The 57,492-nt window shown below is 68.1% G+C and carries 47 protein-coding genes and 2 riboswitches (1 of these 49 only partly in view); of the genes, 32 read left to right on the top strand and 15 right to left on the bottom strand.

From position 1 onward, the window contains the following. The 3 genes in view from OJA40_RS09525 to OJA40_RS09535 are tightly spaced (at most 53 nt apart) and all read right to left on the bottom strand, a layout consistent with a single transcriptional unit that may run on beyond the window. A protein-coding gene (locus OJA40_RS09525) for a glycosyltransferase family 4 protein (protein WP_263810463.1) crosses the window boundary here: on the bottom strand, positions 1–428 show its 5' end (the start). The gene continues 718 nt to the left of window position 1, outside the view; only the first 428 of its 1,146 coding nucleotides appear in the window; the start codon lies at positions 426–428; its stop codon lies beyond the left edge, outside the window. A 53-nt stretch (positions 429–481) separates the two neighbouring features. Further along, complete coding sequence (locus OJA40_RS09530; RefSeq protein WP_263810464.1) at positions 482–1,378, bottom strand: hypothetical protein; 897 nt, start codon at positions 1,376–1,378, stop codon at positions 482–484. 51 nt (positions 1,379–1,429) lie between these two features. Beyond that, on the bottom strand, positions 1,430–1,936 hold the full coding sequence (locus tag OJA40_RS09535; RefSeq protein ID WP_263792616.1) for a hypothetical protein: 507 nt from the start codon (positions 1,934–1,936) through the stop codon (positions 1,430–1,432). A gap of 617 nt (positions 1,937–2,553) precedes the next feature. Between OJA40_RS09535 and OJA40_RS09540 the strand changes: the two genes are divergently transcribed. The 6 genes from OJA40_RS09540 (at position 2,554) to OJA40_RS09565 (ending at position 6,560) form a co-directional block, all read left to right on the top strand. Next, positions 2,554–3,177: a DUF3047 domain-containing protein gene (locus OJA40_RS09540; protein ID WP_263810465.1), complete on the top strand. Its 624-nt coding sequence runs from the start codon at positions 2,554–2,556 to the stop codon at positions 3,175–3,177. Between the two features lie 95 nt (positions 3,178–3,272). Next, on the top strand, positions 3,273–4,277 hold the full coding sequence (locus OJA40_RS09545; RefSeq protein ID WP_263792618.1) for a glycosyltransferase family protein: 1,005 nt from the start codon (positions 3,273–3,275) through the stop codon (positions 4,275–4,277). Positions 4,278–4,319: 42 nt separating this feature from the next. Further along, positions 4,320–4,784, top strand: a complete 465-nt coding sequence (locus OJA40_RS09550) for a DUF4385 family protein (RefSeq protein WP_208426687.1) — start codon at positions 4,320–4,322, stop codon at positions 4,782–4,784. 54 nt (positions 4,785–4,838) lie between these two features. Further along, entirely contained in the window at positions 4,839–5,729 is an 891-nt protein-coding gene (locus OJA40_RS09555; RefSeq protein WP_263810466.1) for an alpha/beta fold hydrolase, read from the top strand. A gap of 90 nt (positions 5,730–5,819) precedes the next feature. Further along, positions 5,820–6,137 (top strand): DUF2752 domain-containing protein, encoded by a 318-nt coding sequence (locus tag OJA40_RS09560; protein ID WP_208426689.1) that lies wholly within the window; start codon positions 5,820–5,822, stop codon positions 6,135–6,137. Between the two features lie 36 nt (positions 6,138–6,173). Continuing rightward, the gene (locus OJA40_RS09565; RefSeq protein ID WP_263810467.1) at positions 6,174–6,560 is read left to right on the top strand and encodes a TM2 domain-containing protein; all 387 of its coding nucleotides are present in this window, start codon (positions 6,174–6,176) and stop codon (positions 6,558–6,560) included. Positions 6,561–6,684: 124 nt separating this feature from the next. On the opposite strand, the gene OJA40_RS09570 is transcribed toward OJA40_RS09565, so the two are convergent. Both OJA40_RS09570 and OJA40_RS09575 read right to left on the bottom strand, forming a co-directional pair. Further along, positions 6,685–8,451, bottom strand: a complete 1,767-nt coding sequence (locus tag OJA40_RS09570) for a lytic transglycosylase domain-containing protein (protein ID WP_263810468.1) — start codon at positions 8,449–8,451, stop codon at positions 6,685–6,687. A gap of 111 nt (positions 8,452–8,562) precedes the next feature. Next, positions 8,563–9,552 (bottom strand): cation diffusion facilitator family transporter, encoded by a 990-nt coding sequence (locus OJA40_RS09575; RefSeq protein ID WP_263810470.1) that lies wholly within the window; start codon positions 9,550–9,552, stop codon positions 8,563–8,565. A 494-nt stretch (positions 9,553–10,046) separates the two neighbouring features. Between OJA40_RS09575 and recQ the strand changes: the two genes are divergently transcribed. The 4 genes from recQ (at position 10,047) to OJA40_RS09595 (ending at position 19,965) form a co-directional block, all read left to right on the top strand. After that, entirely contained in the window at positions 10,047–11,870 is a 1,824-nt protein-coding gene (gene recQ, locus OJA40_RS09580; protein ID WP_263810472.1) for a DNA helicase RecQ, read from the top strand. Between the two features lie 165 nt (positions 11,871–12,035). Continuing rightward, positions 12,036–13,421, top strand: coding sequence for a hypothetical protein (locus tag OJA40_RS09585; protein ID WP_263810474.1), 1,386 nt, complete (start codon positions 12,036–12,038; stop codon positions 13,419–13,421). A 741-nt stretch (positions 13,422–14,162) separates the two neighbouring features. Next, a riboswitch (adenosylcobalamin-variant (AdoCbl-variant) riboswitch) is annotated at positions 14,163–14,239 on the top strand. Between the two features lie 233 nt (positions 14,240–14,472). Next, the gene (locus OJA40_RS09590; protein WP_263810475.1) at positions 14,473–17,196 is read left to right on the top strand and encodes an adenosylcobalamin-dependent ribonucleoside-diphosphate reductase; all 2,724 of its coding nucleotides are present in this window, start codon (positions 14,473–14,475) and stop codon (positions 17,194–17,196) included. Positions 17,197–17,355: 159 nt separating this feature from the next. Continuing rightward, positions 17,356–19,965, top strand: a complete 2,610-nt coding sequence (locus OJA40_RS09595; RefSeq protein WP_263810477.1) for a bifunctional aspartate kinase/diaminopimelate decarboxylase — start codon at positions 17,356–17,358, stop codon at positions 19,963–19,965. A gap of 299 nt (positions 19,966–20,264) precedes the next feature. Here OJA40_RS09595 and OJA40_RS09600 read toward each other — a convergent pair whose 3' ends face one another. Then, positions 20,265–20,771: a Uma2 family endonuclease gene (locus OJA40_RS09600; protein WP_208426079.1), complete on the bottom strand. Its 507-nt coding sequence runs from the start codon at positions 20,769–20,771 to the stop codon at positions 20,265–20,267. 211 nt (positions 20,772–20,982) lie between these two features. Between OJA40_RS09600 and OJA40_RS09605 the strand changes: the two genes are divergently transcribed. From OJA40_RS09605 to OJA40_RS09620, 4 genes are all read left to right on the top strand, one after another. Then, on the top strand, positions 20,983–21,750 hold the full coding sequence (locus OJA40_RS09605; protein ID WP_208426078.1) for a TIGR00266 family protein: 768 nt from the start codon (positions 20,983–20,985) through the stop codon (positions 21,748–21,750). A gap of 204 nt (positions 21,751–21,954) precedes the next feature. Beyond that, on the top strand, positions 21,955–22,437 hold the full coding sequence (locus OJA40_RS09610) for a LexA family protein (protein WP_263810480.1): 483 nt from the start codon (positions 21,955–21,957) through the stop codon (positions 22,435–22,437). 54 nt (positions 22,438–22,491) lie between these two features. Continuing rightward, the gene (locus OJA40_RS09615) at positions 22,492–23,772 is read left to right on the top strand and encodes a Y-family DNA polymerase (RefSeq protein ID WP_263810481.1); all 1,281 of its coding nucleotides are present in this window, start codon (positions 22,492–22,494) and stop codon (positions 23,770–23,772) included. Positions 23,773–23,932: 160 nt separating this feature from the next. Next, complete coding sequence (locus OJA40_RS09620) at positions 23,933–25,579, top strand: Rqc2 family fibronectin-binding protein (RefSeq protein ID WP_263810483.1); 1,647 nt, start codon at positions 23,933–23,935, stop codon at positions 25,577–25,579. Between the two features lie 75 nt (positions 25,580–25,654). Here the strand turns inward: OJA40_RS09620 and OJA40_RS09625 are convergent, their stop codons facing one another. Together OJA40_RS09625 and OJA40_RS09630 are read right to left on the bottom strand one after the other, a co-directional pair. Next, positions 25,655–28,846 (bottom strand): basic secretory protein-like protein, encoded by a 3,192-nt coding sequence (locus OJA40_RS09625; RefSeq protein ID WP_263810484.1) that lies wholly within the window; start codon positions 28,844–28,846, stop codon positions 25,655–25,657. Between the two features lie 169 nt (positions 28,847–29,015). Beyond that, positions 29,016–29,468: a hypothetical protein gene (locus OJA40_RS09630; protein ID WP_263810485.1), complete on the bottom strand. Its 453-nt coding sequence runs from the start codon at positions 29,466–29,468 to the stop codon at positions 29,016–29,018. A gap of 87 nt (positions 29,469–29,555) precedes the next feature. Between OJA40_RS09630 and OJA40_RS09635 the strand changes: the two genes are divergently transcribed. The 5 genes from OJA40_RS09635 to OJA40_RS09655 all read left to right on the top strand — a co-directional run bounded on the left by OJA40_RS09635 (position 29,556) and on the right by OJA40_RS09655 (position 33,958). Beyond that, positions 29,556–29,759: a hypothetical protein gene (locus tag OJA40_RS09635; protein WP_208426073.1), complete on the top strand. Its 204-nt coding sequence runs from the start codon at positions 29,556–29,558 to the stop codon at positions 29,757–29,759. 13 nt (positions 29,760–29,772) lie between these two features. Beyond that, positions 29,773–30,294: a cytochrome c oxidase subunit II gene (locus OJA40_RS09640; protein ID WP_208426072.1), complete on the top strand. Its 522-nt coding sequence runs from the start codon at positions 29,773–29,775 to the stop codon at positions 30,292–30,294. Beyond that, positions 30,291–31,964 (top strand): b(o/a)3-type cytochrome-c oxidase subunit 1, encoded by a 1,674-nt coding sequence (locus OJA40_RS09645; RefSeq protein ID WP_208426071.1) that lies wholly within the window; start codon positions 30,291–30,293, stop codon positions 31,962–31,964. Before OJA40_RS09640 ends, OJA40_RS09645 begins: the two co-directional genes overlap by 4 nt. A gap of 353 nt (positions 31,965–32,317) precedes the next feature. Beyond that, complete coding sequence (locus tag OJA40_RS09650; protein WP_263810486.1) at positions 32,318–32,926, top strand: hypothetical protein; 609 nt, start codon at positions 32,318–32,320, stop codon at positions 32,924–32,926. Between the two features lie 222 nt (positions 32,927–33,148). Continuing rightward, positions 33,149–33,958, top strand: coding sequence for a GntR family transcriptional regulator (locus OJA40_RS09655; RefSeq protein ID WP_208426070.1), 810 nt, complete (start codon positions 33,149–33,151; stop codon positions 33,956–33,958). Positions 33,959–34,043: 85 nt separating this feature from the next. On the opposite strand, the gene OJA40_RS09660 is transcribed toward OJA40_RS09655, so the two are convergent. The 4 genes from OJA40_RS09660 to OJA40_RS09675 all read right to left on the bottom strand — a co-directional run bounded on the left by OJA40_RS09660 (position 34,044) and on the right by OJA40_RS09675 (position 36,936). Then, the gene (locus tag OJA40_RS09660) at positions 34,044–35,243 is read right to left on the bottom strand and encodes an NAD(P)/FAD-dependent oxidoreductase (protein WP_263792639.1); all 1,200 of its coding nucleotides are present in this window, start codon (positions 35,241–35,243) and stop codon (positions 34,044–34,046) included. A gap of 89 nt (positions 35,244–35,332) precedes the next feature. After that, positions 35,333–36,253 (bottom strand): helical membrane plugin domain-containing protein, encoded by a 921-nt coding sequence (locus OJA40_RS09665; RefSeq protein ID WP_263810488.1) that lies wholly within the window; start codon positions 36,251–36,253, stop codon positions 35,333–35,335. 136 nt (positions 36,254–36,389) lie between these two features. Then, a complete protein-coding gene (locus tag OJA40_RS09670; RefSeq protein WP_263810490.1) occupies positions 36,390–36,770 on the bottom strand; it encodes a DUF3365 domain-containing protein in 381 nt (126 codons plus the stop codon). 1 nt (position 36,771) lies between these two features. Next, on the bottom strand, positions 36,772–36,936 hold the full coding sequence (locus OJA40_RS09675; RefSeq protein WP_263808760.1) for a hypothetical protein: 165 nt from the start codon (positions 36,934–36,936) through the stop codon (positions 36,772–36,774). A gap of 129 nt (positions 36,937–37,065) precedes the next feature. Between OJA40_RS09675 and OJA40_RS09680 the strand changes: the two genes are divergently transcribed. The 13 genes from OJA40_RS09680 to OJA40_RS09740 all read left to right on the top strand — a co-directional run bounded on the left by OJA40_RS09680 (position 37,066) and on the right by OJA40_RS09740 (position 52,215). Further along, positions 37,066–37,287 carry a hypothetical protein gene (locus OJA40_RS09680; protein ID WP_263810492.1) on the top strand — a complete coding sequence of 74 codons (222 nt, stop codon included), beginning with the start codon at positions 37,066–37,068 and terminating at the stop codon, positions 37,285–37,287. After that, entirely contained in the window at positions 37,284–37,502 is a 219-nt protein-coding gene (locus OJA40_RS09685) for a cbb3-type cytochrome oxidase assembly protein CcoS (RefSeq protein WP_208426067.1), read from the top strand. The genes OJA40_RS09680 and OJA40_RS09685 overlap by 4 nt, the downstream gene beginning before the upstream one ends. 30 nt (positions 37,503–37,532) lie before the next feature. Then, entirely contained in the window at positions 37,533–39,044 is a 1,512-nt protein-coding gene (locus OJA40_RS09690) for a cbb3-type cytochrome c oxidase subunit I (protein ID WP_263810494.1), read from the top strand. A 44-nt stretch (positions 39,045–39,088) separates the two neighbouring features. Beyond that, complete coding sequence (locus OJA40_RS09695) at positions 39,089–39,685, top strand: cbb3-type cytochrome c oxidase subunit II (RefSeq protein WP_208426065.1); 597 nt, start codon at positions 39,089–39,091, stop codon at positions 39,683–39,685. A gap of 56 nt (positions 39,686–39,741) precedes the next feature. Then, the gene (locus OJA40_RS09700) at positions 39,742–40,521 is read left to right on the top strand and encodes a c-type cytochrome (protein WP_208426064.1); all 780 of its coding nucleotides are present in this window, start codon (positions 39,742–39,744) and stop codon (positions 40,519–40,521) included. Between the two features lie 45 nt (positions 40,522–40,566). Next, a complete protein-coding gene (locus tag OJA40_RS09705; protein ID WP_263810496.1) occupies positions 40,567–42,699 on the top strand; it encodes a heavy metal translocating P-type ATPase in 2,133 nt (710 codons plus the stop codon). 352 nt (positions 42,700–43,051) lie between these two features. Next, positions 43,052–44,515: an MBL fold metallo-hydrolase gene (locus tag OJA40_RS09710; RefSeq protein WP_263810497.1), complete on the top strand. Its 1,464-nt coding sequence runs from the start codon at positions 43,052–43,054 to the stop codon at positions 44,513–44,515. Positions 44,516–44,681: 166 nt separating this feature from the next. Further along, positions 44,682–46,418, top strand: coding sequence for a SulP family inorganic anion transporter (locus OJA40_RS09715; protein WP_263810499.1), 1,737 nt, complete (start codon positions 44,682–44,684; stop codon positions 46,416–46,418). Positions 46,419–46,491: 73 nt separating this feature from the next. Continuing rightward, on the top strand, positions 46,492–46,671 hold the full coding sequence (locus OJA40_RS09720; RefSeq protein WP_263808756.1) for an ArsR/SmtB family transcription factor: 180 nt from the start codon (positions 46,492–46,494) through the stop codon (positions 46,669–46,671). Between the two features lie 166 nt (positions 46,672–46,837). Next, entirely contained in the window at positions 46,838–47,587 is a 750-nt protein-coding gene (locus OJA40_RS09725; RefSeq protein ID WP_263792648.1) for a ZIP family metal transporter, read from the top strand. A 198-nt stretch (positions 47,588–47,785) separates the two neighbouring features. Continuing rightward, positions 47,786–48,295 carry a Dps family protein gene (locus OJA40_RS09730; RefSeq protein WP_263810501.1) on the top strand — a complete coding sequence of 170 codons (510 nt, stop codon included), beginning with the start codon at positions 47,786–47,788 and terminating at the stop codon, positions 48,293–48,295. 154 nt (positions 48,296–48,449) lie between these two features. Beyond that, complete coding sequence (locus OJA40_RS09735) at positions 48,450–51,593, top strand: efflux RND transporter permease subunit (protein ID WP_263810502.1); 3,144 nt, start codon at positions 48,450–48,452, stop codon at positions 51,591–51,593. Positions 51,594–51,744: 151 nt separating this feature from the next. Then, positions 51,745–52,215 carry a DsrE family protein gene (locus OJA40_RS09740; protein WP_263808753.1) on the top strand — a complete coding sequence of 157 codons (471 nt, stop codon included), beginning with the start codon at positions 51,745–51,747 and terminating at the stop codon, positions 52,213–52,215. A gap of 37 nt (positions 52,216–52,252) precedes the next feature. On the opposite strand, the gene tenA is transcribed toward OJA40_RS09740, so the two are convergent. The 3 genes from tenA to OJA40_RS09755 form a co-directional block, all read right to left on the bottom strand. After that, positions 52,253–52,966 (bottom strand): thiaminase II, encoded by a 714-nt coding sequence (gene tenA / locus OJA40_RS09745; protein ID WP_263810504.1) that lies wholly within the window; start codon positions 52,964–52,966, stop codon positions 52,253–52,255. Between the two features lie 69 nt (positions 52,967–53,035). Continuing rightward, a riboswitch (TPP riboswitch) is annotated at positions 53,036–53,139 on the bottom strand. Positions 53,140–53,245: 106 nt separating this feature from the next. Next, entirely contained in the window at positions 53,246–56,581 is a 3,336-nt protein-coding gene (locus OJA40_RS09750; protein ID WP_263810506.1) for a PAS domain S-box protein, read from the bottom strand. 179 nt (positions 56,582–56,760) lie between these two features. Continuing rightward, complete coding sequence (locus tag OJA40_RS09755; protein ID WP_263810508.1) at positions 56,761–57,384, bottom strand: metallophosphoesterase family protein; 624 nt, start codon at positions 57,382–57,384, stop codon at positions 56,761–56,763. Between the last annotated feature and the right edge of the window lie 108 nt (positions 57,385–57,492).

Here is a 57,492-nt window from a genome sequence, read left to right on the forward strand (position 1 = left end):
GCCAGCGACCACCGCCGAAACCGGTCGTAGGCGGCCCCAAGCCCGGGGCGGCCCGACAGCGGGTTGAAGAGCAATTCGCGCCCGTGGGCGGCACAGACGATGCGGCGTGGGTAGCCGGTGAGCCATCGGGCGAGTGCGGACGCCCCCACGGTTTGCCATTGGGCATGAACGGCCACGTCGGCCCGCAAACGAACGGCCCGCCGGGCGACAGTGGGAAGGGCGGTAACCGGCAGCCAGTCGGGGCGCCCGCGAACGCGGTTGACGGCGGGAGGCGCGGCCCGGTCGACCCTCGCGGCAGAGGGGCGACGGGGGGCGATCACCTCAAGGGCCTCCACCCGCTCGGCCAGCCGGGTCGCGACCTCCCAGGAGTACGTCTGAATGCCGCCTACGTCCGGCGGGAAGTCCTGGGTGACAAACAGGAGGCGCATACGAAGGGCACGAACGCAAGGAGGCAGGGCGCGTCTCGCTCAGGGGGGGCGACCTACGAGGACGCGACGGTGGCCGGCGCGCGGTCGAGGCCGTAGTCGATGAGCCGGTGCCACGGCAGGCCCAGCAGAATGAGAAGAATGGTCGAGGCCTGAAAAAAGATGTTCATGCTGAACAAGATGCCGAAGTGCATGCCCACCACGAGCATAACCACGAGGTATCGGTACTTGCCCCACCACATGAGGAAGCTAACGGCCTCGGTGAGCAGGCCCACGAGCAGAATGAGCGTGCCGAAGTGGTAGTCGTAGAAAACCAGATCCTGGAGCATGGAGGCGTCAAAGCTCCCGAACCTGGAGAGGGTGTCGACCTTCCGTTCGCCGATCCACATCAGGAGGTGACGCCCGTCGGGCCACGTGATGCCGGTGCCGATGAGCTTGCACACGGCGGCGGAGGTGTAGCCGAGGCCGATGAAGAAGTAGAGGAAGCCGAACGTGAAGCGACGGCGCTGGCGTTCGCCCTGGAAGACAACGAGGGCCAGCCCCAGCCCGAGAACACCCATGCCGATGAGGTTGGACCCGTGTGAGATCTCGCCCAGGGAGTACCGGGCCACGTACTGCAGGTGAAAGGCCAGGAGGGCCCACAGGTAGGCCGGGCGCCAGAGCCGGAAAAACCCGACCAGCCCGAGCACGCCGACCAAAACGGCATTGATGAGGGCCACGTTGTGGTCGAACATGAACGACACGTCGATGTAGTTCGCCAGTCCCAAGGGGAGCAGGACCGAGCTGATATTTTGCTGGATGTAGACGCCCCAGGTCCAGCAGAAGTAAACGGCGTACCCCATGATGAACAGCTCCAGCCCCCGAAAGAAGAGGCGACGCCCCTTCGTGTCCGGCGGTGTGTTCTCGAAGAGTTCGTAGCGGAGGGTGTGCGCGAAGCGGGCCAGTGTAGACATGGGGGCGGCAACGGACAAGGCGGAAGCACAGCGGACCGACCGACGAAGGCGTCAGGAGGGCGGGGAGGTAGACGCCACCGTGCGGGCCGTTGGGGAGGGGTTGAGCCGGGTCGTGTCGGGCTCGAAGAGGAGTACCGGTGTGGCGGTGACCCCCACAGAATCCGAGTCCAGTTTGCCGCGGACCCGAAAGATGAACAGCGGTGCCGAAAGGGACCGGCCCTTGGTGAAGAGACTCCGCAGCCCCTGCACACGTTCGTCGGACCACCGGTCGGTCTTCGACACGTAGTTGGCCACGTCGTTCTGGTTGATGCCCTTCGGCGCCAGTGGGTAGGACGCGCCGGGAAGGCTCTGAAGCGATACCGCGTCCCACGAGAGGGTATCGGGGTCGGTCTGGGATGGCATCTCGCGGACCATGGCCCGGGTCCAGGGATTGCCCGCCTGCGAGAACATCGGGTAGATGCTAAACGGCCAAAATTCACCGAGGTGAGTAGCTACGAGCAGGGCGTAGACCACCAACACCCCACCCACAATTTGGAGGGCGCGCTTGGGAAAACCCATGGGACAAAAGGTCGACTACTGAGAGAATACCTGTCGAAAGAGGAAAACTGCCGGCTTGGGGGACGGCTCCCGGTGCTCTTCGGAGCGGACCCATCGAGGAACGGTACGCCCGCAGAAAAGGGCCAGTGGAACGCAGCGTAAATTTCGGCACAACGGGACGTAGAAGTCAAGCCGTCCGGTCTGTAGGCGGGCACGGAAAGGAGGACGTGTAGGACGAGCGCGAGTGCGCAATTGGTCTCGGAATTTGGTGTAAACGTTTCGGTGAGGGAGCACGCCGCAACCGTGTGTGTTTCTGTGGGGCCTCTTTGGAACTGCGCGGCTGGACCGAGGCGGCACCCGGCACAGTTACTTCTGAAAGGCCGGACGCGGCGTCATGGACGGAGCGTGGCCGTGAACGGAACGGATCAGAACGCGCGAAGAATGGGGGAGAAGGTGCTCACTCCTTTTCAACCAAATGCTCTCCTATGCCCCACTCTATTCTTCCAACATACTCAGCGCTTTTTGGCGAGACGGTCCGTCGACTGGGACTGTGTGTCGGGGGGCTGGCTCTGGGGGTTGCCCTCTCTGCCCCTGAGGCCGGGCACGCACAGGAGGCGACTTCGAATGAGAGGGACCCGGTGATTGTCGACAACTTCGAAGACGACACGCCCGGGACGTTTCCCGACGGATGGGTGTTCGTGAAGTCGGATGAGGACATCCAGTCGTATGAGGAGAGTCGCAATCCGGGCGAGACCGTGGAGGTGCGGGAGGAGAACGAGAACCGCTACGTCCGGCTCATCACAGACGGAGAGGCGCTGCGGTACACAAAGCGCAACGGCGTCGACTTTGAGTGGAACCTGAAGGACCACCCCCGCCTCACGTGGCGCTGGCGGGCGCAGCAGCTGCCGGAGGGCGCCAGCGAAAAAGGCCAGAACGACACCGGGGGTGCGGTGTACGTGACGTTCGGGTCAGACTGGCTGGGGCGGCCGAAGAGCATCAAGTACACCTACAGCTCCTCCCTGCCCGTGGGCACGACCGTCTCCTTCGGCCCGCTGAAAGTCATCGTCGTCGACTCGGCCCGTGAGCCGCGCACGGGGGAGTGGGAGACGGTGCAGCGGCGCATCCGGGACGACTACCGGCAGGTGTTTGGCGAGGATCCCCCCGATCGCCCGGTGTCGATCACGCTGTGGAGCGACTCGGACACCACCGGCGACGAGGCAAAGGTCGACGTCGACGACATCGAATTGCTTCCGCCCCGGTGAGGCTCCGCGTGGCCGGTCGCGAGACATGAACCAATCGACGGGGCCCGCGTCTTGAAGGGCGTGTCCCGTCGAGTCAGCTTGCCCTTTCTGTTTTCATGCCCACCCCCCGCGAAGGCTACGTCCTTCACAGCTACGGCCCCGATCGGTACGTGAAGCACGTCGTGGCGTCGGTCCACACGCTTCGTCGACACGACCCCGACCGGCCCGTGGCCCTCTTCTGTCCGGAGCATCATCGGGCATTGCTGGAGCGTCGGGGGCTGGATGCGCACTTCGACGTGCTCGAGGACCTGCCCCGAGAGCACCGGTCGATCGTCGGGTTCAAGCACCACCTCCACCGCTTCAAGGCCTTCGAGCGGTCGCTCTTCGTGGACGCGGACATCGTGTGGTGCCGCAACCCGGATCCCCTCTGGCGGCAGTTTTCGGCCTTCCCGTTTACCGCTACCGGCCTGCAGAACGCCGATCACTTTTTTGGGGGGCCGAAGGGGCTCGGGGTCGTCGTCGACGTGCTGCTGGGGCGCCGCCGCCGCACGCTGCGTCGGCTTGGCCTCACCCGGTTGCCGCGCGTGCAGGCGGGCATGATCTACGCCCAGGACGACGCCTGCACCCGAGAGGTCGACGCGGCGGCCGCGTCCTTTCTCGATCGGGTGGGCAAGACGCACTTCCGGAGCCGGCTCGACGAGGGGCGCAGTGAGGAAACCTGCGAGTGGAGCATCGCCCTGGCCATGAGCAAGCTCGACCTGCACGTATTCCCGTGGCTGCAGGGGCGCAACAGCCCGCAGCTCGACTACATCGACAGCCTGACCGACCACGACCCGGACTTCAAGGAGGTGTCGTATCGCCTCTACACCAACCGGTTCGTATACAGCCTCCGCGGCATTTCGAACGCGTCGCTGCGCAACGCCCTACTGAGGGCGGCGGAGTCGTTGCCGAGGGCCGGCGAATACATGGAGCTGACGCCCTACGCCCTCCACTTCGGATGGCTTCACCAGAAAGAGACGTTTCGAGACTTCACCGAGCGCACCTGGGCCCGACTCGCCGAGGAGCGCACCCGGCCCCGACAGGTAACGCCACCAACCCCGGACTCGGCGTCCGCGGAGTGAGACGGGGCCCAGGACTTGCACGCAACGAGGAGGTCTGGATCTATGGCAGGCGCGTACGAGACTGACTTCCGGGCCCACCCGGAGGCCTACCGGTACGAGTCCAGCGAGCAGGGCGTGTTCAAGGTCCAGCCGTACAAGGACGAGCTGCTTCCCGACTGGGGCTTTAAGGACGAGGCCGCCGCGGAGGCCGCGGTGGAGGCCGTCCGGGAGGCGTACGAACGGTACCGGGCCGCGGACGACTTCGTGGGCATGGACATGGCGCGCAAGTACCTGCAGATGGGCTTCACCCGGGCCATGCGGTACGCAAAGTATCCGGGCGGACAGAAGTACGACGACGACGGCACCCAGCGAGAGCCCGAAGAGTGGGCCGACCCGGAGAAGCGGGCGGCGGCCGTCGTCTTCCGTGACGCGTGGCAGGCCCTCACGGACGACCCCGCGTACCAGCGCCGGAAAGAACACCACCAGAACGAGGTGTACGACCCGGACGCGAGCCCGATGGTGGGCTGAGGGGGAGGGTTGGGGGTCGGAGGGGTGAGCGGACACGATGAAAGTGAGACAGTGATGGAGGACGATCCCGCGAATCATTTCTCGGTGTCTCTTGAGTGGCACTGGGTCGACCGTGAAGGGGTGCGACTGCATGTGCGGGCGGCGGGCCCCGAGGACGGCCCGCTCGTGGTGCTGCTCCACGGCTTTCCGGAGTTCTGGTACGGGTGGCGCCGTCAGATCCCGGCCCTCGCCGCGGCGGGCTACCGGGTCGTCGTGCCGGACCAGCGCGGCTACAACCGGAGCGACGCGCCGCGGGCCGTCGCCGCCTACGACCTGGACCGTCTCGTGGACGACGTGTGCGCGGTCATCGACGCCGCGGGCCGGGCTCGCGCCTCGGTCGTGGGGCACGACTGGGGCGCGATGGTGGGCTGGCACCTTGCCCACGCCCACCCGGAGCGCCTGCGGCGCCTCGCGGTCCTCAACGTGCCGCACCCCCGCGTTTTTCGGGACACGCTCCGCACGAGCCCCACGCAGCTGCTCCGGAGCACGTACGCGCTGTTCTTTCAGGTGCCCGGCCTGCCGGAGTGGCTGCTCGGGCGCAACGACGGCCAGGGCCTCGCCACGATGCTCCGGTGGAGCGGGCGCCCCGACACGTTTGCCGACGCGGACCTTGCGGCCTACCGCCGGGCGTGGCGCCGGCCGGGCCGGCTTCGGGGCATGCTCAACTGGTACCGGGCTGCGGGCCGGCGCGCCCTGCGGCGCATTCCGCCCTCGGATCCGATCGACGTGCCGACGCTCGTGGTGTGGGGCGCCCAGGACGTGGCCCTCGGCCGGCAGATGGCGGCCCCCAGCGCCGCGATGTGTGCCGACGGGCGCCTCCGGATAATCGACGACGCCACCCACTGGGTGCAGCACGACGCCCCGGCGACCGTCAACCGGCTGCTGCTCGGCCACCTAGAGGCGTAGGAGCGGAGGGCTGTGCGGACGTAACAGTGCCGGGGACCGGTACGTGGTCAGAACAGAGCCCAAAATTCTCACTCGGTCCGTCCTTTCCTCATGCCAACCGTCCAAGGAGCAGTAGGGCCGGTCGTCCGGCGGCTTCGGGCCGTGCCGTTCGAGGCAGTCTTCTGGACGGCGGCCCTGCTCGGTGCGGCCAGCATCGACCCGCAGGCCCCCGGCGGCATCAACCTGTGCCTGATCGAGCACCTGGGCCTCCCGTGTCCGGGCGACGGCCTGGGGACCGCCATCGCGCACCTCGCCCGTGGGCACTGGACGGCGTCGTGGAACGCGCACCCGCTGGCGGGCCCCGTCGTCGGCGTGCTCGCGGTGCACGTCGTGTCGCTGTGCCGGGCGGCGCCCGCCCCGGCCCGCTGAGCCTCCCATTCTCTTGCACCGACCGCTTCCCGTGCCATGTCCAACGTGCTCCGCTACCTCCCTGAACTCGAGGGCGACGAACAGGTCGAGGTCGCCCGCCTGCTCAACGACATGAGCGACGCGCAGGCCGAGCACTTCGCGCGCATCTACCGGTCGCGCCGCCGCGACCCGGCCCACATCCTGATTCTCGCGGCGGTGGGGTTTGTCGGCGCCGCGGGGCTACAGCGGCTCTACACGGAGAAGGTTGCCCTGGGGCTCGTCTACCTCTTCACGGGCGGGCTGTGCCTGATCGGGACGATCTACGACGTCATCAAGTACCAGGACCTCGCCGTCCGCTACAACCGGGACGTGGCGCTGGAGGTGGCCCAGACCGTGCGGCAGGTGTACGACACCACCGATGATTCGGGCGGGGCCCAGAAGTGAAGGCCCCGGAGCCGGCCTTCTTATGGGGGGCTGTGCGTTGAGGGGGGGGCACGCCCAGCTGCACGGAAGAGAAACCGTCTCGCCCCGAGTCTCCCCGACGTGCACTCCCCCCACCGACAACGCGCTAGTCCCGAATCTGCAGGCGCTGGCCGGGACGGATGCGCGTGCCGCTGAGGTCGTTCCAGGCCTGGAGCTCCCGGATGGACACCCCGAACCGTTGCGCAATCTCCCCGAGCGTGTCGCCCCGAGTCACGCGGTAGGACGTGGGGGCGGAGGCGGCCGTTTGGGGGCTGGAGGCGGGGGATGCGTCGGGCGGCCCGGACGTCGTGTCCGACGGGGCACGGGCCGTCTCGATCGCGTCGAGCGGGCGCGTGGGGGGCGACGTGTCGTACTGCACGCGTAGGGGGCGCCGCTGGTCGGTCGCACTGAGGGCGCTCGCGTACTCCTGGACGGGCACCACCAGCCGGTCGCCCGGGCGGATGATGGCGCCGTCGATGCCGTTGAGCCGCTTCAGGGTGGCGGTGGAGGTGCCGAAGCGCACGGCAATCTCGGAGAGCGTATCGCCCCGGCGCACCGCGTAGGTGGTGGCCGGCTGCTTCTTCTCGTCCGGCAGCGCGGCGTAGTTCCAGGCGAACCGCGGGTAGCTGCCCAGCGGAATGCGCACGTAGTACCGCTCCTTGGAGGGCGGCACGCGGCCCCGCCGCAGCTCAGGATTGAGCGACGCGATGGCACTGCGCGTGGTGTCGGCGAGGCGGGCCACGGTGCGGAGCGAGAGGCGGCTTCCGTGTACCGGGACGTAGTCGTAGGCGAGCGGCGAGGCCGGTTCGGGCGGGGCGAGGTCGAACGCCTCGGGGTTCTCCATCACGCGGGCCGCGGCGATGAACATGGGCACGTAGCCCTGCGTCTCGCGCGGCAGGTACTCGTGGGCGTCCCAGTACGACGGGGCCTCGGCGTCGGCCCGGCGGAGCGCGGAGCGCACACAGCCGGCCCCACAGTTGAAGCCGGCCAGGGCGAGGTGCCAGTCGCCAAACTCGTCGTACAGGTCGCCCAGGTGCCGGGCGGCCGCCCGGGTGGCCTTTTCCGGGTCGCGCCGCTCGTCGACCCACGCGTTCACGGTGAGGCCGTACCGCCGGCCGGTGCCGGGCATGAACTGCCACATGCCCACGGCGCCGGCCCAGCTCCGGGCGTCGGGGTTGAGGCCGCTCTCGATCATGGCGAGGTACTTCAGCTCCTGCGGCACGCCCTCCTCCGCCAGAATGTGCTCGATCATGGGCCCGTATACCTGCACACGCCGCCGCCAGTGGTTGACGTGCTCGCTGGGCTCCTCCTCGAGGGCGGTCGTGCTCTGCTTCACCAACCGGTTCGAGGTCATCGGAATCTCGGTCCCCTCCACCTCGGCCTCCGGACGGACGGGGGCGCCCTCCAGGAGCGGATTTTCGACGTCCTCCAGCTCCGCGAACAAGCGGGCCCGGACGGAGAAAATCTGCCCCCGGGCCAGGAGCGTCGAGTCCGGGTCGCTGGGGTAGCCGTGGAAGCGCCGGTACTCGGCCGTGAGCCCCCCGTAGACCGACCGGACGGTGTTTTGCTCGAGGGCCTCCGGTCGGGTGCGGAGCAGGGTGGCCAGTTCCGCCATGGCCTGGTTCAGGAGGTGGGCCCGGCGCGTGCTGTCGTCCGCGGCCAGGAGCTCCGACTCCAGGGCGTACAGGCGCGCCACCTCCGGGGCGAGGGCGGTGGTGTCCGTGTCCGCCACCAGGATCGTATCCGCGGGCACCCGCTTCGGCTCGGGCGTCGGGGCGAGCGAGGAGAGCGAGCCGCCGCAGCCGGCGAGCACGAGCAGGGCGAGGCCGGCGCAGCCGCCGCGGAAGAGGGCACGAGAGAGAACGGTCGGCATGGGGGGCAGAGGGAACGAGGGAACAGCGGGAGGGGCCGAGGGCAGGATGATGGATACGGAATCCGCGGCCCATCGTCAATGCGATGCGTCGGTGCCGACGGTGAATATTCTCTACGAGGGCGGTCCGCCGGCCGCAGAGGCCCCCGCGTCCGATGCTCGCGTACGGGCAATCGAGCCCGCCTCCACAAAAATGTACCGGATGCTGGGGTGGGCCTCCCGAATGGCGCGCTCCAGCCGATCGACGGCGGCCTCCACGGTGTTGGCATCGAGGTCGTCCCGGAAGCGCAGGTCCATGTTCAGGAGGAGGGCGCGAGGGCCCATGTGCATCGTGAGCAGGCGCTCGACCGACGCGATGTCCGCGTCGTCGTGGGCCAGCCGGCGGATGTCGTCCCGAATCTCGGGGGCCGCCGCCTCGCCGATCAGGAGCTTTTTGCTCTCCCAGATGAGAAAGGCGGCCACGCCACACAGGATGAGCCCGATGATGATGGAGGCAATCCCGTCGATCACGGGCATGTGGAGCAGGCTCGCAAGGTGAATGCCAACGAGCGCGACGACGAGGCCGGCCAGGGCGGCGGTGTCCTCGAACACGACCGTGAAGGTCGTTGGGTCCTTGCTCGTCACGATGGCTTTGAAGAAGGGCGTGTCGCCGCGCTGCTTCTTGAACTCCTGAAGGGCGGTGCGCAGGGCGAGGGCCTCGAACACGATGGCGGCGCCGAGGACGACCGTGTTGAGCGTGAGGCCGCCGACCGTGATGCCGAGGACGGAGGTGGTGCTGGCGCCGCCGTGGCCGGGATCGAGCGTGTGGAGGATGCCTTCGTAGAGAGAAATGCCGCCGCCGAGCCCGAAGATGAGCACCGCGACGACGAGGGTGTAAAAGTAAAGCGACTTGCCGTAGCCGTAGGGGTGGTCCTCGTCTGGGGGCCGCTTGCTGCGACGAATGCCGAGCAGGAGCAGGCCGCCATTGCCGGTGTCCACGAGCGAGTGGATGCCCTCCGCCAGCATCGCGGAGCTGCCGCTGACGGCCGCCCCGAGAAACTTGGTGACGGCGATGGCGAAGTTGCCGAGAATCGCGGCGTAAATTGCCTTCTTCGACGAGGCCATGTTGGTTTGGGCGCGGGGGGGAAGAGCGTGGAGTGGAAGGCGTGGGGGAGAGGGCGCGGCAGCGTGGGGGGACAGAGGCCCGCGTGCTCCCGCGCTCCCAGGCCCCCACGCCCTCAATCCAGTGCGTAGGGAGCAGTTCGTCCCGTGAAGGCTGAAAGAATTGGCATCGGTGGTACGAAGGGGGAGAAGAGGCGTTCGCCGGATGTCCGAGACCAGGTGTCGCCGGGAGGTCGCCCGGGCGCCCCTGCCGGACACGACCACGAGCGGGCGGCCGCGTCGGCTCGGAGATGGCCCATCTCCACGCGCTGGTCGTGGAGGGGGGGGCGACGCCAAGAGCAGGCGATTTTCAAGTGCAGGCGGGCACGCCATGATGCAGGACGTGTTAGGGGGCTACGAGCACCACGAACATTTCCGAAACGTCGTGTCGTAGGAGTGCGGGACGCCGTAGAAGATTGAGCCCCTGCCTCCGTGTTCTTCATAGCCGCCCCCGCTCGATGGACGTCACCCACGCCGATCCCACGCACGTCCTCCAGTCCGTCTTCGGGTACGAGACGTTCCGCCCGTACCAGGAGCCGGTGGTGCAGCGGCTCGTGGACGGCGGAGACGCGCTCGTGCTCATGCCGACGGGCGGCGGGAAGTCGCTCTGCTACCAGATTCCGGCGATGGTGCGGGACGGCCCCGGCGTGGTCGTCTCGCCGCTCATCTCGCTGATGCAGGATCAGGTCGACGCCCTGCAACAGGTCGGGGTGAAGGCGGCGGTGCTCAACTCCAGCTTGGGCCGCAAGGAGCGAGAGGCGGTGGAGCACCGGCTCACGGCGGGCGAGCTCGACCTCTGCTACGTGGCCCCCGAGCGGGCCACCCGCGACCGCTTCAAAACCCTGCTGTCGCGGGCCCGGCCGTCCCTGCTCGCCATCGACGAGGCCCACTGCATCTCGCAGTGGGGGCACGACTTCCGCCCCGAGTACCTGGCGCTGGCCGACCTCCGGGGCGAATTCGCGCAGATTCCCTGCATCGCCGTCACCGCCACTGCCGACCCGCCCACGCAGCGGGTCGTCCTCGACCGCCTCGGCATGACGGACGAGGACCGGTTCGTGGCCGGCTTCGACCGCCCCAACATCCGCTACGTGGTGGAGCCGAAGGGAAACCGGCCCCGTCAACAACTACACGAGTTTATCGAGCGGGAGCACCCCGGCCAGAACGGCATCGTGTACTGCCTCAGCCGCAACGGCGTGGAGACGACCGCCGACTGGCTGACCGACCACGGCCACACCGCCGTGCCCTACCACGCCGGCCTCTCCGACCACAAGCGCAGCGAGCACCAGGACCGCTTTCTCCGCGAGGACGGCCTCATCGTGGTGGCCACCGTCGCGTTCGGGATGGGCATCGACAAGCCCGACGTGCGCTTCGTGGCCCACCTCGACGTCCCCAAGACGCTGGAGGCGTACTACCAGGAGACCGGCCGCGCCGGGCGCGACGGCCGCCCCGCCACCGCCTGGATGGCGTACCGCCGCGGGGACGTGGTCCGCATGCGGCAGCTCATCGACGACTCCGCCGAGAACGACGAGCACCGCTGGACCCAGCGCCACAAGCTGAACGCCCTGCTCGGCTACTGCGAGGCGCCGGACTGCCGCCGCAAGGTGCTCCTGAACTACTTCGGCGAGGACATGGGGGGCGACACGTGCGACAACTGCGACAACTGCCTGCGCCCGCCCGACACCTGGGAGGGCACCACGGCCGCCCAGAAGGCGCTCTCCTGCATCGCCCGCACCGGCCAGCGCTTCGGCAGCGGCCACGTGACCGACGTGCTGCTGGGTAAGGACACCGAGAAAATCCAGCGCCACGACCACGACACCGTCTCCACCTACGGCATCGGGGCCGACCGGTCGAAGGCCGAGTGGCGCTCCATCCTCCGGCAGCTGGTGGCGAAGGGCATGGCGGAGGTGGACGTGATGGGGTACGGCGCGCTCACGCTCACCGAAGACTGCCGCCCGGTGCTGAAGGGCCGCGAGACGGTCGCCTTCCGCGACGGGGCCGCGGCGTCGGCCTCGCCCAACACCACGAAAACCGGGGCCGACGATCCCCTCCCGGCCGACGGCCCGGAACGGGCGCTGTTTGAGGCCCTCCGGGAGCGCCGCACGCAGATCGCCACGGACCAAGAAGTGCCGCCCTACGTCATCTTTAACGACAAAACGCTCCGTGCCATGGTGGAGCACCGGCCGCAGACCAAAAGCGACTTCCGCGCCCTCCACGGCGTGGGGGACGTGAAGCTGGAACGGTACGGCCGTCAGTTCCTCGACACGATCCGCGAGCACACGTGAACGCACGAAGCACGTACGCACGAAGCACGTGGACGCACAGAGGTAGCTCAGTGTCGTCTCCCCCCCAAAAAGGAGCCTGAGGGAGAGGGCGGTGTGACGAACGCGGGGCTCTGTGCGGCCATACGGATTCCAGAGCCGTTTCTCCCATTTGGACATCAAAGGCCCATGCACCGAACCGTGTCTGCCGGGCTCCGGCTTGTGCTGCTCGTTGGCGTGCTGTTGATCACCGGAGTGAGTTCGGGACAGGCGCAGGCCCCCCGCGGGGCGGGCGACGGGACGGCGGCCCTCGAAGGCTGGCCCCGCTCGCTGCTCACCCTCCTCGACGAGATGGGACAGGACGCGCCGTACCTGCTGCCCCGCATCGACTCGATGGCGCTCGACTACCGATACGCCGCGACCGACACCACGTCGCGGTGGTCGTTCGTCGTGAGTTGGCGCCCCGCCGAGCGGGTGCTCTACGAAGGCGAGGTCCTGCCCTGGCGCGAGCGGCCGGCGGGCATCCGCATGACGAACGTCGAGCTCCGGGCCAACGTGCGGGTGGGCGGCGAGAAGCGCGCCGAGATGATCATCGGCGTCGACAGCATGGCGCTCCGTCCCGTCCCCGACCGCTTTGCGTTCAACGTGACGGTGCGCCACGACCGCGTCTTCCTCGACACGTCGCCCACCGAGGCGCGCCGCATTCTGTCAGAGGGGGCGACGCTGGAGGGGCTCGTCGTCGAACGCATGGGCTTCGCGTCGGACGCCGAGCAGCGCCGGTCCAGCACAGGAGACCGAGAGGCCCGCGAACGGCCGCCGGAGCCGTCCCGATCGCCGAGCCTCTACAGGCCTCGGTCGCGCATCTCCCTCGGCTGGCGGGTGGCGCCGCGCCCGTACTACGTCGGGGGGCAGGACGAGGACGACGCCCGCACCCGACGCCCCCGAGGGGAAACGGTGGGCCGCTCGGCGGCGGACACGGAGCGGTCGGAGAGGACGGGCCGAGACGAACAACCAGAGGGGGAACGGGGCGCCAGGGATGATTCCGGGGAGGAGGGCGAGGACGACGAGGCAGACACGGAGGGCCGCTCCCGCGTTGAGGAGATGCTCTCGGACGAGGACGACGAGGAAGACGACGACGAGGAGGAGACCGACCTTGGCATTCCCGCGCTCGGGGCGGCGGCCGCCGTAGGCATTGTCGCGTTTGCGGGGGGCACGGCCGGCCTGTACGGGCGGGGCGACACCCCCATCGGATTGGCCTCCGGCTACACGCATCCACGGGGCGGCGTCCAGCTTCAGGCAGCCGTCAACAGTGCCGTCCTGGAGGACGGCCCCGATCAGGAACTCAGCGTCCGCGCCCTTGGCTTCTACGACGTGTTCGACTCGCGCGTCCAGCCGGCCTTCGGGCTCGGGGTGCACATCGACCCGCAAGCGGGGCGCGACTGGGATCCGGTCGTCTCGGCCGGGGTCGTGGGCAACCTCGGACGGGTCGTGCTCTACGGCGGGCTCGATGTGGTGCAGGGGGCGCCCGAGATTGGCATTGCGTACAACTTCCGGTACGGCGGCGGGGACGAATGAGCGCCCGTGGCGGGACAGAGGGGATGCCCCTGTCTATGACGCCCCTGTCTACTAGGAGGGAGCCGGGTCAAAGACCGGGGGGCGACCCCCGTGCGTCCTGTCCACGCGGAGCGGCGCCGAACAGGAATCCCCCAGCGTGATCAATAACAGTAATAGAAAGCGGTCCCCTGGTACGAGGGCGCCGACGTCGGTCCGTGGCCGAAGACCGTCTCGGCCTGCCCCGGGCAGGTCAGCGTCCGCATTTCATCGAGCTGGGGGATGTCTCTAGTGGCGAGGGCTCGGTCGAACGCCTGATTGAAGCCACCTGGTTGGGAAGCAGCGACCGAAAGCCCCCAGATCCGGACAACCACGGCAGGGGGCCGCTTTCGTCCGTCCCTTGGTGCGAGGGTGTGGTCGAGGGAGCACCGCCCCCATTTCTACGACCGTCAGATCACCACCCGCTCCGGACGAGAATTTCTCGTATGTGGAGCCGGTTCGAAGAGGAGACCCAGGCTCCGTGAGATTCTGTGGCGGCGTGAGGCCAGACGCACACGGATCGAGGAATTCACAAAGCCACGTTCCCGCACGACCTTCCCGCATCGGCGCTGAAGAAGGGTTTTCGCAGTGAAACAATAACAGTAATAAGCAGCGGTCATTTGATACTTTGGCGCCAGAAACCTACCGTACAAGACACGCTTAGTGAGCACGTGCTCTCCGGGGTCGTGCTGTCGTGGCACGGCGGTAGGAACGCGCCGATGGGCGCTCCTGCGTCACGGGGAAAGTCCGGTGGAAGGCCGGCGCTGCCGCGCAACGGTTCCAGCCCGAATGCCCGCTCGGAGAGCGATCACGTCCCTTGCCGGCCGCCCGGTCGGAGAGGGAAGCCCTGCGCGTCTCAAGGGCATGTGGTCCGCGGCGTACGAGTTGATTGACGGCATTGGCCGGACCGTTCCGGGCAGTTCGCTCCTGCTGCCGGGGGCAGTCCTGTATTGCATCGCCTCTCTCAGCGCGCCCTGACCTCCGCGACGCGCGCCAACCGTCCGAGGTCCTTTTTCTACTAATCGAGCGCTCAGCTATGTCCCAAAATCCTTCTTCTCCAGACTCCGCAGCGGCCGATGTGACCGCCCCGGCCGAATCGACCAACGGGCACGCCTCCAACGGCCACCGCGTCAACACCCGGTCGGGACGAAACGGGTCGCGCCAGTACCAGCTGTCCAACAGCGACCTTATCACGGACGACCGGACGAACGACGACATCTTCGAGACCGAGATCTCCGAAGAGGTCTACGGACAAAACTACCAGTACGGCACTGACGACCGGGTGCCGGACACCTGGTACCGCAACGCGCGGGCCATGGCCCAGGTCGAAGACGACACCGACGTGTGGACCCAGCGCTTCTATCAGCTTCTGAGCGGGAAAGGCCTGGGCACCGGCCCCTTCCCCTTCACCCCCGGCGGCCGCATCTTCGCCAACGCGGGCACCGGCCTCGGCAAGGCCACGCTCATCAACTGTTTCGTATCGGGGTTCCAGGGCCACGACCAGGACTCGATGGACGAGATCCAGGCGGAGCTGACCCGCCAGGCCAAGATTCTGGCCTCGGAGGGGGGCTACGGGTTCTGCGCCCACATCATGCGGCCCCGCGGGGCGCGCATCGGGGGCGTCGGATCGATGACGCCCGGCGCGGTGCAGATGCTCGACGTCTGGAATAAGCAGGCCGCCACCATCGTCGCCGGCTCCGGCATGAAGTCCGACCGCGACGACGTGAAGGACAAGATCCGGAAGGGCGCCCAGATGGTGACCATGGGCATCTGGCACCCCGACATCATCGAGTTCATCGAGGCGAAGCAGGAGCCCGGGCGCCTCCACAAGTTCAACATGTCGGTCCTCATCACCGACGCGTTCATGGAGGCGGTCAAGAACGACGACACGTGGGCGCTCCGCTTCCCGGACTACGAGAACGAGAAGGAGTTCTACAAGCAGCACTGGGACGGCAACCTGAAGGCCTACCAGGAGAAGGGCGGCACGGTGAAGACGTGGAAGGACCCGGCCACCGGAGAGCCCGCCGTCTACGAGGCGCGGGAGATCTGGAATCGGATCATGGATTCCACCTACAACCGCAACGAGCCCGGTGTCATCTTCGTCGACACCATCAACAAGGAGAACAACCTGGGCTACGTCGAGCACATCAACGCCACCAACCCGTGTGGCGAGCAGGTCCTCCCCGTCGGCGGCGTGTGCTTGCTGGGCAACCTCAACGTGACGCAGCTCGTGGACCGGGAGGCGGGCACGATCGACTACGACCTGGTCGACGACCTCGTCCCGCGTGCGGTGCGCTTCCTCGACAACGTCAACGACCTCAGCTACGTCCCGCTGGAGGAGCAGCAGCGCAACCTGCAGGAGAAGCGCCGCATCGGCCTCGGCCACTACGGCGACGGCTCGGCCCTCATGATGATGAAGACCCGCTACGGCTCCGAGGAGGGCGCCCGCGTGATGCGCGAGTTCCAGGAGCACCTCGCCAACCGGGCCTACCAGGCCAGCGCGCGCCTCGCCGAGGAGAAGGGCGCGTTCCCGCTCTTCGACAAGGACGAGTACCTGTCGAGTCCCTTCGTCCAGCGCCTCTCGGACAAGACGAAGGAGATGATTGGCGACCTGGGGCTCCGCAACAGCCACCTGCTTAGCATCCAGCCGACGGGCAACACCTCCACGTTGGGCAACGCGCCGTCGAGCGGCATCGAGCCGGTGTTCATGCACAGCTACATCCGGACGTCCGAGCAGCCGGCGCTGCCCGACGGCATCACCCGCCCGCCGATGTCCCCGAACGCCTACGAGGTGGGGCAGGACATCGACGCCGACGGCACGGCCTGGACCGCCGAGGAGCAGGGCGACGAGACGGTGCTCCGCTGCCAGGAAGAGGGCCACACCCACTGGCAGATTCACCCGACCCGCGACATCTGCAAGGACCAGGAGGTGAAGGACTACGCGGTGCGCCACATGGAGACGGACGGCACCTGGGACCCGGACGCCGACTGGGCCGTCACGACCCGCGACCTGGACGTGGACGACCACCTCACCCAGATGAAGGCCCTGGCGCCGTTCGTGGACTCCTCGATGTCCAAGACGGTGAACGTTCCCAACGACTACCCCTTCGAGGACTTCAAGGAGCTCTACAAGAAGGCCCACGACACGGGCGTCATCAAGGGCGTGACCACGTACCGGGCCGGCACCATGAGTGCCGTGCTTTCCGGCGACGACGGGGACGACGACCGGACCGTGCCCCGCACCGAGGCGCCCGACCGCCCGGAGACCCTGCCGTGCGCCATCCACCGCGTGCGGTACCAGGGCGACCACTGGACCATCCTGGTCGGCTTTCTGGAGGACCACCCCTACGAGGTCTTCGCGTTCAAGTCGGAAGGGGAGGCCCCGCTCTTCGGCGACGACAGCGAGCGTGTCGACGAGGGCTACATCCGGAAGAACGAGAGCCGCCACTACTCGCTTCTGGGCCCGGACGGCACGGTCGTGATCGGCGACATCACCAGTCACATGCCGTCCGACGACGTGCGCGTAGAGACGCGGCTCGTGTCCACGGCGCTGCGCCACGGCTCCAAGATTGACTTCCTCGTGGAGCAGCTTGAGAAGGCGGAGGGCTCGATTGCGTCCTTCGGCCAGTCGATGGCGAAGGCCCTGCGCGCCCACGCCACCGACCACGAGGTCACCTGCGACAAGTGCGGGTCCGCAAACGTGCGCCACGTCGAGGGCTGCATGGAGTGCGCGGACTGCGGGCACTCGCGGTGCAGCTAGGCCGCGCGCCGGTGCGGCAGTGGGGGCGCGGGTCGGAACGAGGCCGGTCCGAAGTGCGCTCCTCACACGTGATCGGGACGTACGAGAATGATTTTCGCGGCGCCCTCCCGATGTGGAGGGCGTCGCGTCGTTTTTTGTGCAGAAGGGAGTTGAAGAGTGATGCCAGCGTCAGGTCGTCCGTGGGTCGTCTGCAAATTTGGGGGCACGAGCGTGTCGAGCCGGGCCCGGTGGGACACGATCGTCGAGGTGGTACATGCGCACCGCGCGGAGGGGCGCGTCCCCTTTCTCGTCTGTTCGGCCCTGCAGGGCCTCTCGGATCAGCTGGAGGCGCTGTGCGCGCAGCTCGCGTCCGCTGAGCCCGGCGCCCCGGAATCGACGCTCGACACCATCCGGGAGCGGCACCGGGCACTGGGGCAGGACCTCGGCGTGGAGGCCGAGGCGGTGCTGTCGGGCGAGCTTGCGCGCCTGGAGCGGTGGGTCGACGAGATTCAGGAGACCGACGGGCCGTCGCCGCGGCAGCGGGCCGCCGTCCTGGCCACGGGCGAGCTGCTGTCGACCCGCCTCGGCGCGGCCTACCTGTCGGCCCAGGGGCTGCCGGCGGAGTGGCTTGACGCGCGCGAGTTCCTGCGGGCCACCGACGACCCGCACCTGCCGCCGCGGCGCCAGTACCTGGCCGCAAACTGCACGTCGCACGCCGACCCGGGGCTGCAGGCCCGTCTTGCCGACGCCCCGGAGGCCGTCTACCTCACGCAGGGCTTCATCGCGAGCAATGCCCTCGACGAGACCGTCCTGCTCGGGCGGGGCGGCTCGGACACGTCGGCGGCCCACTTCGCGGCCAAGCTGGAGGCCGAGCGGACCGAGGTATGGACCGACGTGCCGGGCCTGTTCACGGCGAATCCGGGCGAGGTGCCGTCGGGGCGGCTGCTGCGCCGCCTGGACTACGACGAGGCCCAGGAGCTGGCCACGATGGGCGCGCGGGTGCTTCACCCCCGTTGCCTCGACCCGGCGCGGCGCCACCAGATCCCCCTCCACGTCCGCAGCACCGAGGCCCCCTCCCTCGACGGCACGATCGTGAGCGGCGAGGGGCCCGATGTGGGGCCCCAGGTGAAGGCCATCTCGGCCAAAACCAACATCACGGCCGTCAGCATGGACACGCTGGGCATGTGGCAGGAGGTGGGCTTTCTGGCCGACGTCTTTCAGGTGTTCAAGCACCACGGCCTGTCGGTCGACCTGATGGCCACCTCGGAGTCGAACGTGACGGTGACGCTCGACCCGGTGGCCAATGCCCTCGACCCGGACATCCTCGACCGGCTGCTGCACGACCTGAACCGGTACTGCGACGCCGAGCTGATCGACCCGTGTGCCATCGTCAGCCTCGTGGGGCGCCACATCCGCTCTCTGCTGAGCGAGCTGGGCCCGGCGTTCGAGGTGTTCGACGAGCAGAAGGTCCACCTCGTCACCCAGGCCGCGAGCGACCTCAACATGAGCTTCGTGGTGGACGAGGACCAGGCCTCACGCCTCGTCCGCGAGCTGCACGCGCAGTTCTTCGGCCACCGAGCCCCGGACGCCGTCTTTGGGCCGCGGTGGCAGGAGCTGGTCGAGGACGGCACGCCCGAAGAGACGCCGGACGTGTGGTGGCGGGAGCGCCGCGAGGCCCTGCTGCGCCTGGCGGACGACGAGTCGCCGCGCTACGTCTACGACCCGGAGGTGGTGACGGCCCGCAGCGACGAGGTGCAGGGGCTCGGGCCGATCGACCAATCGTTTTACGCGGTGAAGGCCAACCCGCACCCCGAGGTGCTCCGCCTGCTGGAGCGGCGGGGCCTCGGCTTCGAGTGCGTGTCCCCCGGCGAGCTGGATCGCGTCTTCGAGGCGTGCCCGGGCCTCGACCCGGCGCGCGTCCTGTTCCAGCCCAACTTTGCAGCCCCCGCCGAGTACGCCGACGCCTTCGAGCGCGGCGTGCACGTGACGGTCGACAACGTGCAGCCCCTGGCCCAGCACCCGGACGTGTTTGCGGGCGAGGAGCTGTTTGTGCGGGTGGACCCGGGACAGGGCGAGGGCCATCACCGCAAGGTGCGCACGGCAGGGGCCCAGTCGAAGTTCGGGGTCGTCCCCGACGACTTGGGGCGACTGCGCGCGGCCGTCGACCAGGCGGGGGCGACCGTCGTTGGGCTGCACGCGCACGTCGGGAGCGGCATTACGGACGAGAACACGTGGGCCGGCCTCGTGGACCTGCTGGCCAGCCTCGCCGCCGAGTTCCCGGCCGTCCGTGCGCTGAACGTGGGGGGCGGGCTGGGCGTGCCGAATGCTTCGGGCGGCCGCCCGCTCGACCTCGACGCGCTCGACGCTGCCTTGGGGGAGGCCGCCGCCCGGCACCCGCAGTACGACCTCTGGATGGAGCCGGGGCGCTACCTGGTGGCGGAAGCCGGCGTGCTGCTGGCCCGCGTCACGCAGACGAAAACGAAGGACGCGGCGGCGTACGTGGGGCTCGACACGGGCATGAATAGCCTCCTGCGCCCGGCCCTCTACGGCGCCCACCACGAGATCGTCAACCTCAGCCGCCTCGACGAACCGCCCGCCATGACGGCGGACGTGGTGGGGCCGGTGTGCGAGACCGGCGACGTGCTGGGCCACGACCGCCGCCTGCCGCCCACGGAGCCGGGCGACACGCTGCTCGTGGCGACGACGGGCGCCTACGGGGCGAGCATGAGCAACCGGTACAACCTGCGCGAGCCCGCCTCGGAGGTCATGCTGGCCCCCGAACCGGCGTGAATCGTCAGAGTGTGGAGCGTAGTCCCACGGGCGGCCTCTCGTGAAAGGGGAGACATTGCGACTGCGGTGTCCCTTTGCTCCTGGCCCCGTCCATGTTCTACGCTCGCAGTCTGTCCGCCCTCATTGTTGGCCTGTCAGCGCGATCTCAAAATCCCAGCGCAGGTCGCCCTGAGGCCGCCCGAAGAGCCTCCTCGAAGGGGTGCGGCTTTTTTGAAGAGATCTTTCGGCGTCGCTCAAGATGACGTGCCGGTGATTGGATCTTGAGAGCGCTCTTGCCCGCACAAACGGCTGACGTAGCACTAGAGAGCGTTCGGAAAGTCGGGGGCCCGGGCCGACTGCTCCAGCTCCTCGTCCGCGAAGAAGTGAACGCGGCTCGTCTCATCCACGACCCACACCTCATCGGCCCCGGCGTCTCGATAGAGGGCAATTTTCTCCTCCATCTCGTCCCAGTCATTCGAGGCGCTCATCACCTCAACGCAGATCTCCGGGGCGAGCGTCGGCGGCTCCCCGGTTTCCTCCATGTTTTCGAATCGGGGCTCCGATGCCCAGATCACGTCGGCCTGCTTTGTCCCACCGGCCGTCGCAATGGGCCATTCCGAAAACGCCTCTCCAGTGTCAAGAAGCGTGTCGAGCGTCTCCTGAATACGCTTTTGCTGGCGGGCGTGGTGTGTGGTGTGTGGACTCAAGACGATCTGGCCTCGTTGATTGGTCTCGACCTTGTAGGGGAGGTCGCGGAGGATCGGATCGGCGACAATCTCCTGCCATTGCTCCTGGTGTTCCTCCGCACGGGTTTTGGTTGTGGGCATGGCGTCTGGGACCAGTCTTGAGGACAGCAACGGGGATAAGAACAAACGGTGAAGGTGGAGGATCCCCCTTTGTTCGAAGGGCCGCCGGTCCCGCGCACGGTTCGTCGGCCCCCTTTCTTCCATCGCTGCTGCTTCGCATATTGAAAACCAAACCGGCTGCGGCCCATGGCGCCGCGGCACGTCCCCTTCCACGCACCAACATCCCAGTCCAATGAGCACCATCCGCACCGACGGCATCGACTACGACATCATCGGCGACGACATGCAGCTCGTGGAGGTGGAGCTCGACCCCCAGGAGGGCGTGCGCGCCGAGGCCGGCACCATGATCTCCATGGACGACGGCGTCCGCATGCAGACCGACACCGGGGGCGGCCTCTTCAAGGGCTTCAAGCGGATGGTGTCCGGGGAGAGCTTCTTCATCACCACGTTCGTCCACGAGGGGCAGGGCAAAAGTCACGTTGCGTTTGCGGCCCCGTATCCCGGCAAGATCATTCCCGTCCAGCTCAACGACTTTGGCGGCGAGTTCCTGTGCCAGAAAGACGCGTTCCTCTGCGCCAACGCCAACGTCGAGATCGAAGTGGCCTTCACCAAGCGCATGGGCGCGGGCCTCTTCGGCGGCGAGGGGTTCATCCTGCAGCGCCTCACGGGGCAAGGCTGGACCTTTATCCACGCCGGGGGCACCGTCGTCGAGCGCACGCTCGAGGCCGGCGAGACGTTGCGGATCGACACCGGCTGTCTCGCGGCGTTTTCCAGCAGCGTCGACTACGACATCGAGTTCATCGGCGGCTTCAAGAACGCGCTCTTTGGCGGCGAGGGCCTCTTCCTGACCACGCTCACCGGGCCCGGCACCGTGTATCTGCAGAGCCTTCCGTTCTCTCGCCTTGCCGACCGCATCGTGGCCGGCGAGCTTGCCAATCGGGGAGAGAGTGAGGGCCCGGGCGGGACGGGCATCCTCGGCGACCTCATTTCCGGCAGCTAGCCCCCTGTTTCCATGCAGGCCTCGGGGCCCCGAGCGGCCTCGCCTCCCCCCGGTCGAAGGGGCCCTCCTGCGAGGGAACGTCGACATGCCAGGTTCTGAGGCGTGCGGGGACTGGAAGAAAGAGCATGTTTGAAATATGTGTGCTGGTTTGTATTGTGGTGGGGCATCGACGCCATGCCCCGCTCAGCAGACCCCACCGCGCCCATGTCGCTTTTGTGCAGTGCCGATGACCCGCCCCCCTCCTCTGTCCAGTCCGACGTCGTCGTGACGGCCGCGCGTCCGGCCCGTCACACGCCGCGCCTACGCCAGCCCTTTTTCCTGACCCGGGTCGAGGCCGGCTTCCCGTCGCCCGCCTCCGACTACGTGGAAACCGAGCTGGACCTGGCCGAGCACCTGATTGAGCACGAGGCCGCGACCTACTACCTCCGGGTGTCGGGGACGTCCATGACACGGGCGGGCATTCACGACGGGGACATCCTGGTGGTCGACCGGGCCGTGGAGCCCGCGGACGGAGACGTCGTGGTGGCCGCGCTCGACGCCGAGCTGACCGTCAAGCGGCTCCGGACGCGCGACGGACGGGCCGTCCTCGTCCCCGAGAGCCAGCACCACGACCCCATTCCGGTCCGGGACGGGCAGGAGCTCGTGGTGTGGGGCGTCGTGCAACACGTGGTCCATGAAGTGTCGTGACGGCCCGCCCCACGCGTCCTCGCGTCGTCCCGTCCAGTTTGCTGCCTCCTGCCCGTGGATTCCGTCATCGCCCTCATCGACTGCCAGGCCTTCTACGTTAGCTGCGAGCGCGTCTTCGACCCCGCGCTCCGCGGCCGCCCCACCGTCGTGCTGTCCAACAACGACGGCTGCGCCATCGCCCGCTCCGCGGCGGTAAAGGCGGCGGGCGTGCCGATGGGCGCGCCGGTGTTCAAGTGGCGGGACGAGCTGGAGGCGATGGACGCGGCGGTCCTGTCGAGCAACTACGCGCTCTACGCCGACCTGAGCCGTCGCGTGGCCGCGGTGCTCGAGACGATGAGCATCGACCTGGAGCGGTACTCCATCGACGAGTGCTTCGTGACGCTGCCCGCGCTCGACCGCGACGCCCTCCGGGCGCTGGGCGAGCGCATCCGCCGTCGCGTGCGGGACTGGGTCGGGATCCCGGTGCGCGTGGCGATCGGGCCCACCAAGTCGCTCGCCAAAATCGCGGACGAGAAGGCCAAGGCCGACAAGCGGGCGGGCGACGGGACGGGGGTGTACGTGTGCCCGCCGGAGCCGGACCTCGACGTGCTGCTCTCCCGCACCGACGTGGGGGACGTGTGGGGCATTGGGCCGAGCTACGAAGAGACGCTGCGCGAGCACGGGGTCACCACGGCGGCGGAATTCCGGGCGCTGCCGGACCCGTGGCTCCGGTCGACGATGACGGTGGTGGGGCTGCGCCTCGCCCGCGAGCTGCGGGGACAGCGGTGTCTCGACCTGGACCTCGTGGGGCCCGACCGCCAATCGCTCGTCCGGTCCCGCTCGTTCGGCGCGCCCGTGGAGGCGAAGGCGGAGCTGCGGCAGGCCCTCGCCAAGCACGCGCAGCGGGCCGCCGAGAAGCTGCGGGAGGAGGACCTCGTGGCCCGAGGGATCAGTGCGTTTATCACCACCAAGACGCACGGCCCGCCGCCCCACTACGCGGACGAGGCCCAGGCCACGCTCGACGAGCACACCGCGGCGGCCTCGCCCTTCGTCCGGTCGTCCCGTCGCCTTTTGGACGTCCTCTACCGGGCGGGCCCGGCCTACCGGAAGGCCGGCGTCATGCTGTACGCGATCCGGCCCCGGCGGCCCCATCAGGGCAGCCTGTTCGGCCGCCCCCTCCAGGACGACGAGGCCCTCATGCAGGCCGTAGATCGGATCAACGGCACCATGGGGCGGGGCACCATCGGGGTCGCGGCGGCGGGCCTGCCGGGCGACCGCGACTGGACCATGACGCGCGACCACACCTCCCCCCGCTACACGACCCGGTGGGACGAGCTGCCGGTGGCGAGGGCGTGAGCATGTGGGGGCTCCTGCAGGCCGCTCCATGCACCCGACTCGCAGTGCGGAGAGTGAAGGAGGAGAAAACGAGACGGGTCGAGGAACGAGCGTACGGTGAGGGCCCGTTGCCGCCCACCGATCATGCTAGACTGAACTTCCCGCCGAGCCAACGACACCCGTGGTCAACAGCTACTACACCCTTCGCGCCCTCGCCCGCGAATGGCACGCCGACCTGGAGGGCACGACGGTTCGGGACGTCTACTCGCAGACGAAGAATGAGCTGACCGTCGCGCTGAGTGGAGCAGAGCAGGACTGGATGGTGCGCGGCTCGGTGCAGCGGCCGTTTCTGTACCTGTTTCGCCGCCCCGGCTACCACAAGGCCCGGCGCAACGTCGCCACCCTCTTCGAGGACGTCATCGGCCGGTCCGTGGCGGGGGTGTCCATCGCCGACCGGGACCGGCTCGTGTCCATCGAGTTGGGCGGCGGGGGCCGGATTCTGTGGCAGCTCTTCGGGGCGCGCGCCAACGCCTTCCACGTGGCGCCCGACGGCACGGTCGTTGCCGCCTTCCAGCGCCACGACGCGCTCACCGGAACGGCGGCGCCGGAGCCGTACGCCGCGCCGATGCCGGACACGTTCGAGGGGTTCGAGGACCGATGGAAGCCCAACCGCAACAAGACGCGCCAGGCGGTCCAGTCGGCCGTGTCGCTCTTTGGGGGCGACCTGGCGCGGGAGACGCTGCACCGGGCCGGCGTGACGACCGACGCGCCCGCAGACTGCACGGCGGCCGAGCGGCGGGCCCTCTTCGAGGCGTCGATGGCCCTCCGCGAGGCGCTACAGGACCCGGCCCCCGTACTCTACGGCGCGGGGCAGTTCCCGGACGCGTTCTCGCTGATCCCGCTGCGTCACCGCGAAGACGAGCCTGCCGAGCGGTTCGACACGGTGGACGCCGCGGCGGCCGACTTCGTGCGGCGCACGCTGGCGGAGCAGCACTTCCACCGCCTCTACGACCCGTTGGAGGAGGCCCTCGAATCGGCGGCCGAGCACGAACGCCGCAGCGCCGAGCGCATGGTGGAGGAGCTTCAAAGCGAGAGCCGGGCGGGGCGCTACGAGCGATGGGGCCACCTCCTCATGGCCCAGCAGGACCAGGTGCCCGACGGGGCGGAGGAGGTCGAGTTGCCCGACCTGTTCGAGGAGGGGGCGCCCGTCACCATCCCGGTGGACCCCGCCAAGTCGCCCGTCGAGAACGCCGAGCACTACTACGACCGGGCCCGGAGCACGCGGCGGTCGCGGGAGGAGGCGGAGGGCCGACTGGACGACACGATCGAGCGGGCCGAACGGGCCGAGGCGCTCCTCCAGGCCCTCCGCCAGATCGACACGCTCGACGGCATCAAGGCCTTCCGGGACGAGCGGGAGGCCGAGCTGCTGCCGTTCGTGGAGCGGGACGACGCGGATGTGGACGACTTCCCGTTCCGCCGGTTCGACCTCGGGGAGGGCTTCGAGGTGTGGGTCGGCAAAAACGCGCGCCAGAACCACGACCTCACGTTTCACGCCAGCCAGCCCTACGACCTGTGGCTGCATGCGCGCGGGGTGCCGGGCGCCCACACCGTGCTCCACCGCCCGAACCGCGACGCCGAGCCCGGCAAACGCCGCCGCTACGTCGCCGCGGCCATCGCCGCCCACTACAGCAAATCGAAAGGCAGCGACGTGGCCCCCGTCATGATGACCGAGCGCAAGTACGTCACCAGCCCGACCGGCGCGGACCCCGGCGTGGTGCGCGTCGACCGCGAGGACGTGCTCATGGTGGAGCCGGGCCTGCCGGAGTGAGGCGTGATGTGTGATACGTGATGTGTGATGCGTGAGGGGGGAGCAGCACGAACATCACGTTTCACGCCTCACGTATCAGAAGCCCGGGGAGATGCGAAAGCCCAGCTCCCAGGTCGTGTCGCGGCGCTGGAACGGGCGCGCGTAGTAGGCCTCCAGCAGGAAACTGCCCAGGATGTTGAAGCGGGCGGAGACGCCGGTGCTGACGACGGGAATGGTCGTGTCGGCGCTGTCGGTGGCGAACGTGAAGAGGTCCGGCCCCGCGTCGTTCGTCCAGGTCACGCCCGCGTCGACGAACGGCGCCAGCGTGGTGGGCAGGTACCGGAACGGGATGAGGCTAAGGCGCTCCGGGCCCAGCAGCGGAATTCGAATCTCGGCCCGCGTCGTGAGGGCCCGCGTGCCGAAGAGGCGGTCGATCTCGGCGCACGGCGACGTGGTGGGGGCGTCGCCGACCCGGGTGCAGCCGCCGTTCTCCCGGATGCCGTTCGCGATGCTCTGCACGCTGTAGCCGCGCACGAAGCCCTGGCCGTAGGGGTAGCCGATGTATTCGTTCCCGATGCCAAACGCGTCGCTGAACGAGGCGCCGTAATTCCCCACGTGGAGCGCCTGGAAGGCAACCGTGAATGGCTCGGCGTAGAAATACCGGCGCACGTCGGCGCGGGCCGTGACGAAGTTTTGTGAGCCCACCGTCGGCGTGACGCCGATCCGCCACCGCCCGCCCTGGAGGGGGCCCGTGAGGCCGTTCGTGGTAAAGTCGCGCACGTACGCCGCGTTCGCCGTCGCGAGGTACTTCGGGTCCCGGCCGCCGAATTGGTCGTCCAGGGTTGCCTCCGTCCCGTCGGGGACGAGGCCCGCGGTGCGCACGTTCGTCCCGAAGCCGTAGCGCGTGCCCCCGAGCGAGAACTCGAACCGTCGGGTGGGGCTCAGGGGGTAGGAGGCGTTGCCACTGGCGGAGGTGATGTAGGCGCGCTGCACCACACTTCCGAGGCCGACGACCCGTCCGGCGTCGTTCCGAAATGGAACCGTGTTGGCGGAGAAGATGAGCGGCGTGTGGCTGAGGGAGCCGCCCCAGTTGAGTTGGCCGCGCTGGTTCATGTACGACACCCCACCACCGATGTCGCGGAAGGAGCCCTGGGCCTGTACGGCCACCCCGAGGGTCCGGTGCCCCAGCATGTCGCCAAACCGGAGCCCGATGCCCCCGGCCAGGCCGCCCCCGAACGGGCCGCCGACGGAGACGCCAATGCCGCTGGCCCGGGAAATGGACTCCAGCGACAGCGTCGGGGCGTAGGGGGCGGCGTCGTAGTGGGTGGAGTCGGGCGGAAGGCCGGTGGTGGCGTCGCGGAGGTTCGCGGCGATGAGGCCGTCCTGCGCGGCGGCGGGGGAGGGGAGGAGACCGGCGACGCGCGAGGTATCGGCGGATTGCGTGCCCGCCTCGTCTGTCGTCGTGTCGGCCGCGGCCGGAACGCGAGCAGCGGAGGCCCCCCCTGCCGTGGACGCAGCCCTCAGGGGCGTGCCCTGCGCCTCAGGGGCGGGCCGACGCACCCCGGTGTAATTGCCGTCCGCGAAGACGGACAGCATCATGTCGCCGCTCTGGGCGGCGACCGACAGCGCCGGGGACAGCGCCGTGATGCCGCTCACGCCCGTCTTGAGTCGGGTCACGCGGAAGCGCTCGCCGCTCGACAGGTCCATGCGGTACACGTCCTTGAACCCGTCCTGGTCGCTGATGAAGTAGAGGCTCTGTCCGTCCGGGGCGAACTGCGGGTTGTGGTGCAGGGCATCCCCGAACGGCGCCCGGACCGTCACCTCCCCGCTCGACACGTCCACCAGCCCGAGGTCCATGTTCGAGGACGGGCTCAGCGTCTCCAAATTCGTCTCCGCCCGGTCGGTCGCAAAGGCGATCGTCTCCCCGTCGGGCGCCCACGTGGGCTGGAGGTCCGCGTAGCGGTCGTTGGTGAGCTGCCGCACCGACTCCGTCTCCAGGTCCAGCACGTAGAGGTCGCTAATGCCCCCGTCGGTGCCCGCGAAGGCGAGCCGTGCGCCGTCGGGGGACCACGCCGGGTTCTTCATCGACGTGACGCCGTCCACCGAAAAGCTGCGCTCAATTTCCTCGTCCACGACGTTCCAGACCGTGATCTGATTGTCGCCGTCCTCGGAGCTGACGAAGGCGAGGCGCCGCCCGTCGGGCGACCACGTACCGGAGGAGCTGATGAAGCGCAGGGCATTGAAGTGGCCAGTCGTGCCGGCCCGGTCCAGCTCCGCGATGACCTCCCCGGTCTCGGCGTCCGCCACGTACAGGTTGAAGGAAAACAGCTCCCGCTCCGAAATGAACGCGACGTAGCGCCCGTCCGGGCTCAGCGACGGGGCGATGTTGATGCGTCCGCCGTTCGTTTCCGGGGCGAGCACCGTCTGCCCGGCCGCGTCGGGCGGCGTGCGGCCCTCCATGAGCGGCCCGTACGCATCGCGGGTGGCCCGGGCCCACTCGTTGGTGAGCGAGTCCGCCGACACGCCGAAGAGCTCCACGTAGGCGGAGTCGAGCCCCACCTGTCCGCCACGTTTGAAGAGGTCCGTGACGGCCTGGTCGCCGTACTTGCCACCGATGTACGCGAGGTACGCCTGGCCGTAGCGGTAGGGAAAGTACTCGCGGGGATTGGCGAGCCCCTCAAACGAGGGCATGTCGTCCCGGCGCACCGCGTCGCGCATCCACATGGCCGTGTGCGAATCCTGCCGCCCCACCGACAGGTACTCGGCCATTCCTTCGATGAGCCACGTCGGGAGGTTGCCAAGCTGAATGCCCAGGCTGTCCGCGTTGAGGCCGAGGTCGAACTGAAAGGAGTGCACCAACTCGTGGCCCAGCACGTGGTCCGTCTCCCCGTACGACGACGCGAACGGCATGACCACGCGCTCTCGCAGCGGCTCGGTGAGCCCGCCGGTGCCCGGACTGATCGGCCGCGGGGTCACGTTGGTCTGCTGAAAGTCCGCGTCGTTGGCGTAGAAGATAATCGGCTTCTTCTCGTCGAAGCGGTGCAGAAAGACCTCCGTGTGGCGGTCGTACCAGCGCTCGGCCATCCGGGCGGCGTCGCGCACGGCCTGCTCCTCCTCCGGGTAGAAGTGGAAGACGAAGTGCTCCGTCTCCAGCGTCCGAAAGTCGAACTGGTCGTACTGCACTTTATTCTGCCCGAAGTACTGCGCCCGGGCGTCCGGCACGCCGAGGAGCGCAAGGCCTGCGAGGACGAACGCAAACAGGGAGGCAGCGGGGGCAACAGATCGCATGTCGGGTAGGGGCCTGCGACAGAGCAATCGCGTGGGGGGCCTTCGTCGTCAAGGAAAAACCAACGTGCGCGGCGGGGGCAGTATTATTGTGGGAGCATATTATTGTGGGAGCATAGGATTGCGGGCCGTGGGTGTGCATGGACGAAGCATCGTTACGGCACGGCCCATCTCATGCCTCCGGCGCCGAGGAGGTCGTCGAACACAACGACATCAGCGGCCGCAACGGCGCGCCGCTCATCGACCCAACCGCCCGCACCTGAAGGGCGACGAGCAGACGCACGTCGTTGCGGTCGACGCCGCCAACGTCACCATCGAGGGATTCCGCATTTCCGGGTTGGGCACGGACCTGGGCGACGACCACGCCGGCGTGATGGTGCGGGCGCCCCGAGCGACAATCCGCGACAATCGCCTGTCCGACGTGCTGCACGGGGTCGACGTGAAGGGAAAAGACCGGGCGGTCGTCGTGGAGAATGTGATTGAGGGGCCCCCGTGTGGGGTGCGTGCGCATTGAGCGGCGCCCGGCCACGGCGTAGGCGCGGGGCCCCAGGCGGGGAGTGGGGGAACGCCCCACCCGATTGTTCAAGAGCGTAGGGTTGCGGGAAGAGATGCTGAATCGTACCATAGTTGTGAGAAACACGGCACGTGTGCCTGTTGGGGCCGCGTCGGCCGCTTCCGTTCGCCGTTCTCCCGAATTGTGTGTCTGCTCTTCATGCCGACCGACGAGTCCGACGCCTCGACCGACGGTGCTGCGGCGGGGGACGACTCGGGCAAGGCCCGAGACCTTTCCCTCGACGAGTTCCAGCCCTACGGGACCCTTGCGGTCACGGGGGCCTACTTCATTCTTCTGCTCGTGCTGTACGCGCTGCTGTACTTCGTCGAGTTTGCCACGCACGCCCCCCACATCATTGAGTAAGCCCTGATCGACCATGCACGTTCATCGTTTTGAGAAGCTCTGGATCGGGCTCTCCCTGCTCCTCATCGCCGCCTTCATCGGGATTGTGCTCTTCGGGTTCACGGTGATGAACCTGAAGGTGCCCGGCGTCGAAACGGGCGAGACCGTCGACCCGGCGACCGTCCTGTCGGAGGGGCCGTTTGCAAAGCCCGGGGTGCGGAAGATCAGTGACGACCACTACGAGGTCTACATGCTGGCCCAGCAGTTTATCTTTCGCCCCGGAAGCACCCGGCCTCTAACCCTGCCGGCCAAGACCAAGATAACCTTCCACATGACGAGCCCGGACGTCATGCACGGGTTCGAGGTGCCGGGAAGCGGCCTGAACTCGACGGTCATCCCGGGGCAGGTCGCGACCTTCACCACCCGGTTCCCGGAGGCCAAAAGCTACGGCATCATCTGCCACCAGTACTGTGGCTCGGCCCACCACAACATGCAGGGCGAAATCAAGGCCGTCCCCCCATCCGAGTTTGACGAGAGCAACTTAATATCACAATGACGTTTGTCAACCACTACCCGAAAGCGGCGCGCATCGTCAAGGCCAACTTGATCGTCGCGTTCGTGGCCCTCGCCATTGGGGGCTTCTTCGGCCTCATTCAGGCGCTGCACCGCACGGACGTCTTTCGGGGCTTTGTCTCCTCGGTGCAGTACTACGATGTGCTCACCGGCCACGGCGTCCTGCTGGCGCTCGTGTTCACCACGTTCTTTATCACGGGGCTGTACCAGTGGGGCGTCACGCGCACCATGGAGCGCGAGCCGGAGAGCTCAGCGTTCTCGTGGAGCTGGTTCGTAATGATGGTGGTGGGGACGACCATGACGGCCACGGCCATCCTGGGCGGGCTCGTGCCGGGCAGCGGCCTAAGTGCAGCGGTCCTCTACACGTTCTACCCGCCGCTGCAGGCGCACCCGCTTTTCTACATCGGGGCGGCGCTGCTGGTCGTGGGCTCGTGGCTGGCCGGGGCGGACTGGTTCTGGACGTACCGGAAGTGGCGGGCCGAGAACCCCGACGCCCGGATCCCACTGCAGACCTACATGGTGATCTTCACGTGGCTCATGTGGTACCTCTGCTCGCTGGGGCTGGCGCTGGAGGTGGTCGTGCTCCTCATTCCGTGGTCGCTCGGCATCGTCGAGAAGATTGATCCGCTGCTGCCCCGCACGCTCTTCTGGTACTTCGGGCACGCGGTGGTGTACTTCTGGCTGCTGCCGGCCTACTTCGTGTGGTACTCCATTCTGCCGAAGCTCTCGGGCGGACGTCTCTTCAGCGATCCGCTCGCCCGCGTCGTCTTCATCTTCTTCCTGCTCTTGTCCACGCCCATCGGCTACCACCACCAGTACGCGGACCCGGGCATCAGCCTGGTCTACAAGATGTGGGCGCTCATCATGACACTCGTCATTCTGCTGCCGAGCCTCATGACGGCCTTCACGGTGATCTCGTCGATGGAGCACGGGGCGCGGCAGCGCGGCGGCAGCGGCTACTTCGCCTGGATGGGGGCGCTGCCGTGGGGCCAGCCCGCCTTCGTGGGCTGTGCGCTGGCCGGCATCATGTTCGCCGCGGGGGGCTTCAGCGGCATGATTAACGCCTCGCTCAACATCGACATGCTGGTCCACAACACCGCGTGGATCCCCGGCCACTTCCACCTCACGGTGGGCACGGCGGTGGCCCTCACCTTCATGGCCATCACCTACTGGCTGCTGCCGCAGCTGACGGGGAAGGCGCTCAAGTTCAAAAACCTGGCCCTGGCCCAGCCCTACACCTGGTTCATCGGGATGACACTGATGTCCAACGCGCTCCACCGGCAGGGCCTGGCGGGCGTGCCGCGCCGCGTGGCGGAGCCCCAGTACGCGGGCATCGACTACGAGGTGCCGTTCGGCACGATGGCGGAGATGGACTGGCAGGTGGCCATCGGGGGCACCATTCTCTTCGTGTCGATGGTGCTCTTCCTCGTGGTAATCGGGGGCACGTGGTGGAGCGGCGCCCCCGCCACCAACGTGGACGACGTGATCCCGCCTCCCCTCTCGGGGCCGGAGCACTCGCCGAAGATCCTGGACAACCTGAAATTGTGGATGGGGGTGGCCGTGGCGCTGGTGCTCATCGCCTACACGCTGCCGCTGGCCGAGATGGTCATGGACGGGCTCTTCTCGCCGGGGGCGTTCCCGGCGCCGATGTAGACGCGCATGGGCGCCAGAACGGAGGCGCCCGGCGCTCCTGTGCTGGGACGGAGAGGCCTATGTAAACACGCAGAAATACGTTTATTCGAGAGTCATTCTGAGCGACCGACGACCGGAGGGAAAGGCGAGTCGACGAATCTTACTGGGTCCAGCGCGAACGCTGATTGGGAAATATACCGGCCCGAAGGTCGCTTCTGCTGATCTTCGAAGAGATTGATTTCATCAGTCGCTTCGCTCGGGTCTCGACCCCGCTTCGCTGCGCCCGGAATGACTTGTTGGGAAGGGTCTTTTGCGTGTCTACTTAGATTGCACCCGTCCGGTGGCTGTCTCGACGATTCCTGGACTTCTGTTCGATGGACGATTCCCCTTCTTCCGAGACGGACGATGCCCCGTCCCCGTCTGTGCCCGACGAGGTCAACCCCTGGGTGGTCCGCTTCTTTCTCATTCTCGCGTTCGGGCTCGCGTTCGGGATTGAGGGCATGACTCTGGTGCGTAGCTACCTGCTGAGTGGGGAGGAGGGGGCGGGGCCGGTGGCCGAGGAACAGGAGTCCCCGGCCGACACGCTGGGGACCCGGTCGCCCGACGCCCCCCTCCGGATCGGCGACGACCTGCTGCCGGCCACCGACGTGACGGAGCGCGTGGTGGCAATGCAGGTGCGGGCCCAGTCGTCCGGGCCCTGGACCTTCCGGCTCGCCGTCGCGGTGGACAACCGCACGGAGACGCCCTACCGCCTTACCCTGCGGGCCCTGAAGACGGACGACGGCACGGTGCTCGACGAGGGGCGGACGGCGACGTGGCCCCCCGGCGACTCGACGCGGTTCCGGGCCGCCTGGCCGATGGGGGCCGACGCCCGCCCGCAGTCACTCACCGCCGAGGCGCAGCTGCAACACGCCCCGGGTTCCACCCGCACCGTGCGCCGGCGCATTTCGTTCGGGCACGTGCCGGTGCAGATGGAGCGCTAGTCGGTGGGAGCGATCCGTCTTCCACCGCGAAATGCCCCGGGCCCGGAATTGGTCTTTTCCCCTGAGGCTCGGTGGCTCCCGGGGCGGGGCGGCCGATCTGATTCTGACGAGGCGAGGCGGGCACCCCTCCCCCGAGTAGGGATCTTCCCCTATGTTCTCCTGTTGTGACATGGCTACTCTTTTGGCCCCACGCACTGTCGTCACCACCAGACGAGGCCCTTCATGGAGCTTGAGTCGGGACGCCCGCGCCACGAACAGATCAGCGACTGGCTGCGCGAGCAGATTGAGCAGGACACGTACGAGGTCGACGAGAAACTCCCCTCCGAAAAGCAACTGGGGGACCGGTTTGACGTGAGCCGGGTGACGGTGCGGCGGGCCCTGCAGACGCTTGAGAATGAGGACTACATCTACCGCCGGCAGGGGCTCGGCTCGTTCGTCAAGGAGCGCCGGGCCGCGCAGGGCCTCGTGCGCCTCACGGACTTTGCGCAGGACATGGCACAGGCGGGCCTCGAAGCGTCCTCTCAGGTTGAGCATCACGCCCCGGAGTCCCCCCCGCCCGCGGTTGCCGTCCACCTGGATACGGACGACCAGACCGTGATGCGACTCGACCGCCTCCGCCTCGGGGACGGGCGGCCCGTTGCGTTTGACCGGACGTGGCTCCCCATGTTCTACGCGCAGCTCCTGGAGGGCCACGACCTGGAGGAGGAGACGATCTACCATATTCTCGAAGCGGAGTACGACATTCCCGTCCTGCGCGGCCACTACCGCATCACGGCCGCCAACGCGGACGCCCCCAGTGCGGACCTGCTCGGCGTGGACGCCGGGGAGGCCCTGCTCCTCATTGAGCGCCTGTCGCTGACGGAGGGCGACAAGCGCGTCTACTTCCAGCGGCGGTACTACCGAAGCGACCGGGTGGCCTACGAGCTCGAACTGGCCCGCGACACCACCCGGCACGATGCGGTAGAGCACGGCATGCCCCTCCGTGAGTTTGAGCCCGTCTTCGACGATGATGTGGACGCGCACCAGGAGTAGGCACTACGTCGGGGCGCTGCGTCGGGGCGCCATGTCGCGGGACGGGGAGGGGACACACATCCGCCGGCGGCCGAGGCCACGGCGACTACATCCGCCCCTTCAGCATGCCGTTCCAGTACATGCGGGGCAGGCCGTAGGCCTTCAGGGCATACATGCTGTACCGCTCTTCCGTCTGGTCGAACGGAAAGCTCTCCTCCGGCTCCTTGTCATAATCGAACTCGGCGAGCACCAGCTTGCCGTAGCCGGTCACCAACGGACAGGACGTGTAGCCGTTGTAGGTGCCATTGACGGGAGAGGCATCGTTAATCGTGGACATCAAATGATCCACCAGCACGGGGGCTTGCTTCCGAATGGCCGCCCCGGTCTTCGAGGTCGGCAGATTCGAGTTGTCGCCGAGCGCAAACACAGTGTCGTACCGCGTGTGCTGGAGTGTGCCCGGATCCACGTCCACCCACCCCTCCTCGTCGGAGAGGGGGCTGTCGGCAATGAAGTCGGGCGCGGACATCGGGGGCACCACGTGGATCAGGTCGTAGTCGATCGTCTCCTCCTCGCCGGACTCCAGGTGCTGAAACGTCGCCTGCTTTTTCGACGGCTCCAATGCCGTCAGTTCGGTCATGAGGTTGAGGTCGATGTCCTTCCGCTCAACCACGTCGTAGAGCGTCTCCTCGTAGGGCGGGGAGGAGAAGAGACTCCCTTTCGCCTTCATGAACGCGATGCGGCTGCCCTCGCGCACATCCTGGCGGCGGAAGGCATCGTCGGAGAGGTACATGATCTTCTGCGGGGCCCCGCCGCACTTGACGCCCATTGTGGGCTCGGTAAACAGGGCGGTGCCGCCCTTCGGAAAATTCTGAATCGCGTCCCAGGTGGTCTCGCAGGTGTCGTACGAGTAGTTGCTCACCACCCCCGTGCCGGGCTGGCCCACGGACTCGGCAAGCCCCGGAATGCCGTCCCAGTCGATCTGGATGCCGGCGGCCATGACGAGGTGGTCGTAGCCGTAGGTATCGCCGCCCTGAGTGGTGACGGTACTGCCCTCGGGGTCGACCTCCGCGGCGGCGTCCTGGATCCATGTTGCCCCGCTCGGCATCACCTCCCTCATGGGACGGGCGGATTCTTCTTTGTCGAAGACCCCGCCCCCGATGAGGGTCCAAAGGGGTTGGTAGTAGTGGGTGTCGGCGGGCTCAAGGACGGCCACCTCGGGGGCGTCGTCCCGAGAGAGGAGCTGCGAGGCAACGGTAAGGCCGCCGGTGCCGCCGCCGACGATGAGAACCTGATGGGTGTCTGTCATGGGTCTGAAGGGGGTGTGTGCACGAAATCAAACGGAAGAAGTCCACTGAACGGAGGACCCCCGCGGGCATCTGGGGCTCAGGGCCTGACTCACGAGCGGAGGTTCCGGCCGAACTTCTTGGCAAAGGTGGTGATGAAGCCGACGGCCCGCTGCACGTCGGGGTCGCGAAGGGCGCCGAGCAGGCCGAAGACCCCCTGGGATGGGGTGTCCCCGCGCTGGGCCTCCTTTTGGGTGTCGACGAGCGCCGAGCCGAGGCTGCCGACGGCCTCGAGGGCCTCGGGGTCGAGCACACCGGAGTGGAGGAGGGCCTCGAACTCGTCGGTCTGGAACAGCGTCCCGAGCCGGCTCAGGGCGCCAAAGGCCTGACGGAGGGTGCGCTCTGGGTCGTAGCCCTGTGCGGCGGCCCGGGCGTATTCGGCATCGAGGATGTCGACGACCGTGGCGATGGCGTCGGGGGCGTTCTCGGCGAGGGCCGCCAACTCGTCGATCTGGTCGGACCGGTCCAGAAGGTGCTCAAGCGCCGCGGCGGTCTCCGGCTCCGTCAGTTTCTCGAGCAGCCGGAGGCCCTCCCGGGCCCGCTCGTCAACGACCACGCCCCGGTCGGCGGCCCGCGTGAGCGCCTCATCGATCGTGTCTACCGTGACGGTGGCGGCCGCGGGGACCTGCTCGGCCAGGTCGGCGAGATTGTCGAGGTGGTCGAGCCGGTCGATAAGGGCCGACAGCACCTCGACGGTCTCCGGCTCCGTCAGCTTCTCGGCAAGCCGCAGCGCCTCGCCGGCCCGTTCGTCGAGCACCACGCCGCGGTCCGCCGCCCGGGTTAACTCGTCGTCGACCACGTCGGCGGTGGTTTGAAGAAGAGGGGGCACCTCGCCCTCGATGCGGTCGAGCCGGTCGAGGGCCGCCTCGATCGTATCGAGCTTGTCGAGGAGACGGTGAAGCGTCTGACGAGTGTCGTGGTCTTGTAAGCGCTTTTCTAGAGAGGGGGCGCCGTCTGTGTGTACGTCGTCCATGGGCCCTTCGAGTTGGCTGTCAACGAGAGAGGCGAACGGTCACCGATGCTCTCAGTCTGGTATTTACTTGTATTTACAACCCGCGATGGTGTTTCAGGACCGTTGCAAGATAAGTCCCAGAAGGCGCACAGGCTGCCTAAAACTCATCCTCGACGCTTGTATCCGGGACGAAGACTGCGTGGACGCCTTGCAGGTTTCCGTCGTCGAACCCGTACGCCCGGTCCTCGGGATGGTCCTTCTTTACGAACGCGGGGCGCTCGTCTTTGGGGGCGTGGCACGCCAGGCAGGACGGCTGCACCGTAATTCGGTGGGCGTAGCGCCAGCCCTCGTGGCCGCTGTGGGGGGTTCGGGTCCACCGCCCGGTGAACACGGGGGATGTGACAAACTCCTCGTGGAGGCGGTGCGCCGCCGCGTCGGGCCCCTGGGCGGGATTTCGATACTTCGTGGCGAGCTGCTGCACCGCCCATTCGCGGTCCGCGCCACGTTGAGGGGTGCGCGTTCCTACGGGGGCGCGCATCTCATTCGCGCATCCCATTCAGCGACGCGATGGAGTGCTCCACGTCCCGCCGGACAGAGTCGGGCGGCGTCTGGGAGCTAGCGGGGGCCGAATCGGACCCGCCGCATCCGACGATGAGAAGGGGGATGCTGAGGATCAAAAGCCGAAGAACCGAGAGCGAACGCATCGGTTAAAATGATCTGATTGTGAAGATCAGTAGGACGACCACCATCGAGGATCCTTCCGGGACCGTCCGGCTTCAACGCACTGGTTCATACCTGTAAACACAAGCAAGAGGGCCGCCGCTTCTCCTTCCATGTCTGATCCGCAGTTTGACGTTGAGCGGGCCACGGCCGGTCTCGTCCTGGCCCTTTTCCTTGCCGCTTCCCTGCTGGTGGGGGCGATGTACTACTTCGTCCTGCGCGACATGGAGGCACGCGCCGGCGCATCCGATGCGTCCCAGGCCGTGCGCGTTGATCATCCCCCGGCAGGGCCCCCTGCGTCGGCTCCCATTCCTGCGTCTGAACACCGCGCATGAGCTACACGCCCTTGTTGACCATTCTGCTCGTTCTGGTGGTCGGCGCCGCGATCACCTTGACGGTGCTGTTTTACGCCCAGCGGAAGGGGCACTTTGACAATCTGAAATCGGAGGCCTACGTCATCTTCGACGACGATGAGCCGGTGGGGGAGCCGCAGGATCAGGTGTTCGACGCCCCAGACGAGCCGACCGGCACGCCTGATCCGGAGGCCTGACCCGTTTCTTCCCAACGTTCTTCCTGTGCGATGCCCGACGATTCGTCCACGCCCGCGCCCTCGGCGGGCACGTCCCAATCAGACGTCAAGTGGCGTCGCGTTGTCGACGCGTCGACGCGCTGGCCCGTCATCGCGTTCGTTGTGAGCGGGACCTTCTGGCTCGTCGCGGGCTCCCTGCTGGCCCTCATCGCCAGCTTCAAGTTCCAGTTTCCGGACTGGTGGACCCAGCAGGCGTGGCTCACCTTCGGCCGCGTGCGCCCCGCCCACCTCAACACGATGATCTACGGCTGGATTTCGATGGCGGGGGTGGGGGTGAGCGCGTGGCTCTGGGCCCGTCTGCTGAAGACCAAACTTCGGGGCCGCGGGCTTCTGCTTCTCAGTGCGGCGCTCTGGAACGTAGGGGTGCTGGTGGGCACCATCGGCATCCTGGCGGGCTACTCCCGCGCCATCGAATGGGTGGAGATGCCCTACGCGGCGTTTGCGTTCATCGTCCCGGCCATGGGGCTGTTGGTCGTGTCGTTTGTCCGCACCCTCTGGCACCGGCACGCACGCCACCTGTACATCTCCGTCTGGTACCTGGGCGCGGCCATCCTGTGGGGCCCGCTCCTCGTGATTGCCATTCTGCTTCCCATTTACAGCGGGGTGCCGGAGGCGACGGCCAACTGGTGGTACGCCCACAACATCCTGGGGCTCTGGATCACCCCGCCGGGCCTGGCGGCCGCCTACTACCTGATTCCGAAGGTCATCGGGCGGCCCGTGCACAGCTACCACCTGTCGTATCTGGGCTTCTGGACGCTGGCCCTCTTCTACAACTGGGCCGGGGTGCACCACCTGGTGGGAGGACCTGCGCCGCAGTGGGTGGCGACCGTGTCGATCGTGTTTAGCGCGATGATGATCATTCCGGTCATCGTGGTGGCGGTCAACCACCACCTCACCGTCGTGGGGCACTTCAAAAAGCTGAAGTACAGCCCGACGCTCCGGTTCGTGGTCTTCGGGGCCATGAGCTACACGGCCGTTAGCCTGCAGGGCTCGCTCCAGTCGTTTCGGTACTGGCAGGAGGTCACCCACTTCACGCACTACACCATTGCGCACTCGCACCTGGGGGTCTACGCGTTTGCGACGATGATCGCATTCGGGGCCATCTACTACATCATGCCGCGCGTGACGAACTGGGAGTGGGGGAGCAAGCGCCTCGTAAGCCTCCACTTCTGGACCACGGGCCTCGGCATTGGGGCGTACGTTACGGCCCTCACCATCGGCGGCGTCATTCAGGGCCTGCAGCTGCTCGATCCCGACGTGGCCTTCCTGACGATCGTGGAGGACACCAAGCCCTGGCTCGTCGTGCGGTCGGTGTCCGGCACGCTCATGACGGTGGGGCACCTTGTGTTTGCGTACCTGCTCGCCAAAATCGTCGTGCAGAGCGGCGAGCGCCCGGAGGGCCCCACGTACTTCCACCCGGTGCCGGCGGGCACCTTCGATCACGTCGGCGGGGACGGGGCCCGCTCCGTCCCGTCGGGCCCGGCGGAGGAGAGTGCACAGTAGGCCCGCCCCACGCTGCGTTTTGCACCACGAACTTCCCATCCACGATGACCCGGATTGCACTGATTTTTCTGGGGGCGTTTGCGGCAATCGCGATGAGCTTTACGGCCCTCACGCTGCTGCCGCGCCTGCAGCTCTCAACGGTCGAGCCCACACCGGGCACCACCGACTACACCTACTCCGAGCAGCTGGGGCGCGACGTCTACAAGCAGGAGGGCTGTATGTACTGCCACAGCCAGCAGGTGCGGCCGGAGGACTTCGGGTCCGACGTGGCCCGCGGATGGGGGCCGCGGGGGTCCCGCCCCGGCGACTACGTGTACGACGAGACCCATCAACTGGGCACGATGCGGACGGGGCCGGACCTCCACGACATCGCCAGCCGCCAGCCCAGTCGCGACTGGCACCTGGCTCACCTCTACCAGCCCCGCTCGGTGAGCCCGGGCTCGGTGATGCCGGCGTATCCGTACCTCTTCGAGGTGAAGAAGAAGTCGAGCGTCATGGCGTCGGAGACGACGGTGCCCATCAGTCCAGAGTACGCGCCGCCGGGCGACAGCGTGGTGGTGGCCACCGAAAGAGCCCTCGCCCTCTACGACTACCTCATGACCCTGGAGCTTGAACCCATGGATCGTGAGGCCTCCAACTGATCCGGCACCGCGACGCCGCGTCGAGCACTCCACTCTTCCCGTCTCCCCCACGCATCATGGCCGACGACCCTTCGTCCCCGCCCGAGCCGGACCCGGAGCAGCGCAGCGACCCCGACCGGTCGCCCGAGCCGATTGACATGCTGCGCCCCCTCTTCCGCGAGGAGCCCCTGCCGCCGGAAGGGGGAGAGCCCCCGAAGATGTGGCTCTGGATTTTGATCTTCGGCGTCCTGCTCTTCAGTACGTTCTACCTGGGGGCCTACATGGGCGACTTCAGCCCCGATCCGTGGCTCCAGTCCCCGGAGCCCGTGGCCCAGCGCACCGGGCCGCCCGAGCCGGAGCCGGTGAGCGGCGCGCAGGTGTACAGCGCCCGCTGCGCGAGCTGTCACCAGTCCAACGGGCAGGGCATCTCGGGGGCATTCCCGACGCTGATCGGGACGCGGTGGGTGGAAAACAAGGGCCAGGTGATCCGCATCCTGCTCCACGGCCTGCAGGGCGAAATTGAAGTCCAAGGGGCGACCTACAACGGCAACATGCCCGCCTGGGGCTCCACGCTCAGCGACAAGGAGATCGCCGCGGTCATCACGCACATCCGGCAGTCCTGGGACAACGACTACGGGGAGGTCACCCCCGACGAGGTGGCGTCCGTGCGGGCGGCGACCGAGGGACGGTCCGACACGTGGTCGCCCGACGAACTGAAGGCCTCCGAGAATCAGACCGTGCCCGGCGGCAATGACGACACCGCCGCCCGGGGCCCGTCGGGAGCGGTCGGCCCGGCCCTGTACGACCGTCTCGTCGCGCAGGCGTCGCCGAACCGGATGCCCGCCCCTGCCCGATAGCGCCTCCCCCTGCTTGCCGTCCGCCCCTCGCACGCCGATTGTCCCATGCAGCGCTGCGACCACTGCGACATGCCCATCTCCGGGACGGAGGACACCGCCGTCTCCGGCGTGGCCGGCCGCACGCACTACTGCTGCTACGGGTGTCGCATGCGGGCCGAGACGCTTGGCGACGAGGAGGCGACCCGTTCCGACGAGCAGCAGACCCTCCTCGTGCGGCTCTTCGCCGGCGTCCTCATGGCGGGGTTCGTCATGGTCTTCAGCCTGGCGATCAGCTCGGGGTACGGGTTCGGGGCCCTGCGGCGGCTGGAGCACGAGGTGGGAACGGCCCACTGGGTGCTGCTGCTGGCGGCCGTGCCGGCGCTTCTGCTGCTCGGGCCGCCGCTCCTCCGCTCCGCCTGGGACGACCTGAGAGGAGGAGGGCTCACCCTGAACGTGCTGTTTACGCTCGGCACCACGAGCGCAGTCGTCGTAAGCGGGGTGAGCTACGCCCGGGGCACCGGCCCCATCTACCTCGAAACGGCCGTCATGCTGCTGGCGCTCTATACGCTGGGCCGGTACCTCACGGCCCGCGCCAAGGACACCACCACGCGCGTGCTGCGCCGCCTCGTGCAGGTGCCCGACACCACGTACGTGCGCCTGGGCCCCGACCCTGGGGAGGTCGTTCCCGACGACCTGCGAGTGGACGACCGGATTCGGGTGCCGGCGGGGGACGTCATCCCGGTCGACGGAACGGTGGTGGGGGGGCGGAGCTACGTGGACGAGAGCAGCCTGACGGGCGAGTCGCAGCCGGTCGTCAAAGAGGCGGGCGATACGGTGTACGCCGGCACGACGGCCCAGGACGGGGCCCTCACGGTCGACGCAACGGCGGTGGCGGAGGACCGGCGCCTCGCCCGCGTGGCGCAAATGATGCACCGGGCCCTGGAGCAGCCCCCGCGCCTCGCCCGCCTCACCGATCGCATTCTCCGGTGGCTCATTCCCGGCGTCGTGGGGCTGGCGCTCGTCGCGTTTGCGGGCTGGTGGGGGGCGGTCGGGTTCTCAAAGGCGCTCTACGTGGCGCTCAGCGTCGTCCTCATTACCTGCCCCTGTGCCCTCGGGATCGCCATCCCCCTCTCGCTCACCGTGGCCCTGGAGCAGGCCGGGCGGAAGGGAGTGCTGGTGCGCTCGGGCCGCACGCTGCTGGACCTCGCCCGGGCCACGGCCGTGACGTTCGACAAGACGGGTACGCTGAGCACACTCACGGCGCCCTCGGTGCGGGTGCTGCGCCCGGAGACGGTTCCTGTGAAGGAAGCTCCGGCGCCGGCGGACGACGCGGTGCTCCGGCGGGCCGCCGCCGTGGAGCAGGGCACGAACCACGCCCTCGCGACGGCCGTCGTGGAGGCGGCGGGGGACCGGGACCTGTCGCTCCCGGCGGTCGCCGACGTGACGACCCACCCCGGGGCGGGCGTGGTGGGCCGGGTGCAGGTGAACGGGCGGATGCGTCGGGTGGGCGTGGGCAACGAGCGACTGCTCGATGCGCTGGGCGTGCCCGGCGCGCCGCGTCTCCACGAGGCGTTTGCCGACGAGGCGGACGCGGGGCGCACCCCGCTCTACGTGGTGGACGAGGCCGCCGTAGTGGGCCTCCTGAGCATCGAGGAGCGCGTGGCGCCGCACGCTGAGGCCGTAGTGGGGGCCGTCCGGGAGCGATCCGAGGCCGTATCGGTGCTTACGGGCGACCGGCCCGCGGCGGCGCGGCGGCTGGAGGACCGGCTCGGGGTGCGCGCGGAGGCGGGGCTTGCCCCGGACGAGAAGGTCGACCGGCTCGCGGCCCTTCGAGACACGCACGGGCCGGTCGTGATGGTGGGCGACGGGATCAACGACGCGGCCGCGCTGGCCGAGGCGGACGTGGGCATCGCGCTGTCGTCGGGGGCCTCGGTGTCCATGGAGGCCGCGGACGTGACCCTCTACAACCCCGACCTCCGGCTCGTCCCGTGGCTCCAGCACCTCGGCCGCCGCACCCACCGCGTCATCCAGCAGAATCTGTGGTGGACGTTCGGCTACAACGCCATCGGCCTCGGCCTCGCCGTTGCGGGCCTGTTGCATCCGATCGCCGCGGTCGTCATTATGACGCTGAGCAGTATTCTCGTGACGGGCAACGCCTTTCGGCTCCGACGAACAGCCTCCCCGGAGGCACTCCCGTAGAAGAGGGGCCACACCCGTGACCGGAACCATTTCCATCTCCCAAAAATACAATTACGCGAGCTTGTGCTTGTTAATACATGAAATAACATACCGGAAGGCCGACGCGCGGCGTGCCGGCCGCGCGAGTTTTCGGTAGAAATGGACCGGGGCCTCGGACACGGCGAGGGAAACCTAGAGTCGAGTGGGATGGGGGACGTGGCCCCTGAGTGGGGCGTGTGGGACGGACGCCCCTACGCTTCACGACACCCTACGCTTCACAACACGATGTGCGGAGGGGGGCTCCGCGCGTCGCCCCCTGTCCATTGTTTCATGCCCCCTCTTCTGCCCTTCCGAACCCAACCAATTCTCTCCCATGCTATTCCGACAGATCAACGACGCGAAGCTCGCGCAGTACGCGTACCTCATCGGGTGCCAAGAGACCGGCGAGGCGCTTTTGGTGGACCCGGAGCGCGACATCGACCGCTACCTCGACCTTGCCGAACGCGAGGGCCTCGAAATTACGGCCGTCACCGAAACCCACATCCACGCCGACTTCTTGTCCGGTGCCCGCGAGCTGGCCGAGCGGTTCGACACGACGCTTTACCTCTCGGACGAGGGGGACGAGAACTGGAAGTACGAGTGGGCACAGGGGCCGAAACAAAGCGGCGGGGACTACGACGTGACGTGGCTCTACGACGGCGACACGTTCACGGTTGGCAACATCGAGATTACGGCCCTTCACACGCCGGGCCACACGCCGGAGCACCTGTCCTTCCTCGTGATGGACCGCGGCGGTGGGGCGGACGAGCCGATGGGCCTTCTGACCGGCGACTTTGTGTTCGTCGGCGACCTCGGGCGGCCGGACCTTCTGGAGTCGGCGGCGCAGGTGGAGGGGGCGATGGAGCCGTCGGCGCGCACCCTGTACGCGTCGGTGCAGCGCGTGCTCGAGATGCCGGATCACCTGCAGGTGTGGCCGGCGCACGGGGCCGGATCGGCCTGCGGCAAGGCCCTCGGCGCGGTGCCGCAGTCCACGCTCGGGTACGAGAAGCAGTTCAACCCGATGATCGACGCGGCCCGCGAGGACGAAGATGCGTTCGTCGACGCGATCCTGGCCGACCAGCCGGAGCCGCAGATCTACTTCGCCCGCATGAAGCGGGACAACAAGGAGGGGATGCCGGTGCTCGGCTCGCTGCCCTCCCCGCGCGAGCTGACGGTGCGCGAACTCAAGGACGCCACCGCGGACGAGGCGCCCCTCATCATCGACACGCGGCTCGACCGGTCGGCCTACATGGCCCACCACATTCCCGGCAGCCTCTATGCGCCGATGAACGACACCTTCAACACGGTGGTCGGCTCGCTGGTGGAGGACGAGACCACCCCCATCGTGCTGATCGCAGACGACGGGGACGTGGAGGAGGCCGTTCGCGACCTGGTGCGCATCGGATACGACAACGTGACGGGCTTTGCAGAGATCGATACGCTCCAGCGCTACTTCCAGGCGGGCGGCCCGAGCGAGACGATCGACGAGATCACGTTTGCGGACTTCGACGCCGAGCTGCAGGACGAGGCGACGGCCGTGCTCGACGTGCGCTACCGCTCGGAGTTCGAGGAGGGACACGTGGAGGGGGCGTTGAACGCGTCCTACACCCGCATGCCGGAGTACGAGACGGAGCTGCCCACCGACAAGACGCTGCTCGTGCACTGCGGCAGCGGGGCGCGGGCGGCGGCCGCCTCCTCGTACCTGGCGCGGACGGGGCACTCGGTGAAGTACGTGAACGACCACTTCGCAAACTACGAGGCCGACGAATCCACGTCCGAGGAGCCGGTGGCGGCATAGGGCCTCCCCTGCCTCCGCGGCGGAAAGGCGTCCGGGGCTGTCCCGGGCGCCTTTTCGGGTTTGGCGGAAACTGGGGATTGCGGGTGGGGGGCACGGCCCACTCTGGGGGCCGTACCCGCCGTTTTCGTGCCTGAGCCCATGGTGCTCACGTTGGACTTGATTCGGAATGCCGGACCGCATGTCGTTCTTCTCCCGCCTTTTTCCACTTGCCCAGCAACTGACCGACTACGGACGCGACCAGCTGCGTGGGGATCTGTCTGCGGGCCTGACGGTGGGGGTCATGCTCATCCCCCAGGGCATGGCGTACGCCCTCATTGCCGGCCTGCCGCCGATCTACGGGCTGTACGCCTCGCTCGTCCCGCTGGCCGTGTACTCCCTGTTTGGAACCTCACGGCAACTGGCGGTGGGCCCCGTGGCCATGGTGTCGCTGCTGGTGGCGGCGGCCGTGGGGCCGCTGGCCAACGGAGACCCCGCACTCTACATCGGACTGACCCTGCTGCTGTCGCTCATGGTGGGGGTGCTCCAGTTCGGGCTCGGCGTGGCTCGCTTCGGCTTTCTGGTCAACTTTCTCTCGCACCCGGTCCTGAGCGGGTTTACCTCGGCCGCGGCGCTCATCATCGGGTTCAGTCAGCTGAAGCATCTGCTCGGCATCGACCTGCCACGGTCCAATTACATCCACGAGATTCTGTGGGCGGCGGCCGGGCGGGTTGGGCAGATCGATCCGTTGACGGTACTGCTGGGAGTGGGCAGCATTCTTCTTCTGGTGGGCCTCCGTCAGCTAAACCCTTCCATTCCCGGGGCACTGGTGGCCGTCATGACGACTACAGGGCTCGTATGGGCCTTCGGGCTGGACGAACACGGTGTCAGCATTGTGGGAAGTGTGCCGGGCGGGCTTCCGGCCCCGTCGCTGCCGCCGCTCGGGATGGAGAATGTCTGGGCCCTGACGCCGAGTGCCCTTGCAATTGGGCTCGTCGGGTTTATGGAGTCCATCGCGGTGGCCAAGGTGTATGCGGGGCGGCACCGGTACGACATCGACGCCAATCAAGAGCTGATTGGTCTCGGCCTGGCCAACATCGCCGGGGCCTTTTTTAGCGCGTACCCCACCACGGGCGGGTTTTCGCGAACGGCCGTGAACGACGAGGCCGGGGCCCGGACGACCCTCGCGGGGCTCGTCGCTGCGGGCGTCATCGCCCTCACCCTGCTTCTTCTCACTCCCCTCTTCTACTACCTGCCAAACGCCGTCCTGGCCGCCATCATCATGGTGGCGGTCTCGGGGCTCATCGAATGGAAAGAGGCCCTGCACCTCTGGGACGTGGATCGGAAGGACCTGGGCCTGATGGCCCTTACCTTCGTGGCGACCCTCGCCCTGGGAATTGAAGAGGGCATTCTTGCAGGGGTGATCGTCTCCCTCATCGTGGTGATCTACCAGAGTTCGACCCCGCATACAGCCATCATGGGGCGTCTCCCCGGCACCGACACGTACCGCAACCTCAAGCGCAACCCGGAGGCCCTGACGCAAAGCAATGTGGTGGTGGCACGGATGGACGCCAACCTGTATTTCGCGACTGCGTCCGCGTTTCAGGACCTCGTGCGGCGGATCGACACGCAGGACCCCTCCCTCCAGGCGGCCGTGGTGGACATGTACCCGGTCAACCGCATCGACTCCACCGGCGTGGGGGCCCTGAAGAAGGTGATCGAAACCTGCCGGCGGCACAATGTCGCCCTCTACCTGGCCGGCGTGAAGGGACCGGTGAAGGACATGCTCGATGAGGCGGGCGTGACGAGAATGCTGGGGGAGGACCGGTTTTTCTTCGAGGTGTCCGGCGCGGTGGATGCGGCTGAGGCGGACGTGGAGCCCACGGATTCGGGGGTCGAGAGCCCCCTGCCGGACACGCCTGCCTGAAGAGCCCCCAACCGTTTTCATTTGCAAGGCCGACCCTGCTCCGTCTTGTCCCTGCGGTGCGTCGCCGGAGGAGATGCTCTCCGAGCCGACCATTGACACCCGTGCCGACCGGCTCGAGGCGCTCGCCAGCCCGGTCCGGCTGCGGATGGTGGACCTCATCTACCGCGGCGCCGGCGAGATCTGCGTCTGCGAGTTTATGGACCGCTTCGACCTGAGCCGGTCGACGATCCCCCACCCCCTCGAAGTGCTGTAGGAGGCGGGGCTCATCCAGAGCCGACAGGAGGGAACGATGCGGGGGCGCCGACAACAATCAAATGCGAGAGGGGCCGCGTGCGACCCGGGCCGGGCCGAGAGGCATCCGCCTGGGGGACGCCGTTGCCCCCCCTCAGCCTTCCACGCTCTTCCATACTCCACTGGCAATGGTTGTCGAAACCAGCGTCTGGGTCGTTCTCTTCGGCGCCACCATTACGGCCGTCGCCACCGGCCTGGGCGCGGTGCCCTTCCTGTTCGTGCGGGACGTGGGCGACTGGTGGCTCGGCGTGTTCAACGCCGCCGCGGGCGGGCTCATGCTGGCGGCCAGTCACAGCCTCATCGCTGAGGGATCTGTGCTGAGCACGGGCCGCACCCTGGTCGGCATTCTGGTCGGTCTGGTCCTCATCCTGGGGGCCAACACCTTTATCAGCCGGGGCGACGACCGCGACGTGGCCGAGCTTGCGGGGGCCGACGCCCGGAAGGCGCTGCTCATCCTGGGGATCATGACGGCGCACTCGTTTGCCGAAGGGGTGGGGGTGGGCGTCTCCTACGGGGGCGGCGACGAGCTGGGGGCGTTCATTACCGCGGCCATCGCCGTTCACAACATTCCGGAGGGCCTGGCCATCAGCCTGGTGCTCGTGCCGCGCGGCACGCCCCTCTGGAAGGCGGCCGGGTGGAGCATCTTTACGAGCCTGCCGCAGCCCCTCATGGCGGTCCCCGCCTTTCTGTTCGTGCTCGTCTTCGAGCCGTTTTTGCCGGTTGGCTTCGGGCTGGCGGCCGGCGCGATGATCTGGATGGTCTTCGCGGAGCTCATCCCGGATGCGCTGGAGGATGTGCCCGGGCCTACCGCGGGGGCGGCCGCCACGCTGGCGTTCGCCGCCCTCTTCGCATTCCAGCATTTCGCGCTGCACGTGTAGGGCGGATCGCAGCCGTCCGCCGCCCCGCCACGATCGGGCAGACGCGCCAACGTAGGCTTCACACGGCCCGGCCGCCCATAAGAAACACATGTAAATACAAGTAGTTGCAGAAAGTGCACGACACCGAAGGGGCCCACAGGCCTCCGACGACGGCTGGTTCGCGGTATTCTCGCCACAAAACCCGACCCCCTGACCCTTATGTCCGCTCCCGACCCCAACACGACGACCGCTTCCGCCCCTAGCACGGACGTCGCCCCGGAGAGGGCGGAGGCCGACGTAACGACGGGGCTGAACGACCTTCTGGCCGACGCCACGGTGTTCTACCAGAAGGTGCGGCACTACCACTGGAATGTGACCGGTCCCCACTTCTTTACGCTCCACGAGGAGTTCGAGACGCTTTACACCTTCTGGAACGATGCCATCGACGCGATCGCCGAGCAGGTGCGCAGCCGGGGCGACCGGCCCGTCCACACCCTCGCCGACATTCTGGATCTGGCCTCTCTGGAGGAGGACCCGAGCACCCCGGCGGCCGAAGAGATGGTCGAGGTCGTAATCGCGGACCTCGCGGCCCTCGACGAGCAGGTGCAGCATCTCGCCGAGCGGGCCGAGGAGGCCGACGACGCCGGTGCGGTCTCCGTGCTCGAGGACCTCAGTGAGCAGATTGAAGAGGACCGCTGGATGCTGCGCGCCTGGCTCAACGACCTGTAGTCCCGCCGGGACGTGCAGACTTGGCCCCCGTTTCCGGACCGGGAGCGGGGGCTTTTTCTGTTTGTAGCCGCTTCTCGTCGCAGCGCCTCTCCCTCACGTCGATGAATCGCCAGGAGGGGGCATTGCCCCACTCCGCTTTCCCCTCTAGTGTCTCATGAACCGCGCCATTGACTGGTTTGCGCGTCACGGCGTGGCGGCCAACCTGCTTATGATGCTCCTCCTGGTCGGCGGGGGCGTGGCCGGGGGGCTCGTGGTGCAGGAGAACTTTCCCGAGTTCAGCCTCGACGCCGTGGAGGTGCGCGTGCGCTACCCCGGCGCTGCCCCCGAGGACGTGGAGGACGACATCATTCGGCGCGTGGAGGACCGCATCGAGGGCGTCGAGGGCATCGACCGGCTGCTGGGCACCGCGGCGGACAACATTGGGGTGGTGACCGCGGAGCTGAAGCGCGGCACCAACCTGGACCGCGCCCGCACCGACATCAAGTCGGAGGTCGATCGCGTCACGTCGTTTCCCGAAAACGCGGAGGAGCCGGTCGTGACGGAGGTGACCAACCGCGAGCAGGTGCTCCAGGTGGCCCTCCACGGAGAGGCGTCCCTGCGCGCCCTCAAAAACGCCGCCCAACGCGCCGAGGGGGATCTCACGCGCACCCCGCAGGTCTCGTACGCGGAGGTCAGTGGCGTGCCCGACGAGGAGATTTCTATCGAAGTGTCCCGCGATGCCCTGCGGGCGCACGGGCTCACGCTGGCGCAGGTGTCGCGGCTCGTCCGCGAGGGGAGCCTCGACCTCCCCGGGGGCAGCATCGAGACGGAGGACTCGGACATCACCATTCGGACCGAGGGACAGAACTACACGACGTCGGATTTCGAAGACATCGTCCTGCTAAGCCGGAGTGACGGCACCAACGTGCGGCTTGGGGAGGTGGCGACCGTCGTGGACGGGTTTGAGCAGAATTCGGACCTCCGCACGCGATTTGACGGCGATCCCGCCGTCCTGCTCAACGTCTTCCGGACGGGCGACGAGCAGGCGCTGGCCGTGGAGGAGGCGGTCACGACCTACCTCAGCGAGACGCTTCGGCCGTCCCTGCCGCGGGGCATCGAGGCCACCGTCTGGCGCAACAGTGCCGAGAGCCTGCGGACGCGCCTCACCATCATGGTCGAGAACGGCGTCCTGGGGCTGGTTCTCGTCCTGGTGGTGCTCACGCTCTTTCTGGCCCCCCGGAAGGCGTTCTGGACCGCCTCGGGCATCCTTCTCTCGTTCGTCGGCGCGCTGGTCTTTATGCAGCAGTTCGGCGTGTCGATCAACATGCTGTCGGTGTTCGGCTTCATCATCGCGATGGGCATTGCGGTGGACGACGCCATCGTGGTGGTGGAGAACGTCTACGCCGAGCAGGAGCGCGCGGGCGCCCCGCTGACGGCGGCCGTGGAGGGCACCCAGCGCGTGGCCACGCCCGTGGTGTTTGCCGTGCTCACGACGATCGCCGCGTTCGCGCCGCTCCTCTTCGTGGGCGGCACGATCGGGAAGTTTCTCGGCGACATCCCCACGGTCGTCATCTTCGTGCTGATCGTGTCGGTGGTGGAGGTGCTCTTCGTGCTGCCGGCCCACCTGTCCCACGGCACCGGCGACGACGGCCCGTCCACCGCCGTGGGCCAATGGCTTGACGGGGTCCGTGCCGGGGTCCACGACCGCCTCGTGGCGTTCGTCCACGGGCCGCTGACGGGGCTCCTCCGGTTCGCCACCCGCCGCTACGGGGTGACGCTGGCCGGCGGGCTCTCGCTCCTCGTCGTCACGTTTAGTCTCGTGGCGAACGGGTACGTCAAGAACGAATTCTTCCCCAGCATCCCCGGCAACGTGGTGACGGCCCAGCTGGAGATGCCGCCGGGCACCAATGCCGAGGAGACCGCCCGCCGGGCCGAGCGGCTCCGGGCGCAGGGCCTGGGCGTCCTCCGTGGCCTGGAAGAGCAGTCAGGCGAGCGCCTGCTGGAGAACACGTACACGACCGTGAGCCGCCAGCCGGTAGCGTCGGGCGGCCGCACGCAGGCCGGCTTTACGGCCCCGCGCCCGAACGTGGCGGAGGTGAGCATTGAGATGGTGGACGCGGAGGCGCGAAGCGTCCCCTCCCCGGTTCTCGAAGAGCAGTGGCGCGACACCGTCGGAACCCCTGCCGGGGTGCAGTCCCTTGCGTTTACCAGCACCGCGGGCGGCCCGGGCGGCGACCCGGTCTCTGTGCAGCTGTTTGCCCCCACGACCGACGCCATGACGCGTGCCGCGGACGTCGTGCAGGACACGCTCCGGCGGTACGCCGGCGTCCAGGACGTAACAGTTGACTGGGAGGAAAAGCGCGAGCTGTCCCTCCGCATGACGCCGGCGGCCCGTTCCCTCGGGCTCACGCTGAGCGACGTGGCCCGGCAGGTGCGGGCGGCCTTCTTCGGCACGGAATCGTTCCGCCTGCAGCGGGGCGAGGACGAGGTGCGGGTGTACGTGCGCCTGCCCGCCGACCAGCGGAGCGCCGTGGCGGACCTGCACGACTACCGCATCCGCGCGCCCGGCGGCGCCGAGGTGCCGCTGGAGGAGGTGGCGACGGTCTCACTCGGCTACAGCCCCACCCAGATCGACCGGCAGGACGGGCGCCGCGTCGTCACGGTGAGCGCCGACGTCAATCCCGCCGTCACCACGGGCGGGGCGGCCACGGCCCGCCTCGAACGGGCCACGCTCCCGGCCCTGCAGGCGCAGGTGCCGACCCTGTCCTATCAGTTCGGCGGCCAGCAGCGCGAGCAGCGGAAGGCACAGGGCGCGCTCCAGGCTGGCTTCTTGCTGGCCCTGTTCGCGATCTACGGCCTCCTGGCCATCCCCTTCCGCTCCTACGTGCAGCCGCTCATCATCATGAGCACGATCCCCTTCGCCTGGATCGGCGCGCTGCTCGGCCACTTTCTGCTCGGGTACAACCTGATCCTGCCCAGCATCTTCGGCATCATCGGACTCAGTGGCGTCATCGTGAACGACGCGCTCGTGATGCTCGACTTTGCGAACGAGGAGCGCGGCGAGGGCACCTCGTGGCGAGACGCCCTCGTCCGGGCCGGACAGGTGCGCTTCCGCCCCATTCTGCTGACCTCGCTCACCACCTTTTTCGGCCTCGCGCCCTTCATCCTGGAGCGGAGCGTGGAGGCGCAGTTCCTGGTGCCCATGGCCATTAGCCTGGGCGGTGGCATCCTGGTGGGCACGGCGGTGCTCATGCTGATCGTGCCGGCCCTGGCGATGCTGCAGCGCGACGTGGTGGCGGGCCTCCGGTCTCTGTTCTGAGGTGATGCACGCCCTTGCGTCTGAACACCATACGTCTGAACACCACGGGGGCGCATTGCGGCGTCCCCGCGGCCGCCTGAACGGCCTCACGTTCTACTCCTTCCCCACGACCCTTCACAACATGACTTTTTACACCGCGACTTTTTGCAACATGAACGCTCTCGTGTGCCACCGCGCGCAGTCCCTTTTGCTCGTTGCAGCGGCCCTCGTGCTGCCGCTGGGCGCCCAGGCACAGCCCACCACGTCCCCGCCCGATGCGCCCTCGCGGGCCGCGGCGGAGGCGCCCCGCACGGCCTACCTCGTCCGCAGTGCCGACATGCTCCCGGTGGTGCTCATGAGCGCTCGCACCTCGCTCACCGGCGAGGCGGACGGCTTTGCGGCCGCGGCCGCTGACGTGGTGGTCGTGGGGCCCGCCGTGAAGGGCCTCGTGGCGGGCGGCCCGCACGCCAACGCCCTGAGCAAGAGCCTCGACGCCGGGGTTCGCGTGGTGGCGTGCGGCCTCGCGATGCAAAAGACAGGCGTGACCGAGGGCGATCTTCTCGATGGCATCGACACCGCCCCAAACGGCTTCCACGAGCTGTTTCGGCTGGAGGCGAAGGGCTACGTGACGCTGCAGTTGTAGGCCGCTTCGGCGCCGGACCCGCAACGCGGAGGCGCTCCTACACCGGCCACTCCTGCTGCGTCCAGGCCTGGTCCCAGAACATCCACTCGTAGCGGACGCTCGTGGTAAATGCCGTCTTGGCGCGTTCGCGTGCAGCGTCGTCGGCCGCGTCGGCAAACCGTTGCAGGCGTTCCAGCAGGTTGTCCATGTAGTCGTTGAACTCCGGGTCGCGGTACATGGCGAGCCACTCGGCGTAGGGGTGGTCGTCGGGGATGTCGCCCATCTCGCGCTCCAGGCGCTGGCCGAGCTCCACGTAGAGCCAGGGGCAGGGCGTGAGGGCGGCCGTGCCCGCCACGAGCGTCCCCCGCTGGGCCCGCTCGATCATGTGGTTCTGGTAGGCCCGGTTGTTTGGGGTCAGCTGGAGCTGGCGGATGTCGTCGGGGCCGTACCCGAGCGCCTCGCCGTAGCCCTCGTGGAGCTCCCCCTCGACGACGATCGCGAGGCGGGCCGCGTCGATGAACCAGAGCGTGTCGTCCGGGTCTGTGCACTGGGTGGAGAGGAGAGAGGCGGCGTCGGCGAACGCCTCCAGGTAGCGCGCGTCCTGCATCTGGTAGAACGTGAAGGTGTCCGCCTCCAGCGTGCCCTCGGCGAGGGCGTGGACGAACGGGTGGTCGAAGGCCGCCGTCCACGTCTCGTCGGCGTGGGCCAGGCAGGCCTCCGCAAAGGGGGGCACGGAGAAGGCGCGGGTGTCGAGGGGGGCAGTCAGGTCCATGGGGCTTCGCGTAGTCGATAAGGGAAACGGCACGCGCGAAGCCAGAGGTGGACGCGCCCAGGCGGGCGACGGGGGAGAACTGTGCTTTCCTGCGCCGGCATGACCCGGATCAGGTTCGGAGGGACTCTCTCAGCCCGGCCGCCGTGCGGCGCCGAACACCCCTAGCTTCATCCCAAACGATAGGTAGGAGCGGGGAAAGCGTCCACCGTCTGGGTGCCGATTGGTGCAGGCCGCGGGCAAATTTCCAAAACCTTTCTCCGTGTCTCCACGCCTGCGCCCCTAGGCCGGGTTCGGGGCGTCCGCCGCGGGCACCCGCACGGTGAAGCAGCTGCCGTCGCCCATTGCCGTCTCGACCGCGATGGTGCCGCCCATCTGCTCGATCGCCTGCTTCGTGACGGCCAGGCCGAGGCCCGTGCCCTCGTACGTCCGGCCCGTCCCCTCCGACGCCTGGCGAAAGGGCTCGAAGAGCTCCGGCACGTGGTCGGGGTCCATGCCCACACCGGTGTCCTCGACCTCCAGGACCACGTCGTCCCCCCTCCGGCCGGCCCGGACGCGGACCGTCCCGCCCTCCTCGGTGTATTTGAGGGCGTTGGAGATGAGGTTCTGGAGGGCAATGCGCAGGCCGCCCTCGTCGACACGAGCCCAGAGGGGCCCCTCCGCCGTCTCTCCCTGCAGGTCGATGCCTTCGGTGAGGGCCTGGGGCTCGAACAGGTCGGTGGCCTCCGCCACCTCGTCCGCCAGGTCCAACGGGCTGCAGTCAAGCTCCATCTCGCCGGCCTCCAGCCGCGAGAGGTTGAGCACCGTGTCGAGCGTCTCCAGCAGGCGGTGCCCGCTCTCTTCGATGAGGGCGGCAAACTGGTCGAGGGTGGTGGCGGCGTCGGGGGGAGAGTCCGAGTCCTCCAGCAGATTCGTGGCCTCGTCCCCGATAACCTCGGCGAACCCAATGATCGAGGTCAGTGGGGTGCGGATCTCGTGGCTCATGTTGGCGAGGAAAGCGCTCTTCATCCGGTTCAGGCGCTCGGCCTCCTCTTTGGCCGAGACGAGTTCGCCTTCGTACTCGATCCGGTCGAGCACGAGGGCGGCGTAGGTTGAGAGAATCTCGATCAGGCGGCGGTCGAAGTTCGCGATGGCCCCGGCCTCCAGGGCCGCGACCGAGATGGTGCCGTGCGTCCCGATCGGCACGACGGCCGTGGCCCGCACCGCCCCGTAGTCGGCGGAATCGTCGACGGCACTCAGGTCGTCGAACAGGGCGGTCTCCCCGTCCCGGAAGGCCGTGGCCACGACGCTCTCGCCCGTCACGTCGAAGGACGACGGGTTGGAAATGTGGTCGGCGACGTCGGGCGAGGCCTGGACCGGGACGAGGCACTCGTCCTCGCGGACGCGGACGATGACGACAGGGTACCCAAACACCTCGTTCACGAGGTCCACGATGGAGCGGCCCACCGCGGCTGTGCTTTCGGCACGGAGCACCTGGCTCGTCGTGGTATAGAGGGCCTCTACCTTGTCCTGACGCTCCTGGAGGACCTGCTCACGGCGCTTCCGTTCCGTAATGTCGGTGGCCACCCCGATAATGCGTTCGAGCCGCCCGTCCTCGCCGTACACGCCCGCGGCCCGGTCGCGTACCCACCGCACGGCGCCGTCGGGCTGGACGACCCGGTACGTTTCCTCGTAGGCGTCCGGGTCCTCGCGCTGGGTGTCCAGGGCCGCCTGGACCCGCTTGCGGTCGGCCGGGTGAATCGCCTCCACCACGGCGTTTGGGTGGTCTTGGAGCTGATCGATCGGGCGGCCCCAAATCTCCTCGTAGGCGTCACTAATGAACTCGATCTCCGACTTGTCCGCCGGGCTCATCCACACCACGTCGGTAATGTTCTCGCGAAGCTGCTTCAGCAGGCGTCCGCGCGTGCGGAGCTCGCGTTCCGTCGTCTTCCGTTCGGTGATGTCGGTGTAGATGGCATACCCTTCCGTCGGGCCCGGGCCGTCGTCCCGAAGGGTCACCTGGACCCGAAAGTCCCGGGTGCCGTCGCTCGTCTCCCGTTGCACCTCCCGGTCCACCGGTTCACCGGCCAGCAACCAGCGCCGAATTGAGTCCGCCTCGTCCTGGGCGTCGGGCGGTACGATCTCGGCCTGGAGGTCCTTGGTTCGGATCTGCTCCTCGCCAACCCCGAAGACCGACTCGAAGGTGTCGTTGACGGTTTGGACCCGGAGGTGGCCCTCCTCGTCGGACCAGCCGTGCACGACCGGCGTGGGCAGGTTGTGGAAGAGCGTTTCGAACCGGTCGCGCTCGGCCTGCACGGCCTGCTCCGCCTCCCGCCGGTCGGTAATGTCGAGGAGCACCCCGTTGAAGAGGGTCTCATTCTCTCTGCGCTCGGGCATCGAAGAACAGAGGAGCCAGATGCGGGTGCCGTCGGGCCGCTCGAACGGCAGTTCCATGCGGGCGGGGCGGTGCTCCGCGGCCGCGGCCTTCGTGCGCGCCCTGTATCGCTCGCGGTGCTCGGGCGGGATGCACTGCGCAAACCGGTCGTAAAACCCGTCCGGGTCCGGGGCGAGCCCCAGGACGGACGCGGCCTTCTCCCCGACGAAGTGGTAGCCCCACTCCCCGCCGGGACGGACGTAAAATTGGTAGGTCACGCCCGGCAGGCTGTTGGCAAGCCCGCGCAGCCGGGCCTCCTTCTCGCGGAGGGCGTTTTCCGTCCGTCTATGCTCGGTGGTGTCCCACCCAGTCGCCACGAACTGGCGCGCCCCATCGACGGCAATGCACCGGAGATCGACCTCCACCGGGAACGTCGAGCCCTCCTTTCGGCGGTACCGGCCCTCCCGGCGGTGCTGATCCCCAGGGGCCATGGTGGCCCACCGGGCCCGGGCGTCGTTCGGGGTCAGGGAGACATCGACGTCCCACATGTGCCGGCGGGTGAGCGTGTCGGCGTCGTAGCCGGTCATTTCGCAGAGGCGCGGATTGGCCAGAAGAAGCTGCCCGTCGGCGTCATGGAAGGCGATCATGTCGGGCGCCTCTTCGAACAGGGCCTCCAGGCGGGCCGCGGTCTGCCGGGGACGGGCCTCGTGCCGGCGGCGCTCCAGCGTCTGCTCCACGGCCTGGACGAGGCGGGCGAGGGCCGCGGCGTCCGACGCGTCGAACGAGGCCTGCCGTGGGGCCCGGTCGACGAAGCAGAGGGTCCCGTACAGCGCCCCATCCGCAACGACCTTGGCCCCGAGATACGTGGACAGCCGAAACGTCTCGTACGCGGGGTCGCCGTCCCAGCCCTGTCCGGGCGCGTCCTCGAGGGCCAGGGCGTCGTCGCGCACGATAACGCGCCGACAGTAGGCCTGAGCCAGGGGGGCGGTGCTGCCCGTCGTGACGGTGGGGTGGGGCCCGCTGACCGCCGCGACTTCGTACGTGGATGCGGCCGGGTCGATGCGGGCAAGATACCCAAGCTCCACGTCGAGCCATTCGGCACCGAGTCGAAGAAGGGCCCGCAGCGTCTCGTCGGGGGGGCGGCTCTCGTCAGCCTGGAGCTCGCGGAGGCGATCTCGGTAGGCCGGGTGCTTAATCGGGGCCTCTGCGCTGCGGTCTCCATCCACGGAGAGAAATGTCCCTGAGGGCGAGGCGGGGTTGTTCATCCGGTCGGGATCAGAGCGCTATGTCGGAGCACGAATGCGTCCCCCAGTCCCGCTGCGCGGCGACGGGGCCCTCGGGGGGTCGGACAGGTCCGCTGAGGGGGATGCTGCCTGCTTCAGGCAACCACTTCTTGTGGAAATTAAATTTCAACGGCGATAAACGTTCCGGCGCCGCGATGAAGCTACGCCCCGTCCGCCCCAGAAAGGGTCCAAACGCGCCCGTGGGGCCCGGCGTTGTGGACCGGTGTAGGACCGACATAGGCGGTCTCTTCCCAGCTGCCGTGGATGTGGCCGCAGACCGTCAAGCGGGGCGCTGTGGCCTCGACGGCCTCGCGCACGGCGACGCTGCCGAGGGACTGGCCTTTCGAGTCACGATCGACGGCGTCCTTCGGGGGGGAGTGGGAGACGAGCACGGCGCCGTCCGGACAGTCGGCCAGGAGGCGGCGGGCCTCCTCTTCGCTGAAGTCGTAGCTCCAGGGCCCGAACGGCGTCACCGGAATGCCCCCGCCAATCCCGTAGAACGGCTGGCCGCCGAGGGTCACGCCCTCCCCGTGGAGCACGTGGGCCTCGGGCCAGTCGAGGGCCGAGAGCTGCTCGGCGATTTCGCCTTCCGTCTCGGCGTTGCCCGGCACGAGGACCGTCGGCGTGTCGATGGCGGACAGGGCGTCGAGCGGGGCCCGGAGATTCCGGCGCATCCGGCAGAAATCCCCGGCGCCCACGACGACGTCCACCTCGGACGCGCGGTCCACGAGGCGGCGGCACGCGTCGCGGTCGCCGTGCACGTCGCTGAAGAGGAGGAGGTCCATTGGGTTGAGGGTTGAGGGTTTTGGGTTTTGGGTTGAGGGTTTTGGGTTGAGAGTTTTGGGTTGAGAGTTGGGTGTTGGCGTCGGGGTCCTCGTTCAAAAACAGCGACG

Origin of the sequence: Salinibacter pepae (assembly GCF_947077775.1) — a bacterium.
Classification (GTDB): domain Bacteria; phylum Bacteroidota; class Rhodothermia; order Rhodothermales; family Salinibacteraceae; genus Salinibacter; species Salinibacter pepae.

Excerpts from the sequence above, each read along its gene's own strand:
- OJA40_RS09530 (WP_263810464.1), bottom strand. The coding sequence starts at position 1,378 with ATGTCTACACTGGCCCGCTTCGCGCACACCCTCCGCTACGAACTCTTC.
- OJA40_RS09535 (WP_263792616.1), bottom strand. The coding sequence starts at position 1,936 with ATGGGTTTTCCCAAGCGCGCCCTCCAAATTGTGGGTGGGGTGTTGGTG.
- OJA40_RS09545 (WP_263792618.1), top strand. The coding sequence starts at position 3,273 with ATGCCCACCCCCCGCGAAGGCTACGTCCTTCACAGCTACGGCCCCGAT.
- OJA40_RS09550 (WP_208426687.1), top strand. The coding sequence starts at position 4,320 with ATGGCAGGCGCGTACGAGACTGACTTCCGGGCCCACCCGGAGGCCTAC.
- OJA40_RS09555 (WP_263810466.1), top strand. The coding sequence starts at position 4,839 with ATGGAGGACGATCCCGCGAATCATTTCTCGGTGTCTCTTGAGTGGCAC.
- OJA40_RS09560 (WP_208426689.1), top strand. The coding sequence starts at position 5,820 with ATGCCAACCGTCCAAGGAGCAGTAGGGCCGGTCGTCCGGCGGCTTCGG.
- OJA40_RS09565 (WP_263810467.1), top strand. The coding sequence starts at position 6,174 with ATGTCCAACGTGCTCCGCTACCTCCCTGAACTCGAGGGCGACGAACAG.
- OJA40_RS09570 (WP_263810468.1), bottom strand. The coding sequence starts at position 8,451 with ATGCCGACCGTTCTCTCTCGTGCCCTCTTCCGCGGCGGCTGCGCCGGC.
- OJA40_RS09575 (WP_263810470.1), bottom strand. The coding sequence starts at position 9,552 with ATGGCCTCGTCGAAGAAGGCAATTTACGCCGCGATTCTCGGCAACTTC.
- recQ (WP_263810472.1), top strand. The coding sequence starts at position 10,047 with ATGGACGTCACCCACGCCGATCCCACGCACGTCCTCCAGTCCGTCTTC.
- OJA40_RS09585 (WP_263810474.1), top strand. The coding sequence starts at position 12,036 with ATGCACCGAACCGTGTCTGCCGGGCTCCGGCTTGTGCTGCTCGTTGGC.
- OJA40_RS09590 (WP_263810475.1), top strand. The coding sequence starts at position 14,473 with ATGTCCCAAAATCCTTCTTCTCCAGACTCCGCAGCGGCCGATGTGACC.
- OJA40_RS09595 (WP_263810477.1), top strand. The coding sequence starts at position 17,356 with ATGCCAGCGTCAGGTCGTCCGTGGGTCGTCTGCAAATTTGGGGGCACG.
- OJA40_RS09600 (WP_208426079.1), bottom strand. The coding sequence starts at position 20,771 with ATGCCCACAACCAAAACCCGTGCGGAGGAACACCAGGAGCAATGGCAG.
- OJA40_RS09605 (WP_208426078.1), top strand. The coding sequence starts at position 20,983 with ATGAGCACCATCCGCACCGACGGCATCGACTACGACATCATCGGCGAC.
- OJA40_RS09610 (WP_263810480.1), top strand. The coding sequence starts at position 21,955 with ATGTCGCTTTTGTGCAGTGCCGATGACCCGCCCCCCTCCTCTGTCCAG.
- OJA40_RS09625 (WP_263810484.1), bottom strand. The coding sequence starts at position 28,846 with ATGCGATCTGTTGCCCCCGCTGCCTCCCTGTTTGCGTTCGTCCTCGCA.
- OJA40_RS09630 (WP_263810485.1), bottom strand. The coding sequence starts at position 29,468 with ATGGTACGATTCAGCATCTCTTCCCGCAACCCTACGCTCTTGAACAAT.
- OJA40_RS09635 (WP_208426073.1), top strand. The coding sequence starts at position 29,556 with ATGCCGACCGACGAGTCCGACGCCTCGACCGACGGTGCTGCGGCGGGG.
- OJA40_RS09640 (WP_208426072.1), top strand. The coding sequence starts at position 29,773 with ATGCACGTTCATCGTTTTGAGAAGCTCTGGATCGGGCTCTCCCTGCTC.
- OJA40_RS09645 (WP_208426071.1), top strand. The coding sequence starts at position 30,291 with ATGACGTTTGTCAACCACTACCCGAAAGCGGCGCGCATCGTCAAGGCC.
- OJA40_RS09650 (WP_263810486.1), top strand. The coding sequence starts at position 32,318 with ATGGACGATTCCCCTTCTTCCGAGACGGACGATGCCCCGTCCCCGTCT.
- OJA40_RS09655 (WP_208426070.1), top strand. The coding sequence starts at position 33,149 with ATGGAGCTTGAGTCGGGACGCCCGCGCCACGAACAGATCAGCGACTGG.
- OJA40_RS09660 (WP_263792639.1), bottom strand. The coding sequence starts at position 35,243 with ATGACAGACACCCATCAGGTTCTCATCGTCGGCGGCGGCACCGGCGGC.
- OJA40_RS09665 (WP_263810488.1), bottom strand. The coding sequence starts at position 36,253 with ATGGACGACGTACACACAGACGGCGCCCCCTCTCTAGAAAAGCGCTTA.
- OJA40_RS09670 (WP_263810490.1), bottom strand. The coding sequence starts at position 36,770 with ATGCGCGCCCCCGTAGGAACGCGCACCCCTCAACGTGGCGCGGACCGC.
- OJA40_RS09675 (WP_263808760.1), bottom strand. The coding sequence starts at position 36,936 with ATGCGTTCGCTCTCGGTTCTTCGGCTTTTGATCCTCAGCATCCCCCTT.
- OJA40_RS09680 (WP_263810492.1), top strand. The coding sequence starts at position 37,066 with ATGTCTGATCCGCAGTTTGACGTTGAGCGGGCCACGGCCGGTCTCGTC.
- OJA40_RS09685 (WP_208426067.1), top strand. The coding sequence starts at position 37,284 with ATGAGCTACACGCCCTTGTTGACCATTCTGCTCGTTCTGGTGGTCGGC.
- OJA40_RS09690 (WP_263810494.1), top strand. The coding sequence starts at position 37,533 with ATGCCCGACGATTCGTCCACGCCCGCGCCCTCGGCGGGCACGTCCCAA.
- OJA40_RS09695 (WP_208426065.1), top strand. The coding sequence starts at position 39,089 with ATGACCCGGATTGCACTGATTTTTCTGGGGGCGTTTGCGGCAATCGCG.
- OJA40_RS09700 (WP_208426064.1), top strand. The coding sequence starts at position 39,742 with ATGGCCGACGACCCTTCGTCCCCGCCCGAGCCGGACCCGGAGCAGCGC.
- OJA40_RS09705 (WP_263810496.1), top strand. The coding sequence starts at position 40,567 with ATGCAGCGCTGCGACCACTGCGACATGCCCATCTCCGGGACGGAGGAC.
- OJA40_RS09710 (WP_263810497.1), top strand. The coding sequence starts at position 43,052 with ATGCTATTCCGACAGATCAACGACGCGAAGCTCGCGCAGTACGCGTAC.
- OJA40_RS09715 (WP_263810499.1), top strand. The coding sequence starts at position 44,682 with ATGCCGGACCGCATGTCGTTCTTCTCCCGCCTTTTTCCACTTGCCCAG.
- OJA40_RS09720 (WP_263808756.1), top strand. The coding sequence starts at position 46,492 with ATGCTCTCCGAGCCGACCATTGACACCCGTGCCGACCGGCTCGAGGCG.
- OJA40_RS09725 (WP_263792648.1), top strand. The coding sequence starts at position 46,838 with ATGGTTGTCGAAACCAGCGTCTGGGTCGTTCTCTTCGGCGCCACCATT.
- OJA40_RS09730 (WP_263810501.1), top strand. The coding sequence starts at position 47,786 with ATGTCCGCTCCCGACCCCAACACGACGACCGCTTCCGCCCCTAGCACG.
- OJA40_RS09735 (WP_263810502.1), top strand. The coding sequence starts at position 48,450 with ATGAACCGCGCCATTGACTGGTTTGCGCGTCACGGCGTGGCGGCCAAC.
- OJA40_RS09740 (WP_263808753.1), top strand. The coding sequence starts at position 51,745 with ATGAACGCTCTCGTGTGCCACCGCGCGCAGTCCCTTTTGCTCGTTGCA.
- tenA (WP_263810504.1), bottom strand. The coding sequence starts at position 52,966 with ATGGACCTGACTGCCCCCCTCGACACCCGCGCCTTCTCCGTGCCCCCC.
- OJA40_RS09750 (WP_263810506.1), bottom strand. The coding sequence starts at position 56,581 with ATGAACAACCCCGCCTCGCCCTCAGGGACATTTCTCTCCGTGGATGGA.
- OJA40_RS09755 (WP_263810508.1), bottom strand. The coding sequence starts at position 57,384 with ATGGACCTCCTCCTCTTCAGCGACGTGCACGGCGACCGCGACGCGTGC.